The sequence below is a fragment of the Winogradskyella sp. HaHa_3_26 genome (assembly GCF_019278425.1).
Taxonomy (GTDB): Bacteria; Bacteroidota; Bacteroidia; order Flavobacteriales; family Flavobacteriaceae; genus Winogradskyella; species Winogradskyella undariae.
Genome location: NZ_CP058981.1, coordinates 1,391,200 through 1,448,870, shown reverse-complemented (window position 1 = coordinate 1,448,870; position 57,671 = coordinate 1,391,200). Strand labels below are relative to the sequence as shown.

Annotated in this window: 48 protein-coding genes and 2 tRNA genes (2 of these 50 only partly in view); 19 read left to right on the top strand and 31 right to left on the bottom strand. The window is 32.0% G+C overall.

Annotated elements, in window-relative coordinates; all coding sequences use genetic code 11:
- Both H0I32_RS06245 and odhB read left to right on the top strand, forming a co-directional pair.
- Window positions 1-1,923, top strand: partial view of a 2-oxoglutarate dehydrogenase E1 component gene (locus H0I32_RS06245; protein ID WP_179312608.1) — the 3' portion only. 837 nt of this gene lie to the left of the window's left edge; only the last 1,923 of its 2,760 coding nucleotides appear in the window; its start codon lies beyond the left edge, outside the window; the stop codon is at window positions 1,921-1,923.
- Window positions 1,924-1,998: 75 nt separating this feature from the next.
- Window positions 1,999-3,213, top strand: a complete 1,215-nt coding sequence (gene odhB, locus H0I32_RS06240) for a 2-oxoglutarate dehydrogenase complex dihydrolipoyllysine-residue succinyltransferase (protein WP_173588355.1) — start codon at window positions 1,999-2,001, stop codon at window positions 3,211-3,213.
- Between the two features lie 541 nt (window positions 3,214-3,754).
- On the opposite strand, the gene H0I32_RS06235 is transcribed toward odhB, so the two are convergent.
- The 6 genes from H0I32_RS06235 to H0I32_RS06210 form a co-directional block, all read right to left on the bottom strand.
- Window positions 3,755-4,396, bottom strand: coding sequence for a response regulator (locus H0I32_RS06235; protein ID WP_179312610.1), 642 nt, complete (start codon window positions 4,394-4,396; stop codon window positions 3,755-3,757).
- A 94-nt stretch (window positions 4,397-4,490) separates the two neighbouring features.
- On the bottom strand, window positions 4,491-4,931 hold the full coding sequence (locus H0I32_RS06230; RefSeq protein WP_173588357.1) for a retropepsin-like aspartic protease: 441 nt from the start codon (window positions 4,929-4,931) through the stop codon (window positions 4,491-4,493).
- A complete protein-coding gene (locus H0I32_RS06225) occupies window positions 4,919-7,528 on the bottom strand; it encodes a CHAT domain-containing protein (protein ID WP_179312612.1) in 2,610 nt (869 codons plus the stop codon). The genes H0I32_RS06230 and H0I32_RS06225 overlap by 13 nt, the downstream gene beginning before the upstream one ends.
- Window positions 7,509-9,461 carry a PKD domain-containing protein gene (locus H0I32_RS06220; RefSeq protein WP_179312614.1) on the bottom strand — a complete coding sequence of 651 codons (1,953 nt, stop codon included), beginning with the start codon at window positions 9,459-9,461 and terminating at the stop codon, window positions 7,509-7,511. Before H0I32_RS06220 ends, H0I32_RS06225 begins: the two co-directional genes overlap by 20 nt.
- A gap of 114 nt (window positions 9,462-9,575) precedes the next feature.
- Complete coding sequence (locus H0I32_RS06215; RefSeq protein WP_218841323.1) at window positions 9,576-10,622, bottom strand: hypothetical protein; 1,047 nt, start codon at window positions 10,620-10,622, stop codon at window positions 9,576-9,578.
- Window positions 10,623-10,978: 356 nt separating this feature from the next.
- Complete coding sequence (locus tag H0I32_RS06210; protein WP_179312616.1) at window positions 10,979-11,569, bottom strand: hypothetical protein; 591 nt, start codon at window positions 11,567-11,569, stop codon at window positions 10,979-10,981.
- 169 nt (window positions 11,570-11,738) lie between these two features.
- Between H0I32_RS06210 and H0I32_RS06205 the strand changes: the two genes are divergently transcribed.
- From H0I32_RS06205 to H0I32_RS06160, 10 genes are all read left to right on the top strand, one after another.
- Window positions 11,739-12,320: an RNA polymerase sigma factor gene (locus H0I32_RS06205; protein WP_173588361.1), complete on the top strand. Its 582-nt coding sequence runs from the start codon at window positions 11,739-11,741 to the stop codon at window positions 12,318-12,320.
- A 4-nt stretch (window positions 12,321-12,324) separates the two neighbouring features.
- Window positions 12,325-13,071, top strand: a complete 747-nt coding sequence (locus H0I32_RS06200; RefSeq protein WP_179312618.1) for a tetratricopeptide repeat protein — start codon at window positions 12,325-12,327, stop codon at window positions 13,069-13,071.
- A gap of 86 nt (window positions 13,072-13,157) precedes the next feature.
- Window positions 13,158-13,925, top strand: coding sequence for a TatD family hydrolase (locus tag H0I32_RS06195; RefSeq protein ID WP_179312620.1), 768 nt, complete (start codon window positions 13,158-13,160; stop codon window positions 13,923-13,925).
- On the top strand, window positions 13,926-14,954 hold the full coding sequence (locus H0I32_RS06190) for an asparaginase (RefSeq protein ID WP_179312622.1): 1,029 nt from the start codon (window positions 13,926-13,928) through the stop codon (window positions 14,952-14,954).
- Window positions 14,955-15,030: 76 nt separating this feature from the next.
- Window positions 15,031-15,118, top strand: a tRNA-Ser gene (locus tag H0I32_RS06185).
- 73 nt (window positions 15,119-15,191) lie between these two features.
- Entirely contained in the window at window positions 15,192-15,956 is a 765-nt protein-coding gene (locus tag H0I32_RS06180; protein WP_173588365.1) for a MotA/TolQ/ExbB proton channel family protein, read from the top strand.
- 9 nt (window positions 15,957-15,965) lie between these two features.
- Window positions 15,966-16,412 (top strand): hypothetical protein, encoded by a 447-nt coding sequence (locus H0I32_RS06175; protein ID WP_173588366.1) that lies wholly within the window; start codon window positions 15,966-15,968, stop codon window positions 16,410-16,412.
- Window positions 16,413-16,418: 6 nt separating this feature from the next.
- The gene (locus H0I32_RS06170) at window positions 16,419-17,054 is read left to right on the top strand and encodes an ExbD/TolR family protein (RefSeq protein ID WP_173588367.1); all 636 of its coding nucleotides are present in this window, start codon (window positions 16,419-16,421) and stop codon (window positions 17,052-17,054) included.
- A gap of 11 nt (window positions 17,055-17,065) precedes the next feature.
- A complete protein-coding gene (locus H0I32_RS06165; RefSeq protein ID WP_173588368.1) occupies window positions 17,066-17,530 on the top strand; it encodes an ExbD/TolR family protein in 465 nt (154 codons plus the stop codon).
- 92 nt (window positions 17,531-17,622) lie between these two features.
- Window positions 17,623-18,321 (top strand): porin family protein, encoded by a 699-nt coding sequence (locus tag H0I32_RS06160; protein WP_173588369.1) that lies wholly within the window; start codon window positions 17,623-17,625, stop codon window positions 18,319-18,321.
- Here H0I32_RS06160 and H0I32_RS06155 read toward each other — a convergent pair.
- The 6 genes from H0I32_RS06155 to H0I32_RS06130 all read right to left on the bottom strand — a co-directional run bounded on the left by H0I32_RS06155 (window position 18,316) and on the right by H0I32_RS06130 (window position 25,677).
- On the bottom strand, window positions 18,316-18,924 hold the full coding sequence (locus tag H0I32_RS06155; RefSeq protein WP_179312624.1) for a hypothetical protein: 609 nt from the start codon (window positions 18,922-18,924) through the stop codon (window positions 18,316-18,318). The two genes, H0I32_RS06160 and H0I32_RS06155, sit on opposite strands and share 6 nt — an antisense overlap.
- Window positions 18,925-18,935: 11 nt before the next feature.
- Window positions 18,936-20,402 carry an RNA polymerase factor sigma-54 gene (gene rpoN, locus H0I32_RS06150; protein ID WP_179312626.1) on the bottom strand — a complete coding sequence of 489 codons (1,467 nt, stop codon included), beginning with the start codon at window positions 20,400-20,402 and terminating at the stop codon, window positions 18,936-18,938.
- Window positions 20,403-20,481: 79 nt separating this feature from the next.
- Window positions 20,482-21,915, bottom strand: a complete 1,434-nt coding sequence (asnS, locus tag H0I32_RS06145; protein WP_173588372.1) for an asparagine--tRNA ligase — start codon at window positions 21,913-21,915, stop codon at window positions 20,482-20,484.
- An 80-nt stretch (window positions 21,916-21,995) separates the two neighbouring features.
- Window positions 21,996-24,644: a hypothetical protein gene (locus H0I32_RS06140; protein ID WP_179312628.1), complete on the bottom strand. Its 2,649-nt coding sequence runs from the start codon at window positions 24,642-24,644 to the stop codon at window positions 21,996-21,998.
- Window positions 24,637-25,389, bottom strand: coding sequence for a GLPGLI family protein (locus H0I32_RS06135; protein WP_173588375.1), 753 nt, complete (start codon window positions 25,387-25,389; stop codon window positions 24,637-24,639). Before H0I32_RS06135 ends, H0I32_RS06140 begins: the two co-directional genes overlap by 8 nt.
- A gap of 12 nt (window positions 25,390-25,401) precedes the next feature.
- The gene (locus tag H0I32_RS06130; protein WP_179312630.1) at window positions 25,402-25,677 is read right to left on the bottom strand and encodes a hypothetical protein; all 276 of its coding nucleotides are present in this window, start codon (window positions 25,675-25,677) and stop codon (window positions 25,402-25,404) included.
- 189 nt (window positions 25,678-25,866) lie between these two features.
- On the opposite strand from H0I32_RS06130, the gene H0I32_RS06125 reads away from it, so the two are divergent.
- Window positions 25,867-26,217 carry a helix-turn-helix domain-containing protein gene (locus H0I32_RS06125; RefSeq protein WP_217363264.1) on the top strand — a complete coding sequence of 117 codons (351 nt, stop codon included), beginning with the start codon at window positions 25,867-25,869 and terminating at the stop codon, window positions 26,215-26,217.
- Window positions 26,218-26,221: 4 nt separating this feature from the next.
- Here the strand turns inward: H0I32_RS06125 and H0I32_RS06120 are convergent, their stop codons facing one another.
- The 10 genes from H0I32_RS06120 to H0I32_RS06075 all read right to left on the bottom strand — a co-directional run bounded on the left by H0I32_RS06120 (window position 26,222) and on the right by H0I32_RS06075 (window position 35,946).
- Window positions 26,222-28,639 (bottom strand): efflux RND transporter permease subunit, encoded by a 2,418-nt coding sequence (locus H0I32_RS06120; RefSeq protein ID WP_173588377.1) that lies wholly within the window; start codon window positions 28,637-28,639, stop codon window positions 26,222-26,224.
- 160 nt (window positions 28,640-28,799) lie between these two features.
- Window positions 28,800-30,080 carry a DUF5686 family protein gene (locus tag H0I32_RS06115; protein WP_179312632.1) on the bottom strand — a complete coding sequence of 427 codons (1,281 nt, stop codon included), beginning with the start codon at window positions 30,078-30,080 and terminating at the stop codon, window positions 28,800-28,802.
- Between the two features lie 79 nt (window positions 30,081-30,159).
- A complete protein-coding gene (frr, locus tag H0I32_RS06110) occupies window positions 30,160-30,714 on the bottom strand; it encodes a ribosome recycling factor (RefSeq protein WP_173588379.1) in 555 nt (184 codons plus the stop codon).
- Between the two features lie 43 nt (window positions 30,715-30,757).
- Window positions 30,758-31,465 (bottom strand): UMP kinase, encoded by a 708-nt coding sequence (pyrH, locus tag H0I32_RS06105; protein ID WP_173588380.1) that lies wholly within the window; start codon window positions 31,463-31,465, stop codon window positions 30,758-30,760.
- Window positions 31,466-31,754: 289 nt separating this feature from the next.
- Window positions 31,755-32,729, bottom strand: a complete 975-nt coding sequence (tsf, locus tag H0I32_RS06100; RefSeq protein ID WP_179312634.1) for a translation elongation factor Ts — start codon at window positions 32,727-32,729, stop codon at window positions 31,755-31,757.
- A gap of 83 nt (window positions 32,730-32,812) precedes the next feature.
- Window positions 32,813-33,604 carry a 30S ribosomal protein S2 gene (gene rpsB, locus H0I32_RS06095; protein WP_173588382.1) on the bottom strand — a complete coding sequence of 264 codons (792 nt, stop codon included), beginning with the start codon at window positions 33,602-33,604 and terminating at the stop codon, window positions 32,813-32,815.
- A 173-nt stretch (window positions 33,605-33,777) separates the two neighbouring features.
- On the bottom strand, window positions 33,778-34,164 hold the full coding sequence (gene rpsI / locus H0I32_RS06090) for a 30S ribosomal protein S9 (RefSeq protein ID WP_092465616.1): 387 nt from the start codon (window positions 34,162-34,164) through the stop codon (window positions 33,778-33,780).
- Complete coding sequence (gene rplM / locus H0I32_RS06085) at window positions 34,165-34,620, bottom strand: 50S ribosomal protein L13 (RefSeq protein WP_173588383.1); 456 nt, start codon at window positions 34,618-34,620, stop codon at window positions 34,165-34,167.
- A gap of 160 nt (window positions 34,621-34,780) precedes the next feature.
- Complete coding sequence (locus tag H0I32_RS06080) at window positions 34,781-35,752, bottom strand: L-threonylcarbamoyladenylate synthase (RefSeq protein WP_179312636.1); 972 nt, start codon at window positions 35,750-35,752, stop codon at window positions 34,781-34,783.
- Between the two features lie 44 nt (window positions 35,753-35,796).
- Entirely contained in the window at window positions 35,797-35,946 is a 150-nt protein-coding gene (locus H0I32_RS06075) for a hypothetical protein (protein ID WP_173588385.1), read from the bottom strand.
- A 162-nt stretch (window positions 35,947-36,108) separates the two neighbouring features.
- Between H0I32_RS06075 and H0I32_RS06070 the strand changes: the two genes are divergently transcribed.
- Complete coding sequence (locus H0I32_RS06070; protein ID WP_179312638.1) at window positions 36,109-37,740, top strand: ABC-F family ATP-binding cassette domain-containing protein; 1,632 nt, start codon at window positions 36,109-36,111, stop codon at window positions 37,738-37,740.
- Between the two features lie 208 nt (window positions 37,741-37,948).
- Entirely contained in the window at window positions 37,949-39,925 is a 1,977-nt protein-coding gene (locus H0I32_RS06065; protein ID WP_179312640.1) for a YgiQ family radical SAM protein, read from the top strand.
- A gap of 111 nt (window positions 39,926-40,036) precedes the next feature.
- On the opposite strand, the gene H0I32_RS06060 is transcribed toward H0I32_RS06065, so the two are convergent.
- The 5 genes from H0I32_RS06060 to H0I32_RS06040 all read right to left on the bottom strand — a co-directional run bounded on the left by H0I32_RS06060 (window position 40,037) and on the right by H0I32_RS06040 (window position 47,426).
- A complete protein-coding gene (locus tag H0I32_RS06060; RefSeq protein WP_179312641.1) occupies window positions 40,037-43,177 on the bottom strand; it encodes a DEAD/DEAH box helicase in 3,141 nt (1,046 codons plus the stop codon).
- Window positions 43,174-43,560, bottom strand: coding sequence for a (deoxy)nucleoside triphosphate pyrophosphohydrolase (locus H0I32_RS06055; RefSeq protein ID WP_179312643.1), 387 nt, complete (start codon window positions 43,558-43,560; stop codon window positions 43,174-43,176). Before H0I32_RS06055 ends, H0I32_RS06060 begins: the two co-directional genes overlap by 4 nt.
- Window positions 43,561-43,563: 3 nt before the next feature.
- Window positions 43,564-43,812 (bottom strand): hypothetical protein, encoded by a 249-nt coding sequence (locus H0I32_RS06050; RefSeq protein ID WP_179312645.1) that lies wholly within the window; start codon window positions 43,810-43,812, stop codon window positions 43,564-43,566.
- 18 nt (window positions 43,813-43,830) lie between these two features.
- Window positions 43,831-46,674 carry a DNA polymerase I gene (gene polA, locus H0I32_RS06045; protein ID WP_179312647.1) on the bottom strand — a complete coding sequence of 948 codons (2,844 nt, stop codon included), beginning with the start codon at window positions 46,672-46,674 and terminating at the stop codon, window positions 43,831-43,833.
- 482 nt (window positions 46,675-47,156) lie between these two features.
- Window positions 47,157-47,426, bottom strand: coding sequence for a hypothetical protein (locus H0I32_RS06040; protein ID WP_173587041.1), 270 nt, complete (start codon window positions 47,424-47,426; stop codon window positions 47,157-47,159).
- 275 nt (window positions 47,427-47,701) lie between these two features.
- Between H0I32_RS06040 and H0I32_RS06035 the strand changes: the two genes are divergently transcribed.
- A complete protein-coding gene (locus tag H0I32_RS06035; RefSeq protein WP_173587042.1) occupies window positions 47,702-49,114 on the top strand; it encodes an aldehyde dehydrogenase family protein in 1,413 nt (470 codons plus the stop codon).
- 98 nt (window positions 49,115-49,212) lie between these two features.
- On the opposite strand, the gene H0I32_RS06030 is transcribed toward H0I32_RS06035, so the two are convergent.
- Entirely contained in the window at window positions 49,213-50,886 is a 1,674-nt protein-coding gene (locus tag H0I32_RS06030) for an MFS transporter (RefSeq protein WP_179312649.1), read from the bottom strand.
- A 144-nt stretch (window positions 50,887-51,030) separates the two neighbouring features.
- On the opposite strand from H0I32_RS06030, the gene H0I32_RS06025 reads away from it, so the two are divergent.
- Together H0I32_RS06025 and H0I32_RS06020 are read left to right on the top strand one after the other, a co-directional pair.
- Window positions 51,031-52,260: a metallophosphoesterase gene (locus H0I32_RS06025; protein ID WP_179312651.1), complete on the top strand. Its 1,230-nt coding sequence runs from the start codon at window positions 51,031-51,033 to the stop codon at window positions 52,258-52,260.
- Window positions 52,261-52,357: 97 nt separating this feature from the next.
- A complete protein-coding gene (locus tag H0I32_RS06020) occupies window positions 52,358-52,654 on the top strand; it encodes a thioredoxin family protein (protein ID WP_179312653.1) in 297 nt (98 codons plus the stop codon).
- Between the two features lie 447 nt (window positions 52,655-53,101).
- Here the strand turns inward: H0I32_RS06020 and H0I32_RS06015 are convergent, their stop codons facing one another.
- Together H0I32_RS06015 and H0I32_RS06010 are read right to left on the bottom strand one after the other, a co-directional pair.
- Complete coding sequence (locus tag H0I32_RS06015) at window positions 53,102-53,776, bottom strand: polysaccharide deacetylase family protein (RefSeq protein WP_173587046.1); 675 nt, start codon at window positions 53,774-53,776, stop codon at window positions 53,102-53,104.
- Between the two features lie 6 nt (window positions 53,777-53,782).
- Window positions 53,783-57,193, bottom strand: coding sequence for a DUF2723 domain-containing protein (locus H0I32_RS06010; protein WP_179312655.1), 3,411 nt, complete (start codon window positions 57,191-57,193; stop codon window positions 53,783-53,785).
- Window positions 57,194-57,344: 151 nt separating this feature from the next.
- Here H0I32_RS06010 and H0I32_RS06005 point away from each other — a divergent pair.
- Window positions 57,345-57,417: transfer RNA gene (locus tag H0I32_RS06005), tRNA-Gln, on the top strand.
- 44 nt (window positions 57,418-57,461) lie between these two features.
- Here the strand turns inward: H0I32_RS06005 and H0I32_RS06000 are convergent.
- Window positions 57,462-57,671, bottom strand: partial view of a universal stress protein gene (locus H0I32_RS06000; protein WP_179312656.1) — the final stretch only. The gene runs 615 nt beyond the window's last position; the window shows 210 of its 825 coding nt (coding positions 616-825); the start codon falls outside the window, past its right edge; the stop codon is at window positions 57,462-57,464.

Here is a 57,671-nt window from a genome sequence, read left to right as displayed (position 1 = left end):
TTAGGTTGGACGAGCGATCGTGTAACCGATAATGGAAACAAAATAAACATAAACTTAGCTCCAAACCCTTCGCATTTAGAAACTGTTGGTGCAGTAGTAGAAGGTATTACAAGAGCTAAGCAAGATGATAAATATCCTGATAATCCTTCACAGGTTTTACCTATTATTGTTCATGGTGATGCAGCTATTGCCGGACAAGGTTTAGTCTATGAGTTAGTGCAAATGGCACAACTAGATGGTTATAAAACAGGAGGTACAATTCATATTGTAGTCAATAATCAAATTGGGTTTACAACCAATTATTTAGATGCACGTTCTAGTACGTATTGTACGGATGTAGGTAAAGTAACACTTTCTCCGGTATTGCACGTTAATGCAGATGACCCAGAGGCTGTTGTTCATGCTACATTATTCGCATTGCATTTTAGAATGAAATTTAAGCGTGATGTCTTTATAGATATGTTAGGTTATAGAAAATATGGGCATAACGAGGGTGATGAACCTAAGTTTACACAACCATTATTATATAAAGCTATTTCTAAACATAAAAATCCTAGAGATATTTATGCTGAGCGTTTATTAGCAGAAGGCGTTATAGATAAAGGATTTGTAGCTAAAATAGAAAAAGAATATAAGGATAAACTTGAAGAAAAACTTGAGGATTCTCGTAAGCTAGCAAAAACAGAAATTACACCATTTATGCAAAATGAATGGATCGATTTTGTTTCTGTTCAAGAAGATAAAATGATGTTACCTGTGGATACAACATATCCTAAGGAAGGTCTAGCGAAAATCACTAAGGTTATTTCAAATTTGCCTGAAGATAAGAAGTTTATAAGAAAAATTCAACGTTTAATTGAATCGAGACAAACCATGTTTGACGAAAATCGATTAGATTGGGCAATGGCAGAGCATTTAGCTTATGGTTCTATATTGTTAGAAGGAAACGATGTTCGTATATCTGGGCAAGATGTAGAGCGTGGTACTTTCTCTCACCGTCATGCAGTTGTAAAAGTTGAAGATAGTGAAGAAGAAATTGTTCTTCATAATAAATTAAGTGACGAACAAGGGAAGTTCTTTATATACAACTCTTTATTATCAGAATATGGTGTTGTAGGTTTTGATTATGGTTATGCTATGGCAAGTCCTAAAACATTAACCATTTGGGAAGCACAGTTTGGTGATTTCAGTAATGGAGCACAGATTATGTTAGATCAATATATTTCTGCAGCTGAAGATAAATGGAAACTACAAAACGGATTGGTAATGTTATTACCTCATGGTTATGAAGGTCAAGGAGCAGAGCATTCATCTGGTCGTATGGAACGTTATTTACAGTTATGTGCAAAGGATAATATGTTTGTTGCAGATTGTACTACTCCAGCCAATATGTTCCACTTATTACGTAGACAAGTTAAAGCAGGGTATAGAAAACCATTAATTGTATTTACTCCAAAAAGTTTATTACGTCATCCTAAAGTAGTTTCTACAGTAGATGAATTAGTAAATGGAAGTTTCCAAATGTTAATTGATGATGCTAATGCTAAAGTAGATAAGGTAAAAACACTTGTTTTTGTAACAGGTAAGTTTTATTATGATTTATTAGAAGAGCAAGAAAATCTTGAAAGAGATGATGTTGCTTTAGTTAGAATAGAACAGTTATTCCCATTACCAGCTCAAGATATGAGAGCGGTACTTGAGAAATATAAAAATGCAGACGATATTGTTTGGGCTCAAGAAGAACCAAGAAACATGGGGGCTTATGGTCACATGTTAATGAACTTTGATGAAGCTAAACAATTTAGAATAGCAAGTAGAAGACCTTATGGTGCTCCTGCTGCAGGAAGTTCTGTACGTTCTAAAAAACGACATAAGGAAGTTATTGATTTCGTTTTTGATAAATCAAAAAACAATCAGAGATAATAAATTTATGGTATCATAAATTGTGATACTACAAAACAAGAACAACGTAAAACCATTGGTTATAAAAATTACAATATGATTTTAGAAATGAAAGTGCCTTCACCAGGCGAGTCAATTACTGAGGTGGAAATTGCAGAATGGTTAGTGCAAGACGGAGATTATGTAGAAAAAGATCAAGCTATTGCTGAGGTTGATAGTGATAAAGCAACATTAGAGTTACCAGCTGAAGTGAGTGGAATAATTACACTTAAAGCAGAAGAAGGTGATGCTGTAGCTGTTGGTGCTGTTGTATGTTTAATTGATACTAGTGCTGCAAAACCAGAAGGTGGTGAGGCTCCAGTAAAAGATGAAGTAAAAGATGAAGCGCCTAAAGTAGAAGCAGCAAAACCAGTTGCTTCAGAATCTAAAACGTATGCTACAGGAACTGCTAGTCCTGCAGCTAAAAAAGTATTAGCTGAAAAAGGAATAGATGCTAGTGCTGTTTCTGGAACAGGTAAAGATGGAAGAATTACTCAAGATGATGCCGTAAAAGCTGTACCATCAATGGGAACTCCAACAGGTGGGAATAGAGGAACAACACATAGCAAAATGTCTATGTTACGTCGTAAAGTTGCAGAACGTTTAGTTGAAGCTAAAAATACAACTGCAATGTTAACCACATTTAATGAGGTTAATATGACGCCAATTTTTGAATTACGTAAGTTATATAAAGAAGACTTTAAAGCGAAGCACGGTGTAAGTCTTGGTTTTATGAGTTTCTTTTCTTTAGCTGTTGTAAGAGCTTTAAAAATGTATCCTGCTGTTAACTCTATGATCGATGGTAAGCAAATGTTGACTTACGATTTTGTTGATATCAGTATCGCTGTTTCTGGACCAAAAGGATTAATGGTGCCAGTGGTTAGAAATGCAGAAAACTTAACATTTAGAGGTGTAGAATCTGAAGTAAAACGTTTAGCGCTAAGAGCTAGAGATGGTCAGATAACTGTGGATGAAATGACAGGTGGTACATTTACAATTACAAATGGTGGTGTATTTGGAAGTATGTTATCAACACCTATTATTAACCCTCCTCAAAGTGGTATTTTAGGAATGCATAATATTATTCAACGTCCTATCGCTGTTGATGGTAAAGTAGAAATTCATCCAATGATGTATGTCGCTTTATCTTATGATCACAGAATTATTGATGGAAAAGAATCTGTAGGATTCTTAGTTGCTGTAAAAGAAGCTTTAGAAAATCCTGAAGAATTATTGATGGATAATAATGTTATGAAGGCTTTAGAATTATAAGTTATTCTAGATTATATAAAATTTAAAAGCGCAATCTCATAGAGGTTGCGCTTTTTTTTATCCTTTATTTAAAAAGGTAACTAACTAAAAAAATTAATAGCAATATTTGCTGAAATTACGATCACAGAGCTTATAATTAATAAGATCATAAATGCTTTGTCCCTTTTTGTAGTTGATTGTTTTTTCATTGTTTCCATATAAACTTAATGTTTTTATAAGCCCTGAATTATATGTTAATGCAGAGCTTAAAGGTTTTAAACTTGAGGCATGAATTAATAGCTAATGTAAAATTGCAAATTATTATAATACAATACTATACGTAACTTTACGTAATTATTGTTTTCTTATAAAAAAAATAAGGCCTTGAACGTAAGTTCAAGGCCATTATAGTCCCTAAATTAATTAATCTCAAATTTTGAGAGTCAACTAATAACAAAAATTGTTAGTTACAACCCCTACATTGTAACGTAAAGTAAAGGTCAGAAAAATGACAACACTAAACTATACGTAACTTTACGTATTTTATAAGTTAATAGTGGTTTTAAGTGTTTAATAAATCAGAATTCTCTTTAGCCCATATTAATAAACTATTCTGTTTTTGTTCTAATTTTAATTTTTTTATAATATTACTTTTATGTTTTTCTACAGTTCTAGGTGAAATTGAAAGCTGTTCTGCTATTTCTACACCTGTTTTGTTCTTTGATATTAATTCTACAATTCCTTTTTCGTGATTGGTTAATAAATCAAAATTTTCTGGTAGTTTGTGGATCTCTAAAAAATTTAATAACTCGGGACTAAAATAAGGCTTGTTGTTTATGACAGAGGTGATGCAATTTTCAATTTCTACTAATGCAAATTCTTTTAATACATATCCGTAGGCTCCTAAATCTTTGGCATCATAGTATGTTTTCTCATCTTTTTCAAAAGTGATCAATACAATTTTTGTAGGAATATTTTCAGCTTTACATTTTTCGGCAATTTGTAAACCTGTAAAGAAGGGCATTTTTATATCTAATATAGCGATGTCTGGTTTATGTGCTTTTATTAAGGTTAATGCTTCTTTTCCGTTTTTGGCACTTGCTAAAACATTAAATTCTTTTTCAATTAAAAAATCGTGTAGACCTTTTAAGACCAAAGGATGGTCATCAGCAATAATAATGGTAGGGTTTGTTTTATTATTCATACAGCTATAGGTTTAAGAGGTAGAGAGAGTTTTCTGTTTATTTAGTTTAGTGGTTTTATAAATTATAACATTGTGTATTGTTTTAATTTCTTACTTATAATTTTAGGTAGAGATATTTTTTTTCATAATCAATAACAGCCTTTCCTTTTTTTAAGATATCTGCACCAAGTATACCATCTACAGGGTCGGCTTCATGATTAATAAGCCCGTTGTTAACATGTGATAGATTAAATAGAATAAGAGCGACACGATTTTTTTTCCATTTCCCAACTTTAACGGTATTGGAATTAGAAATTTGTGTCAGCATGTCAGAAGCACCAGCACCAACCGCTTTTATTTCTGAATCTTTAACTTTAAGGTTAAAACGCTCAATGGCTTCAAAACCTACACAGCTATTAGAAGCACCTGTATCTAGAATAAATCTGCCTTTAATACCATTTATAGTGGCTTTTATTTCAAAATGATTAGTTTTTGTGAACTTCAATTTAACTTTAGAATAGCCTTTATTTGTAAGGAAGTCTTTTAAGGTTTCCATGGTTGTCTTTTATAAATTAATAACAGAATTAAACTAGCAATTATCAAGCCGATAATACTATAAATAATCATATTTATATAATTGAAAGATTTTGCTGGCGTTAGATCTCCAGAATAAATAAAAGCACTCCAATAATAAGGTGATTTTTTAGCATTAGAAATAGTATCAGAATTTAGGTATGCTAATTTAGAACTTTGATTAGCGGAAAAAGCAGATTCAGTTTGCCTAAGGTCATTATAAAAATGAGACATAATTTTTGAGGTGGATAAATCATTAATTTTCCACAGGGAAACAACCATATTAGAGATGCCTGCGTATTTGAAGCCGCGTGCTAAATTCATGCTGCCTTCTCCCTTTTGAAGCATTCCTACACCGGTTTCACAAGCACTTAAAACCACCAAGTCATTCTTTAAATCTAGGTTGTACAATTCTTGTAGGGATAGTTTAGAATCTATAAAATCTATATTTGCTGCCGTTGTAAAATCACCACTATTGGCATGTGTAGAAAGATGTAAAATACTGTAATCGTTAATTTGTTTTAAAACATCTTTTTTAGTTGCAGCGTTGTACATTAAAAATTCTGTTTTAATGGCATCATCTAAGCGTTCTGCTTCATCAATAGAATAGGTGAGTTTAATATTGCTATTGTCAAAAACAGGAAAAACACCTAATGCTGAGTTTTTAAATGCATAAGGTTTTGTGTCGTTATAAAAGGAAGCGCTAGTTTGGTAGGCAATACGATGCTTTTTTACCATAAAAGGCATGTCGGAATAATTAGACGTTGTAGTTGCGCTGGTGAGTAAACTTTCAAAAGGGATAAAATTTAAAAGTCCATCTGCAACAATCACTACATTTTGATACGTAGCGATGTCTTTTAAATTTAATACGGTATAAAGTTGAAAAGCGTTTTTCGTAAATTGTAAAATATCATTATTTATAACTGATGCATTTTCAAAATAACTAATAAATTTAGAAATACTATTTCGATTTGAAACAGTGTTTTCAATACGATGAAAAGCGATATGATTTGGCGAGAAAATAAATTGGTAGATGTCATTATTTCCAGAAAAATATTCAACCAAACAAGCCTTATCTGTTTTTAATTTCGACTTTAAATCTTCAATATTTAAATTGTATAAAGAAGATTTGTTATAGGTTTTAGCAATAGAATATTGTAATTTTTTCAGTTGCGTACTTGTGGTAATAAGTTGTAATTGCAGACTATCGCGTTCTAACAGTTGAGTTCTGTTAATGGGTCTGTTTAGTAGTTTATTAGATAAATGTTGCTGCTGTTTTAGTAACTGTTGTTCTTTTAAGAGAAGACTGTCTTTTGGGTGTTGTTCTAAAAGTGTACGTTTATTAGTATACCATTTTAAGGCTAGGGCTTTGTTGCGTTCGGCATATTGAAAGGCACGTTTTATATAACTGCTTTCACCTTTAATTTGAAATAAATCATATAAAAGACGGATGCATTTTTCACTACGATCTTTATTTGTATTGGCGCTAAGAATGTAGCTTTCTTGGTTGGTGTTTTCTTGTGTAAGCGATTCTGAGATGTAAGAACTTAAATCATAGTACTGTAATTTTTTTTCAGGATCGGTTTCTAATGCTGCCCACAAATCAAAAATATCTATAAATGTATTTTCAGGATATAAATCTTTTGGTTTAGGACGTTGAGTTTTATCAAAATTAGGAAGTAAAATGGCTAAGCAAGTTTTTAGTTTAATTAAAGCTTTATCATTTTCATCTCTTAAATAATGTAATTGTGCTTCTTGAAAATTAAATTTCGCCCTACTTCTTGCAGAAGTTAGTTTGTTGATTTTTATATTTTTTAATAGATTTAAATTAGAATAGGCGGTTTCATAATCTTCATTTTCTAAAGCCGTTTCGTAATTAAGCTGATAGGTTTCAGCATTTTTAGGGTTAAAACTTGGGCCAATAAGGTCATTTTCTAACAATAAACGCTTTTGATTGCTTTCTATAAGTAATTCACTTTTTCTTTTAATGTAATTTAGATTTCTTTTTTGCTGATTTTTTAGGCCTTCAATTTTAAGTCCTTTAGCTACAATAGCCATTACTTGTTGATGCTTGCTTAAGGATTGATAAAGCTTGGCTAAATTGATAAACCCAGTAATTTGCTGTTGATTGTTGTTTTGTTTTTGCGCCAGATTTATATAAAGGGTAATAATCTGTTCAGCTTTTAAGTAAGCGTTAGTTTTATGGTAGAGAATGCCTAGAGGAATGAGGCAATATTCTACAATATCATAAGAATTGATGTGCTGATGAATATAGAATTCGTGAGCTTTTTCATAGCTCGAAATAGCTTCTTTAGAATGATTTATTTTATTGAGAAAATAGGCTTTATTAACAAGAAGATTAATGAAGGCATAATAATCGTCTTTGGTGTTGAGTTGTTTTTCAAATTGAAGACTTTTGATGTTTAATTGCTCTAAACCCTCATTTGTTTGATTTTGATGAAATGTTTCTGTGGCTACATAAATAGATTCTTCTAAATCTTGAGCATAACATATTGCCGATAGCAAAATTAAAAATATAACAAACCCTTTTTTAATCATGTTAGAATTTCCAAATAGCATATAGTTGCAAATAATTGTAATCTTCTTCTAAGTTAAATACATAACGCGCACCAAGACTTGGTCCTATTCGAGCAAAACCAGCTGTAGCTTCCACTAAAAATCCTTTTCTAAAATTGGTAAAAGATTTTGAAACCTCTTCATTGGTAGTGTTGCTATCAAAAAGAAATAAATCAGCACCTTGTCCTTCAAATTGCTCTATTAAAATAGATTGTTCTTGTTTTTCATTTACAGAAAAAGTGCCTATAATTCCAGCACCTAAACCGATATAGTTATTTACATTATATCTTACCAATACCGGAATTTCCCAATCTATATTATTATAACTTTTATTGGTGGTGGTGCGTTCCGTATATGGAAAACCAATTGCGCCATCATCGACAATTTCTTCTTTGATTTCGGTGTTATTTTTAAATTTATGAAAACTGTTTAAAAGTTCTACTTGCCAATACCAACGATACGATTTGTAGGGCGAAATTGTGGCACCAATAAAATAACTTTCAGAATTTTTAAGATCTGAAAATGAATTATAACCCGCTTTGGCACCAATAGAAATTCCTGGTAAAAAACGCGTTGTAGAATAATTGGTAATTATCGGTTCGTTTTTATCAAAGATAATTGCAGTTCTAGATTTTGTTTTTTCTTTATGGAAGTCTTTAGAAAACTTTACACGGTATTGCACAAAACCTTTAGTAGAATCGTAAACTTTTACATTTTTTTGTTCACTTCCAGGAAGATAAATATTTTTGAAAGTAAAAATGGCTTGTTTGTCGGTATAAGTAGTGTCAAGGCAACTATAAGCAACATCGTATTTAGGACAAATTTTTACTTTGGGATACATATCTAAAACTTCAATCGAAGTTTTATCAAACATATCTGGCACATCGGTTTCTAAACGAATGGTTGATGCAGGACCTTCGCCATTATTTTGAAATCTGATTTTAAATTTTGGTCGTTTATATCTTACCAATCTGTAATTAAGAAATGTAGAATTAGAAGACATTTTATTAGGGTCATGCGAGGTTACGATTTCCATTTCCATATCTTTTACGTGGTGGTTGTCATAACTATCATCAGGAACATAAACACCTCTTACTGAAATTATCGCAGAGGTATCTTTTAGCATTTCTTTAGTGGTTTTTAAACTGTAAAATACGTGACGTTCTTCGTTTGGTTCCATATTTTCAAAACGTAATTGACTTGAGTTTCTATAAGCAAATTTAGCTTCTTCTAAGGTTAGAGGAAGATTTCTTCTCACTGTAGTGTCTTGTGGTTTCGCTTTTAAAGACATTATATCATCTTCTGCGGATGCATAATAAACATCAGAATCAAATTTTGAAGCATAAACGATAGCATCTGTTATCTCTTTTTCGTTATGATAGGGCCTTGTTTCAATGAGATTAAAGTTGTCGGTATCATATTTTGCTTCATTATAAAAGAGAAAGAATCTACCATTTGTTGTGTAGGTTTTGGTATTCTTATAACTGAAAACAACAACGATCTCTTCGTTAGGTATAGGTTCTCTATTACGTTGAAGGCTTAAAGCAGAGTCCATGGACGCTTCCTCTTCAAAATTATCATTTGCATTGCTAACATTAATTTTTTTAGGACGTGTTACAGGTGGTTTTCCGGTGTCATAGTTGTTGGTTGCCCATAATCTTACGGTATACTCTCCGTTTTTCTTATATGTTTTTTTAGGATTTTCTTCTTTACTAAAAGTACCATCTCCAAATTCCCAAAAATTAGTGTAAAATGCTTTTGGTGCGCCTGCAATTTGATTAAGTACGGGAGAATCGGCATTAAACTCAACAGCGTTTCCTAAGTTTTTATGAGTAATAGTAGCTGTTCCGCGTGTAGTATCTTTCTCCATTTCTTGCTGTGCAAAACTGAAAATAGAGAAACTAAAAGCTAGACAAAAAAAGTGGATTGATTTCATTTATAGGTGTTTATAGCGACTAAATTTAACAATTATAATTTAAGCAGATTGAAGAACGCACAAAAAGTCAAAAAAATTAATTTCTGACTTGATGACTAAGTAGGTGCTTCTGATTTAAGGCAAATCATTCATTAAAGCTGTTAATGAAGCTTCAGTACCAACTAAAGTCTCCCCTAAATTAAATGTTATTATATCATTAGCGACTATTGTCACTGGTTTGATTGCGTATCTCCATATGTCATCAGATTCTGTAATAAATATTACATGACAAGCTAAGCCGATTGGAATTTGTCCGTAATGCTCACTAAAAATATTTAAGTCTTCATCAAAAGTATCTAAGTAAGCTAAAGCAGGTGCTTCTCCGTCATAAGATAAGTAAATAGCACTGTTTTGATTGTCGTAACCCTCTGGTGCTTGTACTTGAAGTGTTGTTTTTGGTCTTGGATCACTGTAAAAACGATCTACGTTAGTCCAACCAAACCCTTCAATATTTGTATAATAATTTTCGCCTTCTAAGAAAACTTCTCCTTCTTCTTCTTCTTCTTCTCCATTTTCATTATCAGCTTCTTCCCAAGCTAAGTTTCCATCGGCGTCAATTTCTCCATTCCATAGCGTCATATCAGGGTCAGAACTACCTGTCAGGCTAGAAGGGATTATTAACTGAAAACTACAAGTCGTATCTAAAACAGTTCCATTTTGTGTTGCTTCTATAAAGAATTCACCTCCAGAAATTAATAAAGCTTTACCTCCTCCTGGTAACACGCCCATTGTAGGTTTATTAGTGGTTAACATACTTCCTTTTTCAAAAAGCTCAATATATTCTAAAGTAATATCTCCGGTAACAGGATTGCCATTAGCGGTAAGACAATTGGCGTTAATGTTAATTTGAACACCATTTGCTGAGGTTAAAGAAATGTAAGTGTCTTCTGTGTTAAACGTAAACATTTGTGTGTGATTCTCTAATGCAATAGCTCTAATGTTATCAAATTCTTGAGCTGTAGGTGATGCAATATTAGGTGTTTCATTTTGGTTGTCATCTTCTGGATTGCAACTCGTAGTTAATAATGCGGTTACTGTGATTAGGGCAAAAAGGCTGCATAGTTTTTTAATTAAAATAGGTTCTGTACTTTTTTTGAAAAAAGGATTTCTTGTCGTTTTCATAATTATTAGGTTTAAATGTTACTTGTACTTATATAAACAGAGTGGTTAAATTGTTACCTTTTTTATAGGTTCTTTTTTCTGTTGTTACACCCTTATATCAAAACCGGTTTAGAAATGTTACCCCATTTTAGAAAGATTTTTTTTAATTCATTGAAAACAATGGGTTCATGAATGCAAAAAGTCAGAAAAATTAATTTCTGACTTGATGACTAAGTGGGTACTTCAGATTTAAGGTAAATCATTCATTAAAACTGTTAATGAAGTTTTCAGTACCGACTATAGTCTCCCTCTAAATTAAACGTAAACATTTGTGTTTGATTCACTAATAACAAACGATGTTAGCAAGATTTTTATATTTAATTCACTTTAAATCCTAAAGGAATATAAGGTTGAGCAAAATTTGGAACAGGCCCTCCAGCTCCATAAAAATCGGAACTTAAAAACTCAACATTTCCTTGTGTTATTGGATAAGGAACATTAGAGAAATCTGATTTTCTTAATATTCTACCAATTGTTTCATTTAAAAGTGTGTGGCCAAATATTGTGCGTTCTACTTTAATAATATCTCCTGCATTAACAATAAGAGGTGATATGTATTTATATTCTAATTGAGATTGCGAAAAAGAAAGACTGGCAGAGGTTTGCTGATTTGTAGTTTCATTTTTTATTAAAATTAAGTAGTTACCCGCCCAAGTACTTGGATTTTGATACCCAACACTACATATTTCACCATTTGCATTTATTTTCATTCGATATTGATGCGTCTCTAAGTCCATAGTCTCTGGTAAGTCATCATACCCATTTGCTAAGGAAAAAGCATTTGTTATTGCTGTACTTACATAGGATTCATCACATGCATTGTTTGTTGCGTCATCGTCATTGTCACAAGATGTGATTGCTAATAAACTAAATGTCAATAGAACCGCGATTTTTTTTAAGTTTTTCATATTGTTGACTTTAAAATGTTATACGTACTTATATAAGAAAGAGGACTAAAATAGTTGCCTTTTTATAGGTTCCGTTTTTTTCATTGTTACACCCTTATATCAAAAGCTGTTTAGAATTGTTACCCTCATTTTAGAAAGATTTTTTAAATTCGTTGAAAATAATGGGTTCATGAGCGCAAAAAAAATACACGAAGACCAAAAGTATGTTGATGGATTGGCAGCAAACAATACATTTATTACTCAAGCTATTTACGATAAGTTTGCACCTAAGGTGATTAACTATATAAAGAATAATAGCGGGGATACTTACGATGCGCAAGATGTTATTCAAGAAACCATCATTACAATATATAATCAGGCAAAACAGAATAAGTTACAATTAACTTGTCCCTTTGATGCTTACTTTTTCTTGCTTTGTAAACGCAAATGGTTAAATCAATTAAAGAAAAGTGGGAGAAAAGAGGTAACAATTAACGAAGAAGTTTTATCTAAGGATGATGATGCACAAATATTGTCTTTTGAAACTTCTGTTTTTGAAAATAAAGAAGCTTTATTTAAAGAAATGTTTCAAGAACTTGGTGACGCGTGTAAAGATTTACTTAATGCAACTTTCAAAATTAAGTCAATGGAAGAAGTTGCTAAAAGTCTCAATATTACTTATGCTTATGCACGAAAGAAAAAATCCTTGTGTATTGGGCAATTAACCAAACTAGTGCAGGCATCACCTAAATTTAACCTACTGAATTATTAGTATTATGGAAGAACATGATTATATACAGTTTGAAGCTTATGTCTCTGGTGAAATGTCTCAAAATGAATTGTTAGATTTTGAAAATCGCTTGCAAACAGATTCTAAATTAAACGAAGCATTTCAAATTTATAAAGATTTATCTTCTCATTTAAAGCACGAGATTGCTAATGAGCAGGAAGCTTCAGATTTTAAAGCCAATTTAGATGTTGTTTCTAGTCTGTATTTTAATAAGCATGAATCAGGTGAATCTAAAGAAGAAGTGTCTCAAGAACCTAATCTCTTTAAATATATAGTTGCGGCTTCGGTAATGGTTTTATTAGGATTTTTTATGTTCAATCAAGTTTCAGATCCAACCTATGAAGATTACAATGATTTTGATTCAATCAGTTTAATGACTAGAAGTGCTGGTGATAAAATTACCATAGAGGCTGAAGAGAGTTTCAATGCTAAAAATTATAAAGACGCATTAACTGCTTTTAATATTATTTTAGAAGATGATTTTGCGAATTTAGAAATTCAACTTTATAAAAGTATAGCTTTAATAGAAACCAATCAATTTAAAGAAGGTGACGTTTTGCTTCTTAAAATTATAAATGGTAGCTCGGCTTATAGAGATAATGCCAAGTGGATTTTAGCTTTAAGTTATTTAAAACAAGAAAAAAATGCAGCTTCGATCGAGGTTTTAAAAACAATACCAGAAGATGCAGAATATTATAAGTCAGCACAAAAACTATTGAAGAAATTAGATTAACTACACATTATTTTATTCGGTTTATTTTACAAGAAATACTAATATCAAAGTCATCAAAACCAAGATGACTTTTTTACTTTTACAAAATGATAATTACAGATACACACACGCATTTATATAGTGATGCTTTTGACGACGATAGAGCAGAGATGGTTAATCGCGCATTAGAGGCAGGAGTTACACGTTTTTTTATTCCGGCCATAGATTCTTCATATACAGATGCTATGCTTCAACTGGAAAAAGATTTTCCAGAACATGTGTTTTTAATGACAGGATTGCACCCAACTTCGGTAAAAGAGAATTATAAAGCGGAATTAACTCATGTAGAAGATTTATTATCACAGCGTAAGTTTTGTGCTATCGGAGAAATTGGTATCGATCTATATTGGGATAAGTCTACTTTAGATATTCAGATTGAAGCCTTCAGACATCAAATTAAATTAGCAAAACAATATCAGTTGCCTATTGTTATTCATTGTAGAGATGCATTTGATGAAGTTTTTAAAGTATTAGAAGAAGAGCAATCCGATGATTTATTCGGAATCTTTCATTGTTTTACCGGATCATTAGAGCAAGCAGAAAAAGCTATTTCATATAATATGAAATTAGGTATAGGTGGCGTAGTCACTTTTAAAAATGGTAAAATAGATCAGTTTATTAATCAAATAGACATGAAACACGTTGTTTTAGAAACCGATTCACCGTATTTAGCACCAAAACCATACCGAGGAAAACGTAACGAAAGCGCTCATATATATAAGGTGGTCGAAAAATTATCAGAATTATATGGTATCAGTGAAGAAGAAGTTGCTCGTATCACCACAGAGAATTCAAAAACTATATTCGGATTTTAAATGACAAAACAACCTCACATTTTATTAATATATACCGGAGGAACAATCGGTATGATCAAGGATGTATATACTGGGTCATTAAAGTCATTCGATTTTGATAGTTTACTAGTTAAAATCCCAGAATTACATCTATTAGATTGTACTATTGATACTATTTCTTTTGAAGAGCCAATAGATTCCTCTAATATGAATCCTAAATATTGGGGAGATATTGCAACCATTATAGGTGATAACTATTTAAAGTTTGATGGTTTTGTAGTTTTGCATGGTAGCGATACAATGAGTTATACGGCATCTGCACTTAGTTTTATGCTCGAGAATTTAGCAAAACCTGTAATTTTAACAGGTTCTCAATTACCAATTGGTGATTTGCGTACTGATGCTAAGGAGAATCTAATTACATCTATACAAATGGCATCTTTAAATATAGAAGGTTTGCCAGTGATTAGGGAAGTTTGTTTATACTTTGAATACAAATTATATAGAGGGAATAGAACTACTAAGCTTAATGCAGAACATTTTGAAGCTTTTGAGTCATTTAACTATCCAGATCTTGCAGAATCTGGCGTACATTTAAATGTAAATTCAGATTCGTTATGGAAACCAAAACCTAATACCGAACTGATTTTGCGTACGGCAATGGATACTAATGTTGGTATATTAAAATTATTTCCTGGAATTTCTAGACCTATTTGCGAAGCTGTTCTTAAAAGTAAACTAATTAAAGGGCTAATTCTTGAAACTTATGGTTCAGGAAATGCAACTACAGAACCTTGGTTTTTAGAATTAATTGAAAACTCCGTAAGAAATGGATTACATATTATTAACGTGACTCAATGCGCAGGAGGTAGTGTTAATATGGGGCAGTACGAAACAAGTTCTCAACTCAAATTATTAGGCGTTATATCTGGAAAAGACATGACTACGGAAGCCGCAATTACCAAATTGATGTATCTTTTAGGAGAGAATATTGAAAAAAAAGATTTTAAAACAATTTTTGAAACATCTTTACGTGGAGAATTGTCTTAAAAATAACATTATATATTTTAGTGTTTGAAGTTTTTTTCGTTATTTGGCTGCTTGTAATTTTGAAATAAATTATTAGAGAGAGGTGGCCGAGTGGTCGAAGGCGCACGCCTGGAAAGTGTGTATACCCCAAAAGGGTATCGAGGGTTCGAATCCCTTCTTCTCTGCTGATATTTGTGTTGTAATTGCATATTTTTTTTTATCTTTAACACTTTAACTAATAAAATTAAGATTTAGACAATGAAAAGATTATTTTCTATCCTTGCCATAACATGTTTAATGGCTATCGGAACTGTTAATGCTAATGCAACAACATTGGCAACTACAGCAGCAACTGTAACAAATGTAACTCAAGAAGAACCAGTTTCTGAAGATTTGAGTTTCCATCAAGAATTAAAAAAGCGTTTTATCGAAGGTGGTGCAGGCTTTATGGGTGTTGTATTATTATGTTTAATCCTAGGATTAGCAATTGCAATTGAAAGAATTATATATTTAAACCTTTCAACAACAAACACTAAAAAATTAACTCAAAATGTAGAAGATGCACTTAACTCTGGTGGTGTTGAAGCTGCTAAAGAAGTTTGTAGAAATACAAAAGGACCAGTAGCCTCTATATTCTATCAAGGTTTAGATAGAGTTGATGAAGGTACTGATGCTGCTGAAAAAGCTGTAGTAGCTTATGGTGGTGTTCAAATGGGTCAATTAGAAAAGAATGTATCTTGGATCTCTTTATTTATCGCTTTAGCACCAATGCTTGGTTTCATGGGTACTGTAATAGGTATGATTTCTGCTTTTGATAAAATTGAAGCAGCAGGTGATATGAACCCTTCATTAGTAGCAGGTGGTATTAAAGTAGCACTTTTAACAACAGTTTTTGGACTTATCGTAGCTATTATACTTCAAATCTTTTATAATTATATCATTGCTAAAATTGATAGTATTGTAAACGATATGGAGGATGCATCAATTACTTTGATGGATTTATTAGTAAGACATAAAAAATAAAAAATAATTATGAATTTTAAAACTATATCAAAAATACTTGTAGCTATACTTGGTTTTTTAGGTATTATTTTCTTAGTGCGTATTTTAGCGGTAGGAGATGAAGCTATAAAAACAGGAGGTGAAGACGGTTTAGTTGACCCTATGGCTTATGTAGCATATGTTATTTTGGCTTTAGTATTAGTTTTTGTATTGTTTTTTGTAATAAAAAACTTATTTACAAATACTGACAGCCTTAAAAACACTTTAATAGGTGTTGGATCGTTTGCCGTTGTATTAATTATAGCATATGTCATCTCTGGTGGTGATGCTATGTCTTATACTCTTCAAGAAGGAGGATTTGCAAGTGAAAGTACATCACAACTCGTAGGAGCTGGGTTAGTGTCTTTCTATTTACTGTTAGCAATTGCTGCAGGAGCAATGATTTTTGCAGGAGCAAAAAGAATAATTAGCAAATAATATATTATGGCAAAAAGAGCAGCACCCGAAGTAAATGCAGGATCAATGGCTGACATTGCCTTCTTATTACTTATTTTTTTCTTAGTAACAACTACTATTGAAAAAGATAAAGGTTTATTAAGAAGTTTGCCACCTATTGATGACACTCAAGTAGAACCGCCAGTTATTAAACAAAAGAATTTATTTACTGTTAATATTAATAGAAACAACCAACTCTTAGTAGAAGAGGAAGAACTTCCTATTAGTGAATTAAGACAAGCAGCTATAGATTTCTTAGATAATGGTGGGGGAACAAATCCAGCAGGTCAATCTTGTGATTATTGTAAAGGAGAAGGTTTATCCGATTCATCGGATCATCCAGATAAAGCAATTATCTCAATGAAACATGACAGGGAAACCACTTATGAAAAGTACATAGAAGTACAGAATGAGTTGGTTGCAGCCTACAACTACTTGCGTGAACGTGAAGCAGAGAGATTATACAAAAAGTATTATCCAAACTCTGACAAAGTTTTTACAGCAATGTTAGAAGAGAAAGAGAAGAATCAATATAGTAAGGATGAAGTGCTTAATGAGCGTATAGAAACCGTTAAGAAATTATTCCCTATGAAATTGTCTGAAGCAGAACCAGATAAAAACTAAAAGAAACCAATATGTCTAAATTTAGAAAAAAAGAAAAAGGTGAATTGCCAGCGATTTCAACGGCATCTCTTCCTGATATTGTATTTATGTTGCTTTTCTTTTTTATGGTTGCGACTGTAATGCGAGATAGTTCTTTAATGATCGAAAATGTACTACCAAGTGCAGATCAAGTAGAACAACTTAAAAAAGACAGAACTATTTTTATCTATGCAGGTAAACCTAGTGCTCAATACAAGAAATTTGGAGAAGAGCCAAGAATTCAATTTAATGATGCTTTTATTACAGTTGAAGATGTTCAGTCTTCAGTGTACCAAGGTATCAGTGAAATGAATGAAGAACTGCAGAGTAAAGTTGTTGTCGGTCTTAAGGTTGATAAAAACACAAATGCAGGTTTAGTATCTGATATTAAACAAGAGTTACGTAAAGCAAATGCATTAAAATTAATGTACATTGCAAATTCAAAACTTGAACAATAAACTAATTTTTTTAGTTTTATAAATATAACGTCCTGAGCAATCAGGGCGTTTTTTTATGTAATTACTATTAAAGATTTTGTAGTTTTATAAGTATGAAAATAGGGGTGTTATTTTTTATTGGTTTATTCAGTTATTTGGGGTTTGCTCAAGAGGATAAGTATGATAATTCAGAACTGTATGAAAAATATAGAGAGGATCAATTCTATGCTTCTGTAACGTATAATTTACTTAACCATAAACCTTCTGGTGTTTCTCAAACGGATTTTTCTTCTGGTTTTCATTTTGGCTTTATTAGAGATATGCCAATAAATAAAAAACGTAATGTAGCTATTGGTTTAGGATTAGGTATTTCAGCAAATTCTTATAACCAAAAAAATGTTTTGATTCAAGAAGCAGATAATGAAGTTTCTTTCGAAATCATTAATGAGGATGATTATAATGTTTCTAAAAATAAATTTTCTACTTATTTAATTGAAGTGCCTCTAGAAATTAGATGGAGAACTTCTACAGTTAAAGATTATAGCTTTTGGCGTATATATACAGGTTTTAAGTTTGGGTATTTAGTTCATAGCGTCATTAAGTTTAAAAGTGATTTAGGGGACGTTAAACTCTCTAATATTGATAATTTCAATAAGCTTCAATATGGTTTAACTTTAAGTGCTGGGTATAGCACTTGGAATTTTCATGTGTATTATGGACTTAATTCTATTTTTGACAAAGATTCTAAACTTGATAATGAATCTATTGATATGAAATCTTTAAAAATAGGACTTATGTTTTATATCTTATAACCAGTAATTTAAGAGGATAAGCTGAGGAGTTAATCCTGTGAAAACACCTATAATTAATTCTTGATTTGTATGAGCTTTTAAGTGTAATCTTGAAGTTGCAATTGCTCCCATAATAATAGACATTAGTGCAATTGTACCACTAATATTTATGTGGTAATGTAAGCTTAATGACACTGCAAACATAAAAAATCCTGAAGCAGCTATCATATGAATACTGGCTTTAACTTTGCATACAGCTAAAATAAAGCAGATTAGTGAGGAGAATAGAATACCTAAAAAGAAATAATATAATTCTATAATTTCGTTAGGAGTTAGGACTCTTATTAAGATTAATGCTATAATTACGCAATTAATAAATAAAGGAATTAAACGTTCTCTGGTACTTTTTAGGTAGATACTATTAACTTTATTTATGGTCTTCAGTAAAAAAAATAATAGTATTGGTAATATAATAGTGAGTATTACGATTGAGAAAATTTTGGCTTTCATTACATGCAAAGGAATGTAGCGTGGTGTTTTAGAAAAGAAAAACAACAAGCCTAAAAGAGGCATAATTAAGGGGTGAAAAATGAACGATACACTTTTTAATATAAAATCTTTCATAAAAAGTTTACTTATAGTTCTTTTCTTAAGCGAGCTACCGGAATATCAAGCTGTTCTCTGTATTTAGCTACTGTTCTTCTTGCAATTGGATACCCTTTTTCTTTCAATATTTTAGAAAGTGCTTCATCTGTTAAAGGCTTCTTTTTACTTTCTTCTTCTATAACCGTTTCAAGAATTTTTTTAATTTCTTTAGTAGAAACTTCTTCCCCTTTATCATTAGTCATAGATTCAGAGAAAAACTCTTTAATCAATTTAGTACCATAAGGCGTGTCTACATATTTACTGTTAGCAACACGAGATATGGTGGAAACATCCATTTCAATTTCGTCTGCTATATCTTTTAAAATCATAGGGCGTAAATTACGCTCATCACCACTTAAAAAGTATTCTTTTTGGTAATGCATTATAGAGCTCATGGTTACAAATAAGGTCTGTTGTCTTTGCCTTACGGCTTCAATAAACCATTTTGCAGCATCTAATTTTTGTTTAATAAACATTACAGCATCCTTTTGGGCTTTAGACTTCTCTTTCGTCTCTTTATAACCTTTAAGCATGTTGTTATATTCACGAGAAACATGAAGTTCGGGTGCATTTCTACCATTAAGAGTTAACTCTAATTCTCCATCTACAATCTTTATGGCAAAATCGGGTACAATATGTTCTACAATCTTATTATTACCAGCATAAGATCCGCCTGGCTTAGGGTTTAGTCTTTCAACTTCTTCAATAGCATCTTTGAGTTGTTCCTCATCAATGTTAAATTTTTGCATTAATTTTTTATAATGCTTTTTTGTAAATTGTTCAAAGCCCTTGTCTATAATTGTAGTTGCTAGCTCTACTTCAGGGTTTTGTTCTTTTCTATGCAATTGAATACTTAAACATTCTTGTAAATTACGCGCGCCAACACCTGCAGGATCTAATTGATGGACTATATTTAAGACTTTTTCAACCTCCTCTTCAGTTGTGTAAATATTTTGAGTGAAAGCTAAATCATCTGTTATGTCAGCTAAAGAACGGCGTATATAACCACTTTCATCTACGCTACCAACCAAGAAATAAGCAATTTCTTCCTCATTATCTGTAAGTCTAAACGTGTTTAGTTGGTTTATTAAATGTTGTGTAAAAGAAGTACCCGCAGCATAAGGCATTGTTTTATCCTCATCATCTGCACTATAATTATTGGCTTGTGTGCGGTATTCCGGTACTTCATCATCACTTAGATATTCATCAATATTAATATCATCAGTTTCGATGGTTTCATTGTCATCGTATTCAGTTTCTGAGTTGTCAAACTCATCAATATTATCTTCAGTTGCTTCAGATTCTTTTCCAGTATCTAATGCAGGGTTTTCTTCTAATTCTTGCTTTAATCGTTGCTCAAATGCTTGCGTAGGCAGTTGTATCAACTTCATAAGTTGAATCTGCTGTGGTGAAAGCTTCTGAGAGAGCTTAAATTGTAAAAACTGCTTTAAAGACATAAAATTTCTGTTGCTTATAAATGTAATGAAAAAAACCTGACAGGTTTCAAAAAGCTGTCAGGTTATTATTATATAACAATTAAAATTCTGCGTTTTGTGGTGTTCTAGGATAAGGAATGACATCTCTAATATTTCCCATTCCGGTTGCAAACATTACAAGTCTTTCAAAACCTAATCCAAAACCAGAGTGAACAGCGGTTCCGTATTTACGTAAATCTAAATACCACCATAATTCTTCTTCAGAAATATCTAAAGCTTTCATTTTTTCTTTTAAAACATCTAAACGTTCTTCACGTTGAGAACCTCCAACCATTTCTCCAATTCCTGGGAAAAGAATATCCATGGCTCTTACCGTTTTACCATCTTCATTTAAACGCATATAGAATGCTTTAATGTTTGCAGGATAATCGAATAAAATTACCGGACATTTAAAATGTTTTTCAACTAAGAAACGTTCGTGTTCAGATTGTAAATCTGCTCCCCATTCTTCAATAATATAATTGAATTTTTTCTTCTTGTTAGGTTTACAATTTCTTAGAATATCAATAGCTTCTGTATAGCTAACACGTTTAAAGTTATTATCTACAACAAACTTAATTTTTTCAATTAAGCTCATTTCACTACGTTCTGCTTGAGGTTTTGTCTTTTCTTCGTCTAAAAGGCGTTTGTCTAAAAATTCTAAATCTTCTTTATTATGTTCTAATACATAACTTAAAACAGATTTCATAAAATCTTCAGCTAAATCCATATTCCCAGCTAAATCCATAAAGGCAACTTCTGGTTCAATCATCCAGAATTCAGCTAAGTGACGTGTGGTGTTAGAGTTTTCTGCTCTAAATGTGGGTCCAAAAGTATATACTTTACCTAAAGACATAGCGTAAGTTTCAGCTTCTAACTGACCAGAAACGGTTAAGTTTGTTTCCTTACCAAAGAAATCTTCTTTGTAATTTATAGTGCCATCTTCGTTTAAAGGTGGTGTTTTTGCATTTAAATTTGATACTTTAAACATTTCACCTGCACCTTCAGCATCACTACCTGTTATAATTGGTGTGTGCATATAGTTGAAACCATTTTCGTTAAAATATTTATGTACAGCGAATGATAAAGAGGAACGTAAACGCATTACGGCACTAAAAGTATTTGTTCTTGTACGTAAATGTGCATTCTCTCTTAAAAATTCAAAAGAGTGTTTTTTAGGTTGAATAGGATAAGTTTCAGGATCAGAATCTCCTAAAATTTCTAATGTTTTTACAACAATTTCTACCGATTGTCCTTTTCCTTGGCTTTCTACTAATTCACCTGTGATATGAATAGCAGCACCTGTAGTAACACGTTTTAACGTAGCTTCATCAAAATTTTCAAAATCTACAACACATTGAATATTATTAATGGTAGAACCATCGTTTAAGGCTATAAATCGGTTTGCTCTAAAAGTTCTTACCCAACCTTTTATAGTAACATCTTGTAAAGTTACCTCTTGGGACAGTAGTTCTGCTACAGTTTTTGAAGTCATTTTTTAAATTATTTTGAAATGCAAAGATAAAAAAGCCTTTTGCTTTTAACTTAAAACCAAGTAAAGAAATAACATTATATTTATAAATAAAAACTAACTTGGAGCATTATATATCTTTCGATAAGATTGTAGTATGAACGAGAAGTTGAGAAGTCATTGATGTTTATAACCTCAAATTGCTTTTCGTTTAATAAATTTTTAGCTAAAATTGAGTATGAAAAATTACTATTCTTTGGTTTTAAAAATAATTCTGCTTCAATAAAATTGTAATTCACTTTATTTTGAAAATTTGGCTTTATGTGAGTATAAAGAACTTTAATATTTGAATCATTTTTAATCTTTATTATAGATTTAAATTGGTTGCTGATGCTACTATTAGAGTTTTTTAATTCAGTTTTAAATGTGGAATTATTATACATAAAAGTATTTTCAAAATTTACTGGCATTTTGAATCCTGTCCTTGCAACAAACTCTAATTGTAAATCATTAATTGTGATGTTTCTAAAATCAGAACCATTTAATGTGTTTAAATCCTCAGATATAGTATAGCTAGAATTAAATTGTAATGTGGAATTTAGAAACAGCACAAATGTTTCTGAATTTAGGAAGATGTTATAATTATTTAAACCTTCATTTTTTAAGAATGATGTCGTTATTGATATGTTTTCATTAATTATATTATTGAAAAAATAACCGTTTTTATTGTGAATGTACTGAATCCCTAAATTTATACTAGTTCGATTATAAAAATCATAATACTTAAAATCCATATTGAAATTATGCGATGTTAAATTATCTAGTGCAATTTTGTTATCCAAGAAATTCCTGAAATTAGTTTGGACTATATTGGTAAAGAGATTGTTTTCTGATGGTATTTTTTCATTGTAATTATAGTTTAATGAAAATCCAATCATCTTAGATAAATTATATTTGAGTTTTAAATATGGTAATGCTAGAATAGAACTTTTGCTACTGAAATCGTTATCAGAAAAATTCTGTAATGCTAGATTGTTGTAGTTTAATTTTAGTCCTAATCCGATATTACTTTTTTCGAATTTAAAATTATAACCAGAATTTATAAAATAGCTTCCAATTCTATACTCTGTATTGTTTACATAAGTTTCATTTTGATTTACTGAATTTTTTAACAAGGAATTATATTGGTTTGAAATGTAATTATAACCAATTTCAATTTTGTATTGATTTTTTTTGTGTAAACCTATTACGTCTGTTTTAAAAAGAAAATATTGCTTTTTAAATCTACTCGTTTGATTATTGAATTCTAATATATTATTTCCCTCATTATTAAATAACGTATTTGGGGATAAATTTAGTTCTTGTGGAGCCTCGCTAAGACTATGGGTTAAAATAGATTCTAATGCACTTTTTTCATTTATTCTGTAAGTTAAATTTACTTTGTTTTGGATTAATTTAGTCTTACTTATTAAATTTGATTGTTGAGACAAGCCATTATTATTACTAAAATTATTGCTATTTTTTTTTTTATGATCGTAATAACCTAAATAACTCCAATGTAAGTTGCCTTTTTCTTTGTTTTCAAAAAATATTTCAGCATTTAAATTTGTGGGCTTATTGTTGATTTTTTCTGTTGTTGTTATTAGTGTTTGGCTATCGTCATTTATAGATATAGAGCTAGAGTTAATTCGATTTTTTGAATCGACTTCACCATTTAAGTTAAATCTGACTTTAGATTTTTTAAATAATTTGAATAGAATATTAGAGCTATTTATAAAATTGTTATTAAAATTGTGGAAAGAATCATCTAATATAGAATAGAAGTTGCCTTCATTAATTAGTTTTTTTGCAGAAAGCGTTCCGTTTTTTTTGAAAACCTGACTATTCTTGTAGCCAATATTATTTAATGAAGTATAATTGAAAAGTTTTACTTTATTATTTAGCAACATGCCAACCCCATTTATTTTGTGCATATTTTTATAACCATACGCTAAATCAACGTTACCAGAAAAATTAAGTTTGCCCTTTTTAAGCACTAAATTAAGTATAACATCATCTGAATCTCTCAATCCTTTCTTTAAAGAATTTTCATCATAATTTTCAATGCCTTGTATCTTATCTACAATATCAACATTAATGTTTTTAGAGGCGATGGTGTAATTTGAATCAAATAAATCATCACCATCAAGAAGTAGTTTTTTTATGCTTTTACCTTTGTATTTAATTTCACCATTATTTCCTACGCTAACACCAGGAAGTTTTTTTAATAAGTCTTCAACGGTTCTTTCTGTTCCATCTTTAAAACTATCTACATTATAAATGGTTGTGTCTTTTTTTATTGTAATTCTCTGTTTAGCCTTAATTAATATTTCATTAAGTTCATTAACGTTTTCTTTTAAGACGACATTTAAAGTGACACTATTGTCTTTTAAGAGTGTTTCGTCATCTAAATTAGAAATTAAAGTTTCATATAGAAAACTGTTAAATTCTAAATAAACTGAATCTTTTATATGCTTTAACTCTATAAAATATTTACCGTTTTTGTCTGTAACTGTATATTGTAGTGTGTTTTTAGTTTTTTTGTTTTTAACCAAAACTGTGACGTTAGTTAAGGTTTTAACACTGTCCTTAACAACCCCTTTAATTACAACTTGAGTAAAGCCAGATAAGGTAATACAAAAAAGAAAGGCTGTAAACTTTAATTTTAAATGTACAGCCTTTACAAAATGTTTGTTTACAATAATTTCATTCATCAACAAGGTATTCAATATATCTTTTAGGAACAAAAACTTCAGAATCAAGATCACTTTTATAACCTGTCATTTTTTTGAAATATTTTATATAGCTCTTTTTGTAATCTGAGAAAGAAGATACATCAACTAACCCTTTATACGGGTTTACTGGAGTTTCTTCAAATGTATAGGTAATAAGACTAGCTTTCATTTTAACACTACCATCTAAGGAGTTAATTTCTAAGATTAATCCAGGTAAACCACTGAATTTAAATGGACCATCTTTAAATGGTATGGATTTATCATAAAAAGCTTCATAATCTCTACCTCTAAATGTGCAGTAGGCCTTGTAACATTTAGCACCATTGATTATTTTAGTTTCGTTTGACAGATTCCAATTAATCTTTACGTTATCCTTAATAATTATAGGATTTTTCAACCCGCGTTTTTCTTTATAATATACTACGGAATTTTCTAAATTCTTATAAAAGAATTTCTTGAAATTGTTAGAATTAATTTCAAATGAACCTAGTAGTTCAGATTCAAAGATAGTATCCTTAAGCGTAAACCTAAATTCGCTATCATTTCCATCACTTTTCAAAAGACCTCTATAGAATAAAATTGAACCATAATCATCAACTTCATCAATCAGATTTATAGTATATTCAATTTCAATATTATCTTCTTCAATCGAAAAAATGTCATTTGGGAATAAAGATATAAAGCAATTAAAAAAGAAAAAAAATATTAATAGATATTTTGACATAAAAATTATTTGTTAGTTAGACGACGTTTCAATAACTTTAACAGCTACTGTCAATCCTAATGCTCGTTTTGCTGCGGCAGTTGCCGCTGCGCATGCTGCACCATGAGCAACAGCTGAATCTTCATGTTCCGCACATTTTTTCACGTTAGCAGACTCATCTCCTACTGTAATAGTTCTTCTACAGCATGATTTTGCAAAGTCATTGTTTTCAAAATCTATTGAAGTAACAATTAATTCATTTCCTTTTTCCGTTGCACCTTCCGTGTTATTACTAGTTAACGCAAACACGCCACCAATGAACACTACACCTAATAAACCATAAAAACATGATATTTAGATTGTTAACAGTAAAAATTATTTTTAATTTAGCTATCAAAATACGAGCTTTTTGTGAAAATCCTTATTCTTAAAATGAATAACTTTATGCTATTTCGGTATATGTATTTTTTTATCTTTACTAGAAAAAAATAAGTTATTATGATTAATGTAGGTAAAAAAATACGTCATTTAAGAGAACAAAAAGGGCTAACCCAAGAGGCTGTTGCAGATGTTTTACACATTTCGCAACCTACATACGCACGTCTAGAAAATGGTGATCGAAACTCATGGGCAAATTATATTGAGCCACTTTGTAGTTTATTTGAAATACAACCTGAAGATTTGTTTAAACAAGATACTTTAATTATTAATCAAAATCAGCAAGGTGGTAATGGTGCTTTCATCATCAATCAACTTTCAGAACAACTCATAGCTCAATATGAAGAAAATTCTAAATTAAAAGATGATATAATTGCCGACTTAAAGAAAAGGCTTAGTAAACACGAGTAATTTTTCACAAATTTTTATGTTCTAAATTGTCTTCATTCTCATCATCATCATCCGAAGGAATAATATCTATAGAAGGTTCTCTTAATACTTCTTTATTTGCAATATTACGTTCTAATGATAATAGAAGCGAAGGTAATAATAGTAAGTTAGATAGCATGGCGAATAGTAAAGTTATAGATACTAATGCACCTAAAGCTACTGTACCACCAAAACTAGAAATTGTAAAGACAGAGAATCCAAAGAATAAAACGATAGAAGTATAAATCATACTTACACCAGTTTCTCTTAAAGCTCCGTAAACAGATTTTCTAATTTTCCAGTTATTGGCTTGTAATTCTTGTCTGTATTTGGCTAAAAAGTGAATGGTATCATCTACAGAAATACCAAAAGCAATACTAAAGACTAGAATCGTTGATGGTTTAATTGGTACACCAATATATCCCATGATTCCTGCAGTAATTAAAAGGGGTAATAAATTGGGGATTAATGAAACCATTATCATTTTAAATGATCTAAATAAATAAGCCATAAACAAAGCGATAAGTATAATAGCTAAGGTTAATGAGATCATTAAATTTTTTACTAAATATTTGGTTCCTTTTTGAAACACTAAAGCTTTACCTGTAATGGTTATTTCATAGCGTTCTTTAGGAAATAATTTATCTATTTTATTTTGAAGATCTTCTTCTATACGTTCCATTTTATCAGTACCAATATCTTTCATAAAGGTAGTAATACGTGCATATTGCCCTGTGCTATCAACAAAATCACTCAGCATATCCGTGTTCGATGTTGAGTTTTTAGCATAAGATAAGATGAAACTATTTTCTTGACTTGTTGGCAATTGGTAATACTTAGGATTACCATTGTAATAAGCCTGTTTGCTATATTTTACCAAGCTAACGACAGAGATAGGTCTAGATAATTCTGGGATTTCAGTAATTAATTGTTCTAATTCATCCATACGTTTTAAGGTCGATAGTTTCATAACTCCCTTTTTACGTTTGGTGTCTATTAAAATTTCTAATGGCATAATCCCATTAAATTCAGATTCAAAAAACCGAATATCATTAAAAAACTCTGTATCCTGTGGCATATCTTCTATAAGACTTCCTGAAATCTTAATTTGATATACACCTATAATACTCGTAATAATTAAGATAAGCGTTGTAATGTATATGGTAATTTTCTTGTTTTTCACCATAGATTCCATCCAACCTACAAAACGACCAATCCATCTTTTGTTTAAGTGTTCTAAGTGGCGTTCTTTTGGGTAAGGTAAGAACGTGTACATGATAGGAATCACTAATAAACACAATAAAAATATAGCCAAAATACTTAATGAAGCCACAACACCAAATTCTTTAAGTAGAGTACTTTCTGTAAAGATAAATGTAGCAAAACCTGAAGCAGTGGTAACGTTAGTCATTAATGTAGCGTTACCAACTTTGGTTATAACACGTTGTAATGATCTTACTTTATTTCCATGAGCTTTTACCTCTTGTTGGTATTTGTTAATTAAAAATACACAATTTGGGATCCCAATAACAATTATTAATGGCGGAATTAATGCTGTAAGTACTGTGATTTCGTAACCCAATAACCCTAAAATTCCAAAGGTCCACATAACACCAATACAAACTACAATCAGCGAAATAAATGTTGCTCTAAATGATCTAAAGAATAAGAAGAATATAAATGAGGTTACAAAAAGTGCTCCTCCGATAAAAATGGGAATTTCATCAATAATACTCTGTGAGCTTAATGTACGTATGTAAGGCATTCCTGAAACTCTTACATCGAGTCCGGTTTGAACTTCAAAAGCATCAATCTTTTTTTGTAGAACATCTAAAATAAATATTTTACGAGCAGGTGTATTTATAATATCCTTTTTAAAATAAAGTGCTGTTCTAAGGGTTTTAGTTTCGGCGTTAAATAAAAAATTGTCGTAGAAAGGATATTGCTCAAAAAGTTCATCTTCAAGCTGAACAATTTCTTCCATATTAGAAATAGAATCCTTTATAAAGGGTTCTAAGTCAAACCTTTCTTTCTCAGTGTTTTTAACAAGTTTTTTTAGATCTTTAATGGATAAAACAGCATCTATTTCTTCATAATCTTTAAAAGAATCTGCTAGTTTATTCCATGCATTTAATTGTTTTACAGTAAATATTGTAGAATCTTTAACTCCTAATACAACAAGGTTTCCTTCTTCCCCAAAAATTTCTAAAAAGTTATTGTAAACTAAGTTTATTTCGTGATCATCGGGCAATAGGTTTGCTTCAGTAGTAGAAAATTGCATGTATTTCCATTGCGTACTAAAAAATATAGTAGCCAAAATAATGGCAATAATTATAAAAATTTTATTACGAAGAATAAGTCTTGCAACGGCCTCCCAGAATCCTGTGGTTAAAATTTTAAACATGCATTGATAGCTTTCTTAGAGCAAGCTCTTAAGATATTAATTGAAAATATTTTTTTGATGAAACCATCACTTTACATAAATCTCGTTTTGAGATAAATGAGCGGCAAAGGTAGAAAAAACCTAAGAAATTGTAGGTTAATTAACAGTAATATAATTTATGTTATAATGAAATATTGAAGGTGAATTTAAACGCTATGTTATCTTCTAATTTTGGTAGGTGATAGCCACCATATCTGTAGGCAAAACTAAGTCCAAAACCAAAAACCAACTTATTGATTTCAAAACCCGATTCAGAGTAGAGCTTATTAAGTGTACCAAACTGAATATCTTGATGTCTACTAATACTATTCATATCTCCTATGGCATAGCGCGATATAAGGACAAGTTGGGGTTTAAAACGGTTAGAAATATTAAAGGGTTTAAAGGCATGCTTTAATTGTAGTGTAGAAAATTTATCACTAAAAAATTCATTAAAATACATCGTTTCAAAGCTATTTAAACCGGCGACTGAAAAACGTTGTAAAATAGTTTCCTTGGTAATGTTATTAGGATAAGCATGATATAAATGTGTTATAGGCGCATCTCCACCTACAACTCCTGCTACTAAAGTTACATTTGTTGTGGATCCGTTTTTGTATTTAAACTGTTGTATGGTTCTAAAATCTAGTTTAGAAAAATTAAAATCACTACCAAATATAGATTTAAAACCTTGTGTTAATTGTAGGGTGAATTTAGGATATCCATCCTTAGTTTCTTTTATATTATCTTTAATAAGACTGTAAGTACTAAATGGGCTCCATTGTAAACTCATTTTAGCAGTAGTTAAATCAAAAAAAGTATAACTATTATTATCTAATACGTAAGTGTAATTATACGTTGGGTCTATTTTAGATACGGCGAACTGTGTTTCAGTAAGCAGATGATTAGATAGTTTATGTTGTATAGAAACAGATTTTGTTATATGCCTATGAAATAAATCAATATTTAATAAGCGTGGTTCAAAAAATGTAAAAAACCGTTTATCTGTTAAAAATTTTGAGCTTCCTGTTTCTTGTAAATCATCAACATAGGCAAGGTGTATCCAAGTATCTGTTGCTTCGTTAACTCTAAAGCCACCTCCAATTTTATACTTAAATGCTTTATCTTTAAACCCATAAACAAGGTAACCATCGAGACGATATGTTTCTGAAAACCGATCGTTTGTAATTCCACCTAATCCACTTCTAAGCCCTTCATATTGATTAAATTTTATTAGATATCTTAAATCAAGATTAAAATAATTAAATGGGAGGTAACCATTACCAATATGTTTTAAGAACTCTGTTTTTTTTATGGAGTCTTTTGCGGTTTTATGAGCCTCAGATTTTGTTGTAGGAAGTTGTTGTGCATGACCGTATGTTGCAAGCGTTAAAAATAAAACGACACACAAATGCTTTAACATGTAAAATTTTTAAAAATTCTGATTAGAAAAAAACATCCCAAACGTATTTGGGATGTTGAGTTATTTTATGCTATTGAGATTATACAGTCATAATCTCTTTCTCTTTAATTTCTAAAAGAGACTCGGTTTTTTTTACGTAAAGATCTGTTAGTTTCTGAATATCAACTTCGGCAGTCTTTTGTAAATCTTCAGAGATATCAGTATCTTTAATATCGTGATTGGCATCTTTACGAGCATTTCTGATTGCTATTTTTGCATCTTCAGATTCTGCTTTTGCTTGTTTTGCTAAATCTCTTCTACGTTCTTCCGTCAATGGTGGTACATTAATAATAATTAAGTCACCGTTATTCATTGGGTTGAAACCTAAATTAGCAATCATGATTCCACGTTCAATTTCTTGAAGCATATTTTTTTCCCAAGGTTGAACAGAAATTGTTCTACCATCTGGTGTATTAACATTTGCAACTTGGCTAAGTGGTGTTTGAGAACCGTAGTAATCTACCATTACACTTCCTAGCATAGCAGGACTTGCCTTACCTGCTCTAATGTTAGAAAATTGCTTTTCAAGATGTTTTAAGGCAGCATCCATTGATTCTTTTGTGCTGTCTATTATAAATTTAATGTCTTCGTCCATAGTTGAAAATCTTAATTATATATGATCAAAATTTAAGCTAATATTATAAATCTACTTTCGTTCCTATATTTTCTCCAGAAACAACTTTTAGTAAATTTCCTTTTTTATTCATATCAAAAACAATAATAGGTAATTCGTTTTCTTGACTTAGTGTAAATGCTGTTGTATCCATTACTTTCAGTCCTTTCTTTAAAACATCTTCAAAAGTAATATCGTCAAATTTAACAGCAGTTGTGTCTTTTTCTGGATCTGCATTGTAAATACCATCTACACGAGTTCCTTTTAAGATGACGTCTGCTTCAATTTCTATAGCTCTTAATACTGCTGCAGAATCTGTTGTGAAGTAGGGATTACCTGTTCCTCCACCAAATATAACGACACGCCCTTTTCTTAAATGGCTCATTGCTTTTCGTCTTATAAACGGTTCGGCAACTTCATTTATTTTAATTGCTGTTTGTAAACGTGTTTTAATATCCGCATCTTCTAATGCATTTTGCAATGCTAAACCATTAATTACCGTTGCTAACATCCCCATATGATCGCCTTGTACACGATCCATACCATGCATAGCACCTGCAACACCTCTAAAAATATTTCCGCCACCTATAACTATAGCAACTTCAACACCTAATTCTGTAATTTCTTTAATGTCTTTAGCATATTCAGATAAACGTTCAGGGTCTATTCCGTATTGGCGACTTCCCATTAAGGCTTCACCTGATAATTTAAGTAATATTCTTTTATATTTCATTAGATCGTTTCTATTGCAGTTAAAGGGCTAATGTTATGTATTAGATAACATTTGTTTTGAAATAAGTAGGTATTTATGACTTACTTCATTCAATGATTTAAAAGTTGAGCAAAGCTACGTAATTATTAGCATCTGTAAAAGTGAAAAAAAACACAAAAGGATATTTTATTTATTAATTCTTATTCTCCTTGAAAACCTTGCTGTTTCGTTACTCTGTTAAAAACAAAAAACCACTATTCCGTAAAGAATAGTGGTTTTTAATATATAATTTCTGTTTATAAAGATAAGATTATCCTACAGAAGAACGTTTAAAACCAGTAACAGTAACGTCACCATAAGTTTTAACGTAAGCAGCAACAGTTTGCTTTTCGTCTTTGATAAATTTTTGATCTAATAAACATTTTTCTTGATCTAATGTTGTGTTATCAGAAATGAAACGCTCCATTTTACCAGGTAAAATTCTATCCCAGATTTGTTCTGGTTTACCTTCAGCTTTTAATTCAGCTTTTGCAGCTTCTTCAGCTTCAGCAATAACTTCAGGAGTTAATTGAGCCATAGAGATGTAACTTGGTACATTCTTTAAGGTTTTACCTAAACGACCTAATTCAATATTATCTTTTTCAATAACTGCGATACGAGCTTCAGTTTCTGAGGCAACAAAAGCAGGATCAAAATCTTTATAAGATAATGTAGATGCTCCCATAGAAGCAACTTGCATTGCTACATCTTTAACTAAAGTTTCAACGTTATCTACTTTTGCAGATAAACCAACTAAAGCAGCAATTTTATTAATATGAACATATTGTCCAACATAAGGAGCTTCTAATTTTTCAAAAGAAGTGATTTCTAATTTTTCACCAATAACTCCAGTTTGCTCAACTAATTTTTCAGCAACTGTCATTCCTCCAAAATCAGCAGCTAAAAATGCTTCTTTAGAATCTGCAGTTAAAGCAATATCACCTAATTGGTTAGCTAATGCTACGAAGTTATCATTTTTACCAACAAAGTCAGTTTCACAACCTAATACAATAGCAACACCAGCAGTGTTATCTGCATTGATTTTTGCAATTGCAGCACCTTCAGAAGAATCTCTGTCAGCTCTTTTTTCTGCTACTTTTTGACCTTTTTTACGTAAAACTTCGATAGCTTTATCAAAATCACCACCAGCTTCAACTAAAGCTTTTTTACAATCCATCATTCCAGCACCAGTTGCTTGTCTAAGCTTGTTTACCTCTGCTGCAGTAACTTTTACAGTGTTTTCCATAGTTTCTAATTTAAAAAAGTCGAATAATTAATTTTCTACAAAGAAAAGAACTAAACGACTTTTGAATATTTTCTAAATGTTATTTATTCTTCTTCTTGATCAGCATCTACAGCTTTTTCTGCTTTAGCAGCAGGTTGAGCTTTAGCTTCTGGTTTTTGAGATTTTGCATCTTTCTCAGCACGTTCAGCTTTTCTTTCGTTTAAACCATCTGCTACTGCAGAAGTTACGATAGATAAGATTTTGTCGATAGATTTAGAAGCATCATCATTAGCAGGGATTAAATAATCTACTTCACGAGGATCAGAGTTTGTATCTACAATTGCGAAGATTGGAATATTTAATTTCTGAGCTTCTTTAATTGCAATATGCTCACGCATAATATCTACAACAAATATAGCACCAGGTAAACGTGTCATATCAGAAATAGAACCTAAATTCTTTTCTAATTTTGCACGTAAACGATCTACTTGTAAACGTTCTTTTTTAGATAAAGAGTTAAATGTACCATCTTTCTTCATTCTATCAATAGTAGCCATTTTTTTAACGGCTTTTCTGATAGTTACAAAGTTAGTTAACATTCCACCAGGCCAACGCTCAGTAATATAAGGTTGGTTTACTGCTGCTGCTTTTTCAGCAACGATGTCTTTAGCTTGTTTTTTTGTTGCAACGAATAAAATTTTCTTTCCTGATGCTGCTATTTTAGCTAAAGCTTCAGAAGTCTCTTCTATTTTTGCTGCTGTTTTGTAAAGGTTGATAATATGGATACCATTACGTTCCATATATATATAAGGAGCCATGTTTGGGTTCCACTTACGTGTAAGGTGACCGAAGTGTACACCTGCTTCAAGTAATTCTTTTACTTCTACTTTTTCCATTTTGTAATAGTTTACGTTCTGTTAAATTAGCAATGGTTGAGTGGTTGCTTTTGCTCGCCTCAATCATTTAGATGCTAAACTTTAAATTCTGAAACAATTTCAGAATTAATTCAATAAAATAAAATAATTCAGAACCTGATAAATCAAGTCCTGAATTAAATGTTGTTTGGATATTAACGTTTTGAGAATTGGAATTTCTTTCGGGCTTTTTTCTGTCCGAATTTCTTTCTTTCTACCATTCTTGGATCTCTCGTTAATAGACCTTCTGGCTTTAATACTAATCTGTTTTCAGGATCAATTTCGCACATAATACGAGATAAACCTAAACGTATTGCTTCTGCCTGGCCGGTGATACCACCTCCATATACGTTAACAGTAATATCAAAGTTGCCATCATTGTTAGTCAAGGCTAAAGGTTGGTTTACTTTATACTGCAAAGTTGCAGTAGTAAAATAATCCGCCATGTCTTTTTTGTTTACCGTGATTTTGCCACTTCCTTCAGCAAGGTACACACGAGCAACAGCCGTCTTTCTACGGCCAATTTTGTGAATTACTTCCATTTAGTTAATTTCTTTTAAATTAATTGTTTTAGGTTTTTGAGCCTCGTGAGAGTGCTTAGTACCTGTAACAACTGTTAAATTTCTAAAAAGAGCCGCTCCTAATTTGTTTTTAGGTAACATTCCTTTTACTGACTTTTCTACTAATCTGTTTGGGTCTTTCTCAAACAATTCAGTAGCTGTCAGACTTCTTTGACCACCTGGATAACCTGTGTGACGGATATAACTTTTTTCCGTCCATTTGTTACCCGTTAAGTTGATTTTTTCAGCATTGATAACTATTACGTTATCACCGCAATCAACGTGTGGCGTAAAATTAGGCTTGTGCTTACCTCTTAAAAGTATTGCTACCCTTGAAGCTAGGCGACCTAAAGTTTGTCCTTCAGCGTCAACTAAAACCCACTCCTTATTAACGGTAGCTTTGTTTGCTGAAACTGTTTTGTAGCTTAATGTGTCCACACTAATTTGATTTATAATCGCGCCTTAAATGACGCAATTGATTAAACATTCCTCTTCAAAAAAGAGTTTGCAAATTTACGATAAAGAATGGATAAACCAAATCTTAATGAAATGTTTTTTTATACTGAAAATCAGACGGTTTAAAAAACAACCATATATATTAGTTTTTTGTCGCTCTTGTTAGTCTGTCATTTATAGATTTACCTAAACCAAAATCTGGGAATTCTTCAGTAATAATGATGTCTAAATCTTGCTTGTCTAATTGGTGTAATGCATCGTAGAGATGTGATGCTGCTTCTGCCATATCACCTTTTTCTGAAAGTATAATTTGTGAAGAAATATTGGGTGATTCAATTTTAGTTTTAAAAACTAAGACGCCAATACGTTTCTCTTTTTGAAGTTTTACAGCTTCAAAAACGTTATTTGTTAAGATGGTTTTTGTCTTTGGTGCATAATGACGTGCTAACATTCCTGGAGCATTTGGGAAGTCTGCTGTCTGACTCTTAACGGTATTTTTTATTTCTATTTTTCCAACTACAGCTTCAATATCTTCTAGTGCTGTAGAACCTAATCTATATATAATAGGTTCGTCATTTTCAAATCCTATAATAGTAGATTCTATACCACTTGTACAATGTCCGCCATCTAAAACCATTTTAATACTATCCTTAAAATAAGTTTCTACATGTTCTGCTGTGGTTGGACTAATACTACTAAAAGGGTTGGCAGATGGTGCTGCTAACGGAAAATCTAATTGATTTAATAATTCTAATATCGTTGGGTGATTTGGTACGCGTACGGCAACGGTATCTTTGCCGCCAGTAATTAAATCAGGAATCGTATTTTGTTTCTTTAAAACCAAAGTGATTGGCCCTGGCCAAAAAGCCTCGGCTAACAATTGTGCTTTTTTAGGAATGTAAGCAACAATATTTGGCAACTGGTCTATAGAAGGGATATGAACAATAAGCGGATTAAAAAATGGACGCTTCTTCGTTTCAAAAATAGACTTTACAGCTTTTTCACTGTAAATGTTTCCCGCTAAACCATAAACAGTTTCTGTTGGTATCGCTACAATGTCTTCCGCATTTAATAAGGCGATAGCTTTTGATATGTCTTTTGAAATAATACTCATAATCTTAAAAATACCTTGCAAAATTACTTCAAAATCTAATACCACTAAGATTTAAGACGCTTATTTTTATTTTCCTTTTTTTGTTGGTAAAGCGCATAGCCTAATACAGCCATTTCTAGACCTAAGATGGCAATCTTTGCCTTTTTACTTTTTGTAAATGCGCTAGTTAATCCTAATATTTTAGTAATTATCATAATTGTTGATATTGATTCATCACTAAAATTAAAGGATTTAATGCGTTCAGGTTAACTTAATAGCATTTAGAGTTGACTGAAATACAGACTGATATTATTTAGTAAACAAATTCTAGATGATGTCTTTCCATTTATTAGTTTTGCAAATTCAAAATTCAGAATATGATTTCAGTAGATAATTTAGCGGTAGAATTTAGTGGGCACACGCTTTTTAGTGACGTGTCTTTTACTATTAATGAGAATGATAAAATTGCCTTAATGGGTAAAAATGGCGCAGGAAAGTCTACTATGATGAAAATTATAGCTGGTGTTCAGAGTGCTACGCGTGGTAATGTAAGGTTCCCAAAAGATGCTGTGATTGCTTATTTGCCACAACATTTATTAACGGAAGATGATACGACTGTTTTTGATGAAGCGTCTAAAGCATTTAAGCATGTGTACGAAATGCGTGACGAAATGGAAGGTCTTAACAAGCAATTGGAAATAAGAACCGATTACGAGTCTGATGAGTACATGAAAATCATTGAGCGTGTTTCTGATTTAGGTGAGAAGTATTACGCTTTAGAAGATGTAAATTATGATGCTGAAGTAGAAAAAGCCTTAAAAGGTTTAGGATTTAAACAGGAAGATTTTACGAGACTTACCAGTGAGTTTTCTGGTGGTTTCCGTATGCGAATTGAGCTGGCTAAAATTTTATTACAAAAACCAGATTTAATTTTATTAGATGAGCCTACCAACCATATTGATATAGAATCGGTAATTTGGTTAGAAGATTTTTTACTGAATAAAGCTAATGCCGTTGTGGTTATTTCTCACGATAGAGCGTTTGTAGATAACATTACCAATAGAACTATTGAAGTAACTATGGGGCGTATTTATGATTATAAAGCAAACTATACACATTACCTTCAATTACGAGAAGACAGACGCATACATCAAGTAAAAGCGTACCAAGAGCAACAAAAATTTATTGCAGATAATATGCAATTTATAGAACGTTTTAAAGGTACATATTCTAAAACCAACCAAGTGACGTCTCGCGAGCGTATGCTAGAGAAATTACAGATCATTGAGATTGATGATGTAGATACGTCGGCATTAAAATTACGTTTCCCAGCGACGCAGCGTTCGGGTGATTACCCAGTAACGGTTAAAGAGGTTTCTAAATCTTATGATAATCATATAGTGTTTAATGATGCTAATATGTCTATCGCTAGAGGTGAGAAAGTCTGTTTTGTAGGTCGAAATGGTGAAGGAAAGTCGACGATGATTAAAGCTATTTTAGGCGAAATTGATGTAGATGGAACTTGTAGTTTAGGTCATAATGTGAAAGTTGGCTATTTTGCACAGAACCAAGCGGCTTTGTTAGACGAAGATTTAACTATTTTTCAAACGGTTGATGATGTAGCTAAAGGCGATGTAAGAACTCAGATTAAAAGTATCTTGGGTGGTTTTATGTTTAAGGGCGATGATATTGATAAAAAAGTAAGTGTACTTTCTGGTGGTGAAAAAACCAGATTAGCGATGGTGAAGTTATTATTAGAACCAGTAAACTTATTAATTCTCGATGAGCCTACCAATCACTTAGATTTAAAATCTAAAGATGTGTTGAAGGAAGCACTTCAGAATTTTGATGGGACTTTAATATTGGTGTCTCACGATCGTGATTTCTTACAAGGCTTATCTAAAAAGGTTTTTGAATTTAAAGAAAAACGCGTGATTGAGCATTTTGAAACAATTGACGCCTATTTAGAGCGTAATAAAATTGAAAGTATAAAAGCGCTTAACTTATAAATTCAGCAGAATTTTAGACTAAAACATTGGTCTTAGCAGATGTGCCCGCGTTAGTGATGGAGGCATTTGTTGAAGCTCTTTTTGTATTGTTGCACTTATGCAATACAAAAAAGCGACTGCCGAAAGCACGACCCCTGGGTAACGCCCAAATAAAATACCTTAACTTTTTGTACTGCCTAAGCGGCAATATTTTAACTACTTTTGCAACGTGAAGAACGAATTACAACTTTCAGATTGGTTACCTACCACAAACAAAGAGGTGAAAATTCGCGGATGGGAAGCACTCGATGTGATCCTGTTTAGCGGAGATGCTTATGTAGATCATCCAACATTTGGTCCTGCGGTTATAGGACGTATGTTAGAGAGTTTTGGGTTACGCGTCGCTATTGTGCCGCAACCTAATGTGAAAGATAATCTTCAGGATTTTGTGAAAATGGGGAAACCAAAACTATTTTTTGGTGTTACAGGTGGCTGTATGGATCCTATGATTAGCAATTATAACGCAAATAAAAAACGTAGAGATAAGGATGCATATACGCCTAATGGAGATATTGGGTTTAGACCCGATTATGCAACAAGCGTTTATACTAATATTTTAAAAGAAAAATGGCCAGATACACCGGTTTTAATTGGTGGTATTGAAGCATCATTACGTCGTGTTACACATTACGATTTTTGGAGTGATAAGCTAATGCCTTCTATTTTAGAAACGTCTAAAGCAGATATGTTAGTGTACGGAATGGGCGAGCAACCTTTGCGTGAAGTAGTGCGTTTACTAGAAAGAGGAGTGCCTTTTAATAGTATAAATACGGTTTTACAGACAGCAGTACTTTTAAAAGAAGACGAAAAAATACCTAAGAATAGTAATTGGGAAGATATTGAAATCTCTTCGCATGAAGTTTGTCTAAAAGACAAGAAGAAATACGCTTCTAATTTTAAGGTGATTGAGCAGGAATCTAATAAGTTGGCTGCAAGACGAATTTTTCAGAAAATAGGGGATAAGACCTTGATGATTAATCCGCCCTACCCAACCATGACGGAAGCCGAAATTGATGCGTCTTTCGATTATCCATATACACGATTACCACATCCTAAATATAATAAGCGAGGACCGATCCCTGCGTTTGAAATGATTAAGTTTTCCATCAATATACACCGTGGGTGTTTTGGTGGTTGTAGCTTTTGTACCATTTCTGCACACCAAGGAAAATTTATCGCGTCTCGTAGTCAAGAGTCTATTTTAAAAGAAGTAGATACGGTGGCCAATATGCCTGATTTTAAAGGGTATTTGTCTGATATTGGTGGGCCAAGTGCCAACATGTATCAGATGAAAGGGAAAGTGCAATCTATTTGCGACAAGTGTGTGGCGCCGAGTTGTATTTCGCCTGTAATTTGTAGTAACTTAGATACGTCTCACAAACCGTTAACGGAATTATACCAAGCGGTAGATAAGCATCCAAAAGTGAAGAAATCATTTATCGGTTCGGGGATTAGACATGATATGTTGGTGCCAGAATTTAATAAAAATGCCGATCCTAAAGAGTTAGATGATTATACGGAAGAAGTGATGACGAAGCATGTTTCTGGCCGCCTTAAAGTAGCACCAGAACATACGAGTGATCCAGTTTTAAAGTTAATGCGTAAGCCGTCGTTTAAGTACTTTCATAAGTTTAAAGAACGTTTTGATAAGATTAATATTAAGAAAGGTTTAAAGCTTCAGTTGATTCCGTATTTTATATCGAATCACCCCGCTTGTGAAGTGGAAGATATGGCTAATCTAGCTGCTGAAACTAAAGATATGGGTTTCCAGTTAGAGCAAGTACAAGGTTTTACGCCAACACCAATGACGGTTGCTACGGTTATTTATTATAGTGGTTACCATCCTTACACTTTAAAGAAAGTCAACACGCCTATTACTAAAAAGGAAAAGGACGAACAACACCGTTTTTTCTTCTGGTACAAGGATGAAAATAAAGCGTGGATTAAAAAGACCTTAAACAAATTAGGCCGTGAGGATTTACTAAGCGTTCTACTCCCAGAGAAAACCGAAAAGTGGCAGAAGAATAAACCCAAAGGTGATGCTAAAAACACCTTTAATGATGCCGTTCCTTTTAATCAACGTAAGCCTGAGGATAAGGTGAGATTTAAGGGTAAGAAACGCAATAAGGCTAAGAAGCGACGTTAGGGATATTGAAAGAGGATTAGTGAGTTGGATAACCCCCTTCAGGTCCCCTTGAGGGGACCTGAAGGGGTGTAAAAAATAGTTCATTTGAATTAAGGGGATTAATCTACAACTTTACCCAACAGAAAGTTTAGCTGCATCTTTCCATAAATAATGAGGCATTGGTTCTAATAGTTCCCAATTAATATTCATTGGTTTAGAGCCGTAATGGTCTTTTAATTCGCCTTCACCAATAAATACATATCCATTTGTATTACCGAATTCGTTTTTTGCTTTTTCACGGACAAAAAGTAATATTCGCTTTTCTTGCTCTTTATGTTTTATATAAGATAACCCTTTTCCTGAATCTGGTCTTGCTGAGTTTTGTGTTTGCCAATGAAACAATAATTCGTTTACAGCATAATCGTCGTACATTGTGGTTGGTGAAAAATTCTCTTCAGATTTAATTAAATTGATAAATAATAGTTCTGTATTTAAATCCTTATTTTCTGCTGTGCCTTCTCTATTAGACGATTTTTTATCAAAATCACTAAGTCTAAAAGCAGCTAAGATTTGGTCTCTAGTATAACGGCTATGTAATTTTAAAGGTTGTTGATATGGAAGATTAATTGGTAATTCTTTGAAATCTATATTTTCAATTAAGAATTCTAAAACTTCTTTTATTTCTTCAACTAAAACAGTGTTTGTCCCAATTTCTTTAATACTTTTTTCTAATGAATCAAAACCACCTTCTTTTTGCCAAACATCATAATGTAACATTAAAAGCATTGTGTTTTCATTTTGATTTAATTCGGAAAGAGTTACTTTAAAATTCTGTTTAGTAATTTTTAAAACGAATGAAAAATAACTTAATGAATTTGTTGAAAGCCATTTGTTTGAAATAGCAGAAACGATAGCTTTTTCGTTTTCAGAATTAAAATCATTTATTTTCCCTGCTAGTTGGCATAAGCGTTTCCAACTTCCTCTTTTGTAAATAGATTGTATGGGGATATTGTAAAACTTGCTAAAGTTACCAATGGTTAACTGTAAATTAGTATCGTGTTGAAATTGTTGAATTTTTTGAATTAATTTATTCTTATTTAAAGAAGTTGCAGCCGAAATGTTTTTAAGAATAGTGTCTTTTGTTTTCTTCTCTAATATAATTGAGCAACCTAAAGGAAGATGTGGGAAATCATTTTCAATTTCTTTTAAAACAGTTGTATTTGTTTTTCCTATTAAAGCTCTAAATTTACTTTCAAAATTATATTCAGGTTTAGAATTTCCAACAAAATCTAAAACAGTTAAGCAGTCTTTTTCTTCATGAAGTCTCAAGCCTCTTCCTAATTGTTGTAAGAATACAGTTAGACTTTCTGTTGGTCTTAAAAATAGTACGGTGTCAATTTCAGGAATATCAATTCCTTCATTAAACATATCGACAACAAAAAGATAATTAATCTCTTTCTTTTCTAGTTTCTGTCGAATTAAAACTCTGTCGTTACTGTTTGTACTTGTAAGGTAATCTGCTTTTAAACCTGCTAAAGTAAATTTTTCTGCCATGTATTTGGCGTGTTCCATAGAAACACAATAGCCCAAAGTTCTAACATCGTTTATATCTTTGGTGTATTTGTCTAAAGCATCTATAACCTCTCTAATTCTTTTGTCGTTTCCTGTGTATAAATTAGTTAATTCACTGGCAACATATTTACCTCTTGCCCAACTTACATGTGTTAAGTCAATACTGTCTGTAATTCCAAAGTATTGAAACGGACAAAGCAATTTTCTATTCATTGCTTCGGGTAATCTTATTTCTGCTGCTATTTTATTGTCAAAATCTTCAAGAGTATCTCCGCCATCCATACGTTCGGGCGTTGCTGTAAGTCCAAGAAGTATTTTAGGTTTAAAATAATTAATTATTTCTCTATAACTATTTGCGGTTTGATGGTGACATTCATCAATAATTATATAATCGTAATATTCCGGTGTTAGGTTGTAGTTTTTAAATTGATTATTGACAGATTGAACTGAAGCGAATACAAATTCAAAATTATCAGGAGCCATGCCGTCAACCCATAATTCGCCTATATTATTGTTTCGTAAAACACCTTGAAAAGTAGATAATGATTTTTGTAGTATTTCTTTTCTATGTGCTAAAAATAGTAGTTTAGACGATTTATTGTTTTGTTTAAAACGTTTGTAGTCAAATGCAGAAATTACTGTTTTTCCTGTTCCGGTTGCGGCAACAACAAGGTTTCTAAATCTATTATGTACAGTTCTTTCTACTTCTAATTTTTCTAAAACTTCATTTTGATATGGAAAGGGTTTTATATCAAATAAAGCGGTTGTGTTCTCGTAAGGCTTACTGAATTTACTTTGTTTTAATGCGTTTTGAAGTTTTTCTTTATGAATAGAATCATCAAATAATTCAAAATCATCACTTAGCCAATAGGCATCAAATGTTTTTTGAAACTTATCTATAATATGCCCAACCTCTTTGGTTGTTACTTTTAAATTCCATTCTAATCCGTCGGTTAAAGCAGACCTTGAAAAATTAGAAGAGCCAATATAAGCTGTATGAAATCCTGTATTTCTGTAGAATAAATATGCTTTAGCGTGTAATCTTTCATTACTTGTATTATAAGATATCTTAACTTCTGTATTTGGAAGTTTAGAAAGTAATTGAATTGCTTTATAATCTGTAGCGCCTATATAAGTGGTAGTAATTATATTTAATTTTCCGCCACGTTCTGTAAATTCTCTTAACTCTTTTTCGAGAATGATAATTCCTTTAAACTTTATAAAAGAAACTAATAAATTTATCTTATTAGAAGATAGAATCTCTTTTTTGAGCTCACTTTCTAAGGATAAACCTCCATTACCGCCAGTAAATAATTCACTTTGCGTTAATCTTGTGTATGGTGTTATTTCTTTAAGATGAAGGTCTAGATTTGTAAAATGAGCATCTGTTTTAGAAAACACAGCTTTTAAAATTTGCCCTTCAATATTTACTAAATCATCTTCAAACTCTTGATTGTTGAGTTCTTCTTTTAATAATCTAATAATTTTATTAGCAATTGAAATTTGTTGTTCTACTTTATTTCCACCTTTTATAAGCTGAAAAGCATGTTTTAAAGTTTGCGATAAATGTTTAGAGAGAACGGTTGAAGCTTCTTCTTTATCAATGATATTTTTCTTTAAGTAGAATTTTTCATTATCAAGCGTCTTCAGTTTTTCAGAGACCAGTTGCGTGATTAATTCTTCATAAATACCTTGATTCATAATGCTAAAAATTCTTTTAAAACAGGTAAATCTGCTTCAGCCCAATCTAAATTAAGTAATTCTTTTTTATTAGTGATAACAAAATCAGAATGTTCACTTAGTTTTAATTCACCTGAAAGATATTCTGCAATAAAAGGAATTAATTCAATCTTAAAATCTGGATATTGATGAACTACAGGAGTAAGCCTTTTGTTAACTTGAATTTTGATGTTTAATTCTTCAAATATTTCTCTTTTAATACAATCAATTTCAGTTTCTCCTACTTCAATCTTACCTCCTGCAAATTCCCATTTCAACGGGAGTTTCATGGTTTCACTTCTTTGAACAGCTAAAACTTTATCATTAAATTGAATGATAGCACAAGTAACCGAAATTGTTTTCATATTCTATGCCGCTAACTTAACCTCAGTTAAGAAATCATCGACTGCATCCTCTGAGTCAAAATGATAATTACTTTCTGATTTATTAAGAAAAAAGTTTACCAAATCGATATAATTTTTAAATAGCCTAAATGAAACTCCTTCATAATTATAAATGAAGAAAAGGTCGCTTAAATTTTTATTTGAAACTAAGACTGTTTCAATAGTTCTTGATGCTCTTAGATATTCTGTTTGTATCGTTTTGTATTCGTTCATTTTTGAGATATTCAACTTCTAATGCGCCTCCAACCAATTCAAGCCAGTATCAACCTCAACATCAAGCGGCACATCCAATTTAAAAGCACCTTCCATTTCCGTTTTAATTAAGGTGGTGAGTTCTTCGAGTTCTGGTTTGTAGATATCGAAGACCAATTCATCATGCACTTGTAGGAGCATCTTCGATTTGTAATGTCCTGCTTCAAGCTTGTTGTAAATATTAATCATGGCAATTTTAATAATATCAGCAGCAGATCCTTGTATCGGCGCGTTTACAGCATTTCGTTCTGCAGCTCCTCTAACCACAGCGTTACGAGAGTTGATATCTTTTAAATAACGACGACGCCCCAAAACGGTAGAGACATAACCATGATCTCTTGCAAAATCGACTTGCTTACTCATGTAAGCTTTTAATTTTGGGTAGGTCTCATAATAAGTGTCAATAAGTTCTTTGGCTTCACCACGCGATAAATCGGTTTGGTTACTTAATCCAAAAGCAGAAACCCCATAAATAATTCCAAAGTTCACCGTTTTGGCATTACTACGTTGTTCTCTAGTCACTTCTTCCAAAGGCACATTAAATACTTTGGATGCGGTAGAAGCATGAATATCTTCACCGTTTTTAAAGGCTTCAATCATCGTTTCTTCTTCACTTAATGCCGCAATAATTCGTAATTCTATTTGTGAGTAATCGGCAGCTAGTAACGTGTATTCATCACTTCTTGGTACAAAAGCTTTTCTAACTTGACGACCACGTTCTGTACGGATAGGGATATTCTGTAAATTAGGATTATTACTACTTAAACGACCTGTTGCAGCAACAGTTTGCATATAATCGGTGTGTACGCGCCCTGTTGTTGGTTCTATCTGTAATGGTAAGGCGTCTACATAAGTACTTTTTAACTTGGCGAGACCTCTGTAGTCTAAAACATTCTGAATAATTTTGTGTTCTTTAGCTAAGTAACTTAATACGTCTTCTGCAGTAGAATATTGGCCTGTTTTAGTTTTCTTAGGTTTGTCTACTAATTTCATGTTTTCAAAAAGGACAATTCCTAATTGTTTAGGTGAAGCAATATTGAATTCTTCACCCGCAGCGGCATAAATTTCTTGTTCTAGATTTAGAATGTCGTTATTAAGCGCATCCGAAAGTGAGTTTAAGAAGTCCTTATCGAGATTAATCCCTTCTAATTCCATCGCTGCTAAAACACGAAGTAAGGGGATTTCAATCTCATCGAATAATTTCTGCGTGTTAGCTTCTCCTAATTCTGTGGTGAAATGTTCTTTTAACTGTAAAGTTATATCAGCATCTTCAACAGCGTATTCCGTTAGTTTTTCTAACGAAACATCGCGCATAGAGAGTTGATTCTTTCCTTTTTTACCAATCAGCTCTGTAATAGAAATAGGTGTATAGTTTAAATACGTTTCGGCTAGGATATCCATATTATGTCGCATATCTGCATTAATTAAATAATGCGCTAGCATGGTATCAAATAATTTACCTTTAACTTGTAGGTTGTATTTGGCTAAAACTTTAATGTCGTATTTTAAATTCTGACCAATTTTTTCAATGGTTTCGGCTTCAAAAAAGGGTCTAAAAGTTTCTATAAGATTTTGCGCTTCTGCTCGGTCTTCAGGGAAGGGAACGTAATAGCCTTTTCCGGTTTCCCATGAAAATGAAATCCCAACCAATTCTGCTGTTAAGGCATCTAAACCGGTAGTTTCTGTATCAAAACATACAGAGGTTTGACTCATTAAATTCTTTACAAAAAGCTTTGTTGCCATACCAGACGCTACACTTTGGTAAAAATGAGAAGTATTTTCTGCTGTTTTACGTATAAACTCAGATACGATTTCTGTTGCAGAAGGTTCGCCGCCACCAAATAAGGAGAACTGACCAGCTCCTGCAGATTTTTCTTCAGTCGGTGTGGTTTTAGGGGCTTCTTTTTTATCGGAAGTAGCAGTTGCAGCTTTAGTTGCTTCTACTGAAAAAGTCTTGGTAAAATTATCAATTAAACGTCTAAATTCTAATTCTTGAAAAATTTCTGTCACTTTAGGAATATCTGGTTCAGACATTTCAAAATCGGCAGCATCAAATTCTACAGGAACATCAAGCATAATAGTAGCCAATTTTTTAGATAATAATCCAAGTTCTTGGTTGGCTTCAATTTTCTCTTTCATCTTCCCTTTTAATTCATGCGAATTTGCAAAAAGGTTTTCCATACTACCATAAGCAGCTAAAAATTTCTTAGCCGTTTTTTCCCCAACACCAGGTAGTCCAGGAATATTATCAGAAGCATCTCCCATCATTCCTAAAAAGTCAATGACTTGAAGTGGATCGGTAACTTCAAATTTCTTTTGTACTTCGGGGATGCCCCAAGTTTCGTAACCACCACCAAAAACAGGGCGGTACATAAATATGTTTTCAGAAACGAGTTGTGCAAAATCCTTATCTGGAGTCACCATAAAGGTTTTATATCCTTCTTTTTCTGCTTTTTTAGCAAGGGTTCCTATCACATCATCCGCTTCAAAACCTTCTTTTACCATTATTGGGATATGCATGGCTTTTAGAATTTCGTAGATATGAGGCACCGCTGTTTTTATACCTTCAGGTGTTTCATCTCTGTTGGCTTTGTAAGCTTCAAACATTTCTACACGATCAGCACTTCCGCCTTTATCAAAACATACCGCTAAATGATCTGGTCGCTCACGTTTTATAACATCTAAAAGTGAATTCATAAATCCCATAATAGCAGAGGTATCTTCTCCTTTAGAATTTATTCTAGGGTTTTTTATAAAAGCGTAGTAGCCTCTAAAGATTAAAGCATAGGCATCTACTAAAAATAGGCGTTTTTGATCTGACATATAGAAGTTTAATTTGAAATTGTATGTCTCTTTGAGCTTAATTGAGAGTTTTTTAAAGTCGTTAGATAACTATAATGTAGTTCTCTAACTACGTTTGTTATCTTCAATTTAAAAAATATTTTAATCTCAAGAATGCTCCAACAGACAGGAGTTTCAAAACTACGAAAAAGTTATCAGACCTATAGGTTTTTTGAAGGCTTCACTTTCATTAATTTGAAAAGATAATTCATGAAAATAAGGTTTAATATTAAGAAGCGGTATTTAATAGGTTTTAGTTTATTTCGGACTTTATAGATACTCCGTAGATGGTCCGTAGATACTCCGTACATAGTCCGTATGCAGTCCGTAGTTGTTTTTTTGTGTTTTTAAACTTGAAGAGTTCTTTTTATTAAGATTCTATATTCTCAATTTTTAGATAAAAAAAAGCCGAAACGTAAGTTTCGACTTTCTTATAAATGATTAATAGCGTAATGTTTGGAGGCTTAACAGGTTTTTATAGTCTTAACTTTAATTTGAAGACTCTTTCTGTAAGCTTTAATACTGATAATTTCGTTACTTTTCTTACGATTTATTTTTAAAACTTTAGCTTTCACTTCAGCAGAAACACTAGCACTTGTAGCTTCTGAAGTTTCAGATTTAATTGTTTTAGCGGTTTCAACAACTTCAGTTTCATTGTTAACAATAACGTCTTGTTGAGCGAATCCTGTAAAAGACATTGTTAAAAAGAATAAGATGATTAAACCGTTTTTCATAATAGTAAGAGGTTATATTTGTTTAACTTCAAGTCAAAGAAACGTAACATTCTGAGTGTAGTTATAATTTTTAGATAAAAACAATCGATAAACGGTTAAAAGGAAATTGCTCGTAAAAAAACACGTTGAAATACATGGTTTCTATTGTTAGCCCTTTTAAAACGTTAGTTTCTAAGATAAACACAATCATTTTTAAGTTTAAAAACACCTTTTTATAAATCGTATCGATGAAATACATAAATTAAGATTGAAGTACGTATAAATAGCTTTTAATTATGAAAGATTTTAATAATAACCCTTATTTTGAAGTGTTCTCAAAGCAGCATCAAAATCAGTATGCAATTGGAAACCAAAGTTATAAAACCCGTATTGAAACTTTAAATAAACTTCAATATGCTATTGAAGTCACTTACAGAACAGAAATTCAAGACGCTTTACATAAAGATTTAGGGAAGCCAGTATTAGAAACCGAGCTTACAGAGATCTATGCTATTATAGGTGATATAAAATATGCTAAAAAGCATTTGCACCAATGGATGCGAAAACAAAACGTAGAAACACCAATGTCTTTATTGGGGTCTAATTCTTATATAAAGTATGAGCCAAAAGGGGTTTGTTTAATTATTTCGCCATGGAATTTTCCTTTTAATCTTACATTTGGACCGCTAGTCTCAGCAATTGCAGCAGGAAATACTGTAATTATAAAACCTTCGGAGATGACGCCAAATGCATCAGATTTGATGTCTAAAATTGTTGCTGCAATCTTTTCTGAAGATGAAGTTGCAGTAGTGCAAGGTGAAGTTGAGGTATCTACTCAATTATTAAAATTACCATTTAATCATATCTTTTTTACCGGTTCTCCAAACGTTGGGAAGATCGTTATGAAAGCTGCATCTCAACATTTAGCATCCGTAACTTTAGAGTTAGGAGGGAAGTCACCAACGATAATAGATAAAACGGCGAATATTGATAAAGCAGCTAAGAAAATAATGTGGGCTAAGTTTTTAAACACAGGTCAAATCTGTGTGTCTCCAGATTATGTTTTAATAGATGAAAGTATTAAATCTCAATTTATAACAGCTTGTAAGAAATGGATAGATGCTTTTTATAAGGACAATCCACAAGTATCTGAATCTTATGGTAGAATAGTTACAGATAAGCATTTTGAGCGTTTAAATTCTTATTTGGAAAATGCAAAAGCATTAAATGCGAAGTTTGAAGTTGGTGGCAATACCGATAGCGCTTCAAAATATATAGCACCGACTATAATTTCAGATTTAAAACCTGAAGCTAAACTATTAGAGGAAGAAATTTTTGGTCCTATATTACCAATTGTAACTTATAACAGTTTAGATATTGCGATTGCTTATATCAACTCAAAACCACAACCATTAGCACTCTATATTTATAGCAAGAGTAAAACTAACACGAATAAAATTATAAATAATACCAGAGCAGGCGGAACTTGTATTAATAATAGTGTGCTGCATTATGCCAATCACGAGTTACCTTTTGGTGGTGTTAACAATAGCGGAATTGGTAAGAGTCATGGGTTTCATGGATTTAAATCTTTTAGCAATGAACGTGCTATAATGAAACAAAATACTTTTGGTGTAACTGAATTGTTATTCCCTCCTTATACAGGGTTTAAGGAAAAGCTAACAAGGTTGACTATTAAATGGTTCTAGTCTTTGTTAGTTAAGCTAGATTAAAATTGCTCTTAAGGATTACAAATACTTAAGAGCAATTTTTTTATTCAAGATGTTTTATTAGAATAAAAATTCAACTAGTACGTAACACCTTGTTTATCCAAAATTGTTTTAGCTCTAAAAGCATAAAATAATAAATAAGCAAAACAAGCTACAGCCATCCAATATGAGGATTGAATGGTAAAGACATCTGCTAACTTCCCTTGTAATGGTGGAATAATAGCTCCTCCTAAAATCATCATAATTAAAAAAGCAGAACCTTGAGAGGTGTATTTTCCTAAACCAGCAATGCTTAAGGTGAAAATACATGGCCACATTATAGAACAACATAATCCACCAGATAAGAAAGCGAATAAAGCAATGTTTCCAGAAGAAAACAGTCCTATTAGCATGGCTAATACACCCAATGTGCTAAATGTTTTTAAAGTCTTAACAGGGTTGTCTTTTGCGAATAAAAAGCCGCCAATTTGTACGGCGATACAAATTCCGAAAAAGAGAATTTCATTAAGCGTAAAACTGTATTTGACTAAGTTGGCTAAAATGATAACGCCAAAAGCTACATATGGAACTATAATTAAAAGGACTTTCTTCAAGCCTTTACTTGGGTTAAAAACAGTAATAGCACCAACCCATCTTCCTATCATAAGTCCACCCCAATAAAGAGAAATATACTTTCCTAATTCCGAATCATTTAAAACAGGTAGACCAAGGGAGTTTAATCCTGTGTCTTCAAAACTTTGTTTTAAAAGTTCACCAAGATTACTTCCTGTAGTAACTTCTACACCAACATAGGTAAATATAGCGAGCATCCCTAAAACGAGTTGTGGGTATTTCATAGCGCCCCAACCTTCTGGATTTTTAGAGGCTCTTGTGTTAGCTATAAAAACGGTAGCTATAACAGCAAAAAGGGCAATGAATAAAATAAGTAATCGTGTGTGTTCTAACGCATCAGTCGCCACTGTGTCACCAGCATAAGTGCTAAAAATATAACCAAAACAACTAATGATGACTAAAGTTAATAAAAGTAATAAGTTTCTAGCTTTATTAGCGGGTTCAAAAGCGGTATCAGATTTTAATGCCGGAAGTTTTTTTGAAAAATGAAACAGGCCTGCGGCGATTAAAAATAAGGCGCCAACGCACATGTATAAAACCTGAACGGTTACTAATGTGATTTCATTCGAATTAATTTTTTCGGCCAATTGATCTGTAGACCAAGAAGCCGTACCAAAAATGGCTAGACTGACAACGATAGGTCCTATGGTTGTTCCAAAAGAGTTAATACCGCCTGTTAAGTTTAAGCGATGAGATCCTGTTTTTGGGTCACCAAGTGCTACAGTAAAAGGATTAGCAGCGGTTTGTTGTAATGAAAATCCAAGAGCAACAATAAAGAAGGCGATAAGTACCAAATAGAAAACTCCGGTTTGTCCTTGTTCTGCTCCTGCAGTAACAGGAAACATAACAAAGGCACCAATGGCAGAAAGAAGTAAACCGTAAACAATACCATTTTTATAGCCCCAGTTATTTAAGATGTCTCGTTTTATGGCACTCGACATAACAAAAAGAGAAAGTGCACCAATGTAATAAGCGCCGTAAAAAGCAAAATCTACCAACTGTGACTGAAACTGATCAATATTAAAATAAGTTTTACAAAAAGGAATAAAAACACTGTTTGATGCAGCTATAAATCCCCAGAAAAAGAAAACCGTACATAGGGTGGCTAATGCCGATTTGTTATTTTGATTATCACTCATTTTATAAAATTGTTAGTTTAGTGTATTTGTGGTTTAGAAATAAAATTCAAAAAATTGAATTGAAATTTACGAATTAAACCTTTAACAGTTTCATAAGATAAGTCATTTTTGAGATACTTAATTTTGTCAATTCAAATAAACAAGATGATTCGTTGGATACTTTTTGCTCTATTATTTTTGATATTAACGGTTTATGGTTTTCAAGCTATAAGAACAGTTACTAAACAAACTTGGGTTTATTACCTGTTTTTTGCTGTTGCCATTGTAGTGGTAGGTAATTTTATTTTTCAATTTACTTCGGGCAATGAAGGACGCGTATTAACGCCACCTAAAAGTTTTGCATTCGGGTTTTTATTGACTTTCATGGCTTTCAATATAGTACTTATTCCATTTTTGTTTGGCGAAGATATTATTAGAGGAATTATAGGGCTTTATGATAAAGTGGTGGTTAGGAAAGATGAATTTCATTTACCATCGCGTCGTAAATTTGTGAGTCAGGTGGCTTTAGGTTTAGCTGCCATACCATTTGGTTCGCTTTTGTATGGCATGTATAAAGGGAAATATAATTTTAGAGTCCTTAACTATACGTTACATTTTGATGATTTACCCGAGGCTTTTCATGGTTATAGAATTACTCAGATTAGTGATATACATTCAGGGAGTTTTGATGATAAAAGTAAGATTGAATATGCTATAGATCTTATAAATGAACAAGCTTCAGATGTGTTGTTATTTACCGGTGATATGGTGAATAATAAAGCGTCCGAAATGCTGCCTTGGAAAGATACCTTCGGAAGATTAAAGGCTAAAGACGGTAAGTTTTCTGTTTTAGGAAATCACGATTATGGTGATTATGTCGATTGGAATTCACCTGAAGCGAAACATCAAAATCTTGAAGATTTAAAAGCGATTCAAAAAGAAATTGGCTTTGATTTATTGTTGAATGAAAGTCGATATCTCGAAAAAGACGGACAACGATTAGCGCTAGTAGGTGTTGAAAATTGGGGTAAAGGAGGTTTTAAAAAAGCTGGAGATTTAACTAAAGCCGCATCAGAAATACAGTCTGATGATTTTAAAATATTAATGAGTCACGATCCAAGTCATTGGGAAGCTAAAGTACTCAATGATCCTTATCATTACCATTTAACGTTGAGCGGTCACACGCATGGAATGCAATTTGGAATAGAAATTCCGGGTTGGATTAAATGGAGTCCTGCGAAATGGCGTTATAAACATTGGGCTGGTATTTATACTGAGTTAAATCAACATATTAATGTTAATAGAGGGTTTGGGTATTTAGGATATCCTGGACGTGTTGGTATTTGGCCAGAAATCACCGTGATTGAGCTCAAAAAAGGACCGAAAAACGCTTAATTGTAAAGAATTGCTTACTTTTATATAAAGGATACTGTAACTTATAGCTGTTTATTAAGCTCAGTCTACAGTATCAATTTAACTAAAACCATAACGTATGTCGAAATTTGGAGAATTAATAGATGGTCAAATTCCTGTTCTTTTAGACTTTTACACGGAAGGGAATGTTGAATCTTCAGCTATGCATCCTATACTTAGAGATGTGGCGGCTGTATTAGGAGATAAAGTTAAAGTCATTAAAATTGATATTAATAAAAACATGGAACTTACTGAAGCACTTCGTGTTAAAAGCTTGCCTACTCTAGTTATATATAAAGATGGCGAAATGAAATGGAGGCATAGTGGTGTTCAAAATGCGAATGCTATAATAGATGTTATTCAAGAATATATCTAAATAGCACTTTATCATTCCTGAGAAATCATGAGTCCACATTAAAAGAGCCCCTTCTCTCCAAGCGGTTTCTAATCATAAATAAATCCTCTTTTTTTGCTAAATGAAAAACAATTAAAAAACTCCAGACACTTATTCCTATCAAAAGAGAAACTCCGCACTTTTGTCATTCTTGCGAAAGCAGGAATCCAATAAAATAATATCATTTATTTAATAACCAGTATAGCTGTTTTAGACCAGATCAATAGATGGTTAACAGATAAACTATAGATGTTATATGGTTAGTGTATGCATAGTGTATGGTTTGTATTAAACATAGGTTAATACTCTAATGACTTAATTTAAATACAAATCACAAAGTAAATCATAATTTAAAAAGTCGAATTTTGTAGAAATGTTGACTGGTTTCTTTTAGGAGAACTGCTGTTTTCCTGCTTAACCTTAAGTCTTTTAAGAGGTAATAGCTTTGAAACAATACCCTCTCTTACTATAATACTCCAAAACCCTTGGGAGTACATATTTTAAATTTCGTGAAGCTTTAACGCTATCATGTAAAACAATAATGCTGCCTTGTTTTGCTGTTGAAGTAATGTTTTTAAGACAGGTTTCTTCGGAAACAGATTTGTCCCAATCGAAGGGTAAGACTTCCCATAAAACAATTTTATAGCCTAATTTCCTAATCTGTTTACTTTGCTTTGGCTTGAACTTTCCGTAAGGAGGTCTAAATAATTTTAAATTAGAAGGATTAGATTCTAATTTATTAATTACAATTTTAGCTTTGTTAGAGTTGATTAAAAGTTGTGTTTTTTCAACATCTTCTAGGTAATGTTCCGTTTTACTTTTCCAACCTTTTAAATGATTGTAAGTGTGGTTTCCAACGCTATGACCCTCTTTTATAACCTTCTGAAAAATATCAGGATGCTTTTCTATATTATTTCCTATACAAAAGAAGGTGGCCTTTGCCTTGTATGTTTTTAATTGAGAAAGTACCCAGTCTGTAATTTCAGGAGTTGGGCCGTCATCAAAAGTTAAATAGAGTTCTTTATGAAGCGTGTTGATATTCCAGGTAAAATTAGGTAACAATGTTTTTACAATGTTGGGTATTTTAACTGGAATAATCTTCATGCTATTCTAATTTTTAGGCGCAATTTTGTCAATGGTATCTTTAATTGATTCCATAATATCAATATCATTTGGTGCTTCTGGTAATGTGTCTTCACTGTAACGGTTCATCAGTTCATCAAATAAACTTAGATAACTATTAAAAGTTTTCGTTTCCTGAAGCGCAAACTCTTTGTCATTATAAATAACAAGAATGTCAATTAATGATCTGTAGCGTTGTATATCCATATAGATATCTTCACCAACTAATTGATCTTGATTTTCTATTGAAAGTCCACTATAATAAACCAGATTTTCTTGGTATTTTTTAGCTACATCTTTATACAGTGCACGTCCTTTTTCTATGTTTCCTATTTCGTAATAAGCACTTACATAAGGTTCAAGTAACGAGTAAAAACCAAATTTATCAACAGGCATTTTTTCCATTGCAATGTCTGCAATTTCTTCAGCCTTATCTAGTTCGTTATCATTAATTAACTGTTCTATTAATCGTGCTAAATTACCTCTATAAGTTATACCATTTCTTCTGGTTTCAATATCGTAGTAAATGTCTTCACCACTACCTCCCCATTTCCAGTTCTTCACCATATCGTACATAAGATCTGGATCTACACGTCCCATATCATATGGATTCGCTTTGTCAACCGATGTTTTAATAGGAACAAGTTTGTAACACATTCCATCAAGCTGTAAGTAATCTTTTAACCAAACGTAATCTTCAGCTCCAAAAGCACCTCCTGTAAAATAAATAGGGCGTTCCCAATTATTGTTAGCTAATATATCTAACATTAAAAGACGGTTTTTGTAGATGTAGCTACCGCTAACTTGTGTGTAAAGATTACCTACAATTTTATCTGCATCTTTTGCTTTTACAATTCCGTTCTTAAGAACGGTTTCCTTATTTACAGGAATACTAATATTACGTGTTGGATAATAGTTAGAATTTAATAAGTGTTTAGGGTAGCGACTAGGGTCGTCTCCTTGAGCTTCAACAGCGAACTTAACCTTAGTATTTGGTTTTTCACTTGCCACAAAGTCCATAAACTGTCTAATGTCTAAGGTGTCTTTAGCAATTTTTGCACTGATTTCTTTATACGCAATAACATCTCTAGCTTCACCACGATATTGGTTGTGTGTTAATTGTGAAGGGATAGGGTCACTATCGTAAGCTTTACGTTTCATTTGATCGATATACCAATCTGTTTGAAATAAACTTGTATTAACCACTCTAACATCCGTACGTACACCTTCAATTTCTTGTAAATACCATAATGGGAAAGTATCATTATCTCCAATGGTAAATAATATTGCATTTGGTGCGCAAGACTCCAAATATTTACGAGCCATTGAGTTTGTAGTGTATTTACCAGAACGATCATGATCATCCCAGTTATTTGCAGCTAAAACTCCAGGGACAATAATTAAGCAAACTAAAGTAAGGGCAGGAGCAAGTAATTTTGTTTTAATAGTCTTCTTTAAAAGATCGTAAATGGCATAAACACCAAAGCCAATCCAAATGGCAAAGACATAGAACGAACCTACAACAGAGTAATCGCGTTCCCTTGGCTCAAAAGGCCTTACATTGGTGTAGAATTGTATAGCAATACCAGTCAGTAAAAAGAAGACTAATAATACCCAAAAACGTTTTAAGTCTGATTGCATTAAGAAAAAGAAACCTGCTAGTCCTAATAGTAAAGGTAAGAAGTAATAGGTGTTTCTAGATTTGTTTTCAGTAACATCAGTAGGTAAATTATCTTGAGATATCCCTAAATGTAATTCATCAATAGAAGATATTCCAGAAATCCAGTTACCGTTTTTATAGGTGTATCTACCTTGTATATCGTCTTGACGTCCTGTGAAATTCCACATAAAATAACGCCAATACATGTAACCAAATTGATATTGAAACATGTAAACAATGTTATCCGCAAAGGATGGTTTCTCAATAATTAAATACTGTTGACCATAACGTTTTAAAAACTGATTGTAACCTTCATAGTCAATTTCGCCATTGGCAACTCGCATTCTAAAGTCATTAACAAGTTGGTCAATTTGTTGTTTTTCACCTAACGCATACTGACTTGATTGTTCTTCTGATAAACCAGCGTTCATAGCTTCATTATAGGCATTTGTTTGTATGGTAGGGTCAACCTTAAAGTCAATCAAACCTGTAAACATCATGTAGTTTTCTGCATGTTCAGAACTCCACATTCTAGGTAAAATAGCAGCGTGCTCGTGATTGTAGTTTTGCTTACTTTTTTCCCAATCGTTAATAATGACATATTTCCCTGCTTCATCATCACGCTCGTAATTCTTTTTGTCGTCTATAAACGGTTCGTCTTTATCTGCACCAGAATAAGCTTCTGTGAAAAATGGTCCGTAGAATAAATGTGTTTCAGGATATTGTTCTAAGTTATAATAAGCTAATAACTCTCGTGCATCTGAAGGATTATTTTCATTAATAACCACATTAGCATTAGCACGTATAGGTAACATCATCCAAGAAGAGAAACCAATAAATATAAACATTAAGCAAAGTACTAATGTATTGGCATGTTTGAAGCCTTTTTTTATGGTATAATTTAATCCGAAATAAAACAAGGCTATTACCATAATACCTGTGATAATAGTGCCAGAATTAAATGGCAATCCAATAGAATTTACAAAAAACACTTCTAAGTAACCAAAGAGTTTTAATGCTGAAGGAAGTAAAAATTTAAATATAAAAAGCAAAATTGCTGCAGAAGCAATATTTGCAATAATAAAATTCTTAACAGTTATAGTCTTGTAATTCTTAAAATAGTAAAGTAAGCCAATTGCAGGGATCGTTAATAATCCCATAAAGTGAACACCGAAAGATAATCCAATTACAAAAGAAATTAATATAAGCCAACGGTTACCACGAGGCTTATTCATATCTTGTTCCCAACGCAGACCTAAATAAAATAAAACAGCCATTATTAAAGTCGCCATGGCATAAACTTCAGTTTCTACAGCATTAAACCAAAAAGAGTCTGTAAATGTAAAAGCTAAACTTCCTACTAAAGCACTTCCTAAAATAGCATAGGCTTTACTTGTATCTTTATCTTCATTGTATTTGGTAAGCTTTACAAGTAGTAAAGTTATAGTCCAAAACATAAAAAGAATGGTAAATGCACTTGCAACACCACTCATCATGTTCATAATCATCCCAATTTGAGAAGGTTCTAAAGCAAACATAGAGAAAAACGCACCAAACATTTGAAACAATGGTGCTCCTGGTGGATGCCCTACTTGTAATTTAGAAGAGGTTAAAATATACTCACCAGCATCCCAAAAACTAACGGTTGGTTCTATAGTAAGTGCATATACGACGCATGCTACGGCAAAAACAATCCATCCTAAGATGTTGTTCCACTTTTTAAAGTTAAAATCTGTCATGAAAAACCTTGCTTAATAATGCTGGCGAATTTACTAATTATTAGCTAAAACATGACGTTTTTAAGTTAACGTTAAGTTTTTTGAAAAAAAATCAATTTTTATTTTGTCAAACTAAAAGTTTGTATTAAATTTGCACCCTCAAATAAGAGATTGGCCCATGGTGTAACTGGCAACACATCTGTTTTTGGTACAGAAGAGTCTAGGTTCGAAACCTAGTGGGCCAACAAAAATTAATTCCTAATCAGCACTGATTAGGAATTTTTTTGGTTTATATCTTAAAGGTAATTACAGGTCTGTTAGCGTTATTTACGATGTCTTCACTGATGCTGCTATTAAAAAAATGTGCTATACCTTGTCTTCCGTGTGTGCTAATGCCAATAAGGTCAGCATTTATGTCTTTAGAAACGTTTAGTATGCCTTGTTCAACGGAGAAATCATTGTGTATGGTTGTGCTGTAGTTTTTAAATGATTGACTAGA

Coding starts and splice junctions, on each gene's coding strand:
- pyrH (WP_173588380.1), bottom strand. CDS start 31,465: ATGAAATATAAAAGAATATTACTTAAATTATCAGGTGAAGCCTTAATG.
- H0I32_RS06225 (WP_179312612.1), bottom strand. CDS start 7,528: ATGCTATTTGGAAATTCTAACATGATTAAAAAAGGGTTTGTTATATTT.
- H0I32_RS06025 (WP_179312651.1), top strand. CDS start 51,031: ATGATTCGTTGGATACTTTTTGCTCTATTATTTTTGATATTAACGGTT.
- H0I32_RS06070 (WP_179312638.1), top strand. CDS start 36,109: ATGATTTCAGTAGATAATTTAGCGGTAGAATTTAGTGGGCACACGCTT.
- H0I32_RS06055 (WP_179312643.1), bottom strand. CDS start 43,560: ATGAAAACAATTTCGGTTACTTGTGCTATCATTCAATTTAATGATAAA.
- H0I32_RS06015 (WP_173587046.1), bottom strand. CDS start 53,776: ATGAAGATTATTCCAGTTAAAATACCCAACATTGTAAAAACATTGTTA.
- rpsI (WP_092465616.1), bottom strand. CDS start 34,164: ATGGAAGTAATTCACAAAATTGGCCGTAGAAAGACGGCTGTTGCTCGT.
- asnS (WP_173588372.1), bottom strand. CDS start 21,915: ATGACTTCAAAAACTGTAGCAGAACTACTGTCCCAAGAGGTAACTTTA.
- H0I32_RS06235 (WP_179312610.1), bottom strand. CDS start 4,396: ATGAATAATAAAACAAACCCTACCATTATTATTGCTGATGACCATCCT.
- H0I32_RS06125 (WP_217363264.1), top strand. CDS start 25,867: ATGATTAATGTAGGTAAAAAAATACGTCATTTAAGAGAACAAAAAGGG.
- H0I32_RS06220 (WP_179312614.1), bottom strand. CDS start 9,461: ATGAAATCAATCCACTTTTTTTGTCTAGCTTTTAGTTTCTCTATTTTC.
- H0I32_RS06135 (WP_173588375.1), bottom strand. CDS start 25,389: ATGTCAAAATATCTATTAATATTTTTTTTCTTTTTTAATTGCTTTATA.
- H0I32_RS06180 (WP_173588365.1), top strand. CDS start 15,192: ATGAAAAGATTATTTTCTATCCTTGCCATAACATGTTTAATGGCTATC.
- H0I32_RS06080 (WP_179312636.1), bottom strand. CDS start 35,752: ATGAGTATTATTTCAAAAGACATATCAAAAGCTATCGCCTTATTAAAT.
- odhB (WP_173588355.1), top strand. CDS start 1,999: ATGATTTTAGAAATGAAAGTGCCTTCACCAGGCGAGTCAATTACTGAG.
- H0I32_RS06140 (WP_179312628.1), bottom strand. CDS start 24,644: ATGAATGAAATTATTGTAAACAAACATTTTGTAAAGGCTGTACATTTA.
- H0I32_RS06160 (WP_173588369.1), top strand. CDS start 17,623: ATGAAAATAGGGGTGTTATTTTTTATTGGTTTATTCAGTTATTTGGGG.
- H0I32_RS06205 (WP_173588361.1), top strand. CDS start 11,739: ATGAGCGCAAAAAAAATACACGAAGACCAAAAGTATGTTGATGGATTG.
- rpsB (WP_173588382.1), bottom strand. CDS start 33,604: ATGGAAAAAGTAGAAGTAAAAGAATTACTTGAAGCAGGTGTACACTTC.
- H0I32_RS06190 (WP_179312622.1), top strand. CDS start 13,926: ATGACAAAACAACCTCACATTTTATTAATATATACCGGAGGAACAATC.
- H0I32_RS06040 (WP_173587041.1), bottom strand. CDS start 47,426: ATGAAAAACGGTTTAATCATCTTATTCTTTTTAACAATGTCTTTTACA.
- H0I32_RS06230 (WP_173588357.1), bottom strand. CDS start 4,931: ATGGAAACCTTAAAAGACTTCCTTACAAATAAAGGCTATTCTAAAGTT.
- H0I32_RS06215 (WP_218841323.1), bottom strand. CDS start 10,622: ATGAAAACGACAAGAAATCCTTTTTTCAAAAAAAGTACAGAACCTATT.
- H0I32_RS06165 (WP_173588368.1), top strand. CDS start 17,066: ATGTCTAAATTTAGAAAAAAAGAAAAAGGTGAATTGCCAGCGATTTCA.
- H0I32_RS06120 (WP_173588377.1), bottom strand. CDS start 28,639: ATGTTTAAAATTTTAACCACAGGATTCTGGGAGGCCGTTGCAAGACTT.
- polA (WP_179312647.1), bottom strand. CDS start 46,674: ATGTCAGATCAAAAACGCCTATTTTTAGTAGATGCCTATGCTTTAATC.
- H0I32_RS06010 (WP_179312655.1), bottom strand. CDS start 57,193: ATGACAGATTTTAACTTTAAAAAGTGGAACAACATCTTAGGATGGATT.
- tsf (WP_179312634.1), bottom strand. CDS start 32,729: ATGGAAAACACTGTAAAAGTTACTGCAGCAGAGGTAAACAAGCTTAGA.
- rpoN (WP_179312626.1), bottom strand. CDS start 20,402: ATGTCTTTAAAGCAGTTTTTACAATTTAAGCTCTCTCAGAAGCTTTCA.
- H0I32_RS06175 (WP_173588366.1), top strand. CDS start 15,966: ATGAATTTTAAAACTATATCAAAAATACTTGTAGCTATACTTGGTTTT.
- H0I32_RS06200 (WP_179312618.1), top strand. CDS start 12,325: ATGGAAGAACATGATTATATACAGTTTGAAGCTTATGTCTCTGGTGAA.
- H0I32_RS06035 (WP_173587042.1), top strand. CDS start 47,702: ATGAAAGATTTTAATAATAACCCTTATTTTGAAGTGTTCTCAAAGCAG.
- H0I32_RS06060 (WP_179312641.1), bottom strand. CDS start 43,177: ATGAATCAAGGTATTTATGAAGAATTAATCACGCAACTGGTCTCTGAA.
- H0I32_RS06170 (WP_173588367.1), top strand. CDS start 16,419: ATGGCAAAAAGAGCAGCACCCGAAGTAAATGCAGGATCAATGGCTGAC.
- H0I32_RS06155 (WP_179312624.1), bottom strand. CDS start 18,924: ATGAAAGATTTTATATTAAAAAGTGTATCGTTCATTTTTCACCCCTTA.
- H0I32_RS06075 (WP_173588385.1), bottom strand. CDS start 35,946: ATGATAATTACTAAAATATTAGGATTAACTAGCGCATTTACAAAAAGT.
- H0I32_RS06210 (WP_179312616.1), bottom strand. CDS start 11,569: ATGAAAAACTTAAAAAAAATCGCGGTTCTATTGACATTTAGTTTATTA.
- H0I32_RS06115 (WP_179312632.1), bottom strand. CDS start 30,080: ATGTTAAAGCATTTGTGTGTCGTTTTATTTTTAACGCTTGCAACATAC.
- H0I32_RS06020 (WP_179312653.1), top strand. CDS start 52,358: ATGTCGAAATTTGGAGAATTAATAGATGGTCAAATTCCTGTTCTTTTA.
- frr (WP_173588379.1), bottom strand. CDS start 30,714: ATGGACGAAGACATTAAATTTATAATAGACAGCACAAAAGAATCAATG.
- H0I32_RS06050 (WP_179312645.1), bottom strand. CDS start 43,812: ATGAACGAATACAAAACGATACAAACAGAATATCTAAGAGCATCAAGA.
- H0I32_RS06030 (WP_179312649.1), bottom strand. CDS start 50,886: ATGAGTGATAATCAAAATAACAAATCGGCATTAGCCACCCTATGTACG.
- H0I32_RS06195 (WP_179312620.1), top strand. CDS start 13,158: ATGATAATTACAGATACACACACGCATTTATATAGTGATGCTTTTGAC.